The sequence below is a fragment of the Pleomorphomonas koreensis DSM 23070 genome (assembly GCF_000425185.1).
In the GTDB taxonomy this organism is placed as follows: Bacteria; Pseudomonadota; Alphaproteobacteria; order Rhizobiales; family Pleomorphomonadaceae; genus Pleomorphomonas; species Pleomorphomonas koreensis.
In genome coordinates this window covers 54,609-96,888 of sequence record NZ_AULH01000019.1, presented here as the reverse complement: position 1 = coordinate 96,888, position 42,280 = coordinate 54,609, and the positions used below count along the sequence as shown (strand labels likewise).

Below are 42,280 nucleotides of genomic sequence, written 5' to 3'. Positions count from 1 at the left end.
TCGCCTACATGACCTTTCCCAGGCAGCACTGGACCAAGCTTCACAGCACAAACCCCATCGAACGTCTCAACGGCGAGATCAAACGACGGACAGAGGTCGTCGGCATCTTTCCCAACGATGACGCAATCGTCAGACTCGTCGGGGCGCTGCTGCTCGAACAAAATGACGAGTGGGCCGTCCAGCGGTCCCGCTACATGACACTTGAGACCATCGCCACGATGAGCGATGATCCGCTCATCAGCCTGCCAGCGGCAAGCTGACACGTTCCCGGCTCTGTCCGGAAGGCACGGCGAGCGCCGAAGCTACACCACGCCCTGGGACACGATCCTTGACCCCTCTCGCCGCGCAAGCTCCATCCACTATTGAAGAAGGGCTCGACATGCTCTTTCTGTCGGAAGGGGACGTTCAAAAGTTTTTCGCGGCCTTCGCGAATGTGGTCATAGACAGGATGACATACACTCATCTCGGCTTTTCCGATGATGACTTCTTTATCACATGTACAAAAAATTGAAATCGGTAAATACATAGGAAAATATGAGTGTCTAGTAATATCAGCCATTGCCATGAAAATCAGTAATAGAGAGATGGAAATCCCGGAATACACCGGCTCTTGGGGAGCAAGATAAGCATGGCAAAAGTCGTAATCCTGGTCGACAACAAACGGCGGGACCTTATGGTTGCCGCACATCTCGCCCACCTTCTCGAAAGGAAGGGGATCGAGGTGTTCCTGGAGCCGCTTGAGGCCACCTTTGCCGTATTGGCAGCCCACAAGCCGGACATGATAATTTTCAACCATCTCGCCGCATCACATCTTGCCTCCTACAGCAACAGGCTGAGGAAGCTGGGCGTTCTGGTTGCGATACTTTCAAATGAGGGTCTGATCTATCTTGACGACTTTCGAGAGTTCGTCGCTTTGAAAGCTCATTCGGACGCCCACGTCGATCTTTACATGTGCTGGAACAACGCCATGGCGGAAAGCGTGCGGAGTGTCCGGCATACCCCGGAACTCAGGGTCGAGGTCATCGGCATTCCCAGATTCGACCTATATTTCAACCCCTATAAAGCCCATTTCACCCGGGGCGCAAAAAACAAGACCACATCCTCTAACATACTGATTTGCACAAATTACGTATTCGCGAAATACAAAGACTTGCCTCGCGAGGAAGCTGATCGACTCTTTGCAGACTGGGCCAGGAATTTGCCCAGTGTAGCTGACTATACCGGATTGATCGATCATCTTCACGAGAACCGCAAGAAACTGACGCTCTATATCAGCGAAATTGCCAAAAATCCCGCCTACCAAATCATACTCAGGCCTCATCCGAATGAAGACGCCAGCTACTATGAAAAAGAAGTTCAGGGTCTGCCTGAAGACATCCGCTCCCGTATCCGCATTGCACGAAATGAGAATATTACGGATCTTATTCTAAACTGCGACGTTGAGATCTCGATGGATGGATGCACGACGGCTCTGGAGAGCTGGATCGCCGGCAAACCGACCATCGAGCTGCCGATGGAGCCGCATCCTCTGGTAACTCATGGTCTTCTGCAGCCCTTGCTCGTGCAGTGTCGTAATCCGGCCGATCTTCCCGGCATGGTCGCCGAAGCGCTTGGCAAGCCGGTTCCTTCGGAAATCGCCGCGAAACGAGCTGCGCATCTAGAGCGTTGGTGTGCCTCTCCAAATGGCACGGCCGGCGAAAAAGCGGCTGAAGCGATTGCCAGGCGGATTAGCGAGCATGCCCATGGTGACTACTCTGAACGATTGACCTTCAAAGACCGGCGGAAGGGGTGGAAGCTCAAGCTGCTCACTTTGCTGGACAAGCCTTATGGCTGGAAACCTCTTGCCTTTCTCAAGAAGTATCTATCGCCCGCTTCGTATCCAGCGACATTGCAAATAGTAGGAAAGACCATGTCTCCATCTGATGCCAGAGTGGCCTTGAAGGTGGTTCACGATATTTTTCAGGAATATGATGAGAAGTTAGCGGATGGGGCTGCGAGAAGCGATGGTCAATGACCTGCATCGACGCCCCTGGATGTTCGAAAGCCGCCGTCGGCTTGCGCAAGCGACCCCACGAAACTTTAGCGCGCTCGCACTCTGCTGATCCGACAAAGCCTCTTTCCGGTTGGAGCACTCATGAAACTGGCCATTATTCCGGCGCGGGGTGGTAGCAAGCGTATCCCTCGCAAGAACATCCGTCCTTTCCATGGTCGCCCTATCATCGGGTGGTCGATAGAAGCGGCAAAGAGGTCGGGGCTCTTCGATCTGATTGTGGTCTCGACCGACGATGAGGAGATAGCCGGAATTGCCTTGCAAGAGGGGGCGGAGGTTCCATTCATGCGCCCCGCCGATCTGGCGGACGATCAGTCCAGCAGCGATGCTGTTGTCGCCCACGCTATCGCAACGCTTCGCAGTCAGGGTTTGCGGTTTGAAGACGTTTGCTGCATCTACGCCACGGCTCCTCTCCTGACGGTCGAGGCATTGCGAGAGGGGAGCCGACTGCTGACCATGCGAGGTCATGGGTTTGTGGTGCCGGTTACAGGCTTCGAGTATCCGATACAACGCGCTCTTCGGCGCAAGGATGATGGCACCCTTGATATGTTCCATCCTGAGCATATGAACACGAGATCCCAGGATCTTGAAGAAGCCTATCATGACGCCGGCCAATTCTATTGGGGGAAGGCAGACGCATTCCTTCAAGATCTACCCATGTTCACGGAAAACTCGATCTCAATCAGGCTACCCCGCTATCTGGTGCAGGATATTGATACCCCTGAGGACTGGCAAAGAGCCGAGCTGATATTCTCTGTCTTGAAAGCCGGAGGCATTCTGCCGTGAGACGGGCGATCATCCGTGCAGATGCTTCCGTTTTGATCGGTATAGGCCACGTGATGCGTTGCCTGACCCTGGCCAACGCGCTCTCAGACGCCGGTGTAGAGGTACATTTCATCTGCCGCGATCACCCTGGCCATTTGCGGGACCTCATTAGCGCGCGCGGTTTTGCCGTTCACATGCTTCGCCCTGGACGTAAAGGGTATCCCGAGTGTACGGACGCTCCGCCACACGCAGCATGGCTAAATGCATGGCCTGAAGACGACGCGGAGGCATGTCGACGCATCATCGCCGAAATAGGCCAAACCCATCTCGCAATTATAGATCACTATGGTCTGGATCGCCGCTTTGAGGCGTTGTTGCGCGATGTGATCCCTTGTCTTGCGGTTGTCGATGACCTGGCTGACAGGCCCCACGCTTGTGACATTTTGCTCGATCAGAATGCTGGCCGCGAGGCGGGCGATTATGAGGGTCTCGTTTCCCAGGGAACGACGGTTCTTGCGGGAACGCGGTGGGCATTGTTGCGTCCCGAATTCGGGCAACTCCGCGAAGCTTCGATTGCGCGCCGGACAAAAGGAGACCTGACATCCATTCTCATCACCATGGGAGGTATCGATGCTCTCGGCGTGACCTCGCGTGCCTTGGCCGCCTTGGCCAACTGCGGCCTTGGAGAGACAATAAGGGTTTGTGCTGTCATGGGCGGCCATTCGCCTCATCTCCAAGCCGTTCGCGATGTGTCCACCAAGCTGCCGTTTCTAGTGGAAGTGCTGGTTGACGATCCGAATATGGCCAGGCGTATGCTGGACGCCGACCTCGCCTTAGGTGCGGGAGGAACCACGTCGTGGGAGCGATGCTGCCTGGGCCTTCCCTCGATCGTTTCGGCCTTGGCTTCCAATCAGACGAGAACCGTGGATGCACTGGTAGAAGCGGGTGCTGCTCGTGCGGTCAGACTGACCAATGATTATGAAGGCAAACTTGGCGAAATGATTCAGACGCTTTCCCGGTCGCCTGAGGCGATGCGTCGTATGAGCAGCAACGCTGCCGCCTTGTGCGATGGCCTCGGCACGAAGCGCTTCATCGAAGCAATCAGATTGGATGCCGCTCCGAGGCCATAGGGCAAAGGCTTCCTCAGACAGAGGACCTTCTAGGCCCGGGCATTAACGCCAGATCCGGGAAGAAACGTCGTCTTCCCTACTCATCAGGCCGTTTGATCAGGGGTTGGTATCGGGCACAATCGGCCTTAATATCGCTCAAGGCCTTACGGCTTATCCCCGAAGGCCTGCCTCAGTCAAAGCAAACAGCAGGATAGCGCTTGTGAAGATTGGTCATTTCGAGATCAGCCGGGAACACCGCCCCTTCATCATCGCTGAGATGTCAGGGAATCACAACCAGTCGTTGGAGCGCGCGCTAGCCATCGTCGACGCCGCTGCGTCCTCGGGAGTTCAGGCAATCAAGCTACAGACCTATACGGCCGACACCATGACGCTCGATCTACGGGAGCGGGAGTTTGTGATCTCCGACCCGGGAAGCCTGTGGTCAGGGCGCTCGCTCTACGATCTCTATGAGGAGGCCCACACTCCGTGGGAATGGCATAAGCCATTGATTGAACGGGCGAAGTCGCGTGGAATGATTGCTTTCTCGACGCCGTTTGACGCTTCGTCGGTTGACTTCCTCGAAAGCCTTGACGTCCCCTGCTACAAGATCGCCTCCTTTGAGAACACCGATGTTGCACTAATCCGCAAGGCAGCCGCTACCGGCAAGCCCCTCGTCATCTCGACCGGCATGGCCTCGCTAGCCGATCTCGAACTGATGGTATCAACGGCGCGCGCCGCCGGCTGCCGTGACCTGATGCTCCTCAAATGCACCAGTACTTACCCGGCAACGCCGGAAAACAGCAACATTTTGACCATTCCCCATCTCCGTGAAATGTTCGGCTGCGAAGTCGGTTTGTCTGATCACACAATGGGCTGCGGTGTGGCCGTGGCGGCCGTGGCCGTCGGCGCCACGGTGATCGAGAAGCATTTTACTCTGTCCCGTTCGGATGGAGGAGTTGACTCGGCCTTCTCGCTGGAGCCCGAGGAACTCGAGAGACTGGTAATCGAAACCGAACGTGCTCGCTTGGCGCTCGGTGTGGTTCGCTATGGTACGAGCGGAACGGAAAAAGACTCGCTGGTATTTCGCCGCTCCCTGTATGTATGCGAGGACATCAGGGCGGGCGACACGCTGACCGACAGGAATGTCCGTGCCATCCGCCCCGGCCTTGGCTTGGCGCCACGCCACTTCGATATGGTACTCGGTCGTCGGGTGCGATGCGACGTCAAGCGGGGCACACCGCTGTCCTTCGACTTCCTCATGGATGCACCGGAACAGTAACGGCTGCGAGCAGGAACGCTCCATGCTTTGCCTGAACCAGTCGAGGCGGCATGTCGAAGATCGGCGACGGGGTAGTATGGTGTTTCGGGCGACCAGCCCGAAAGCGTCATTCCGGTAGATGGAGACACTACCATTACCCCCCCTCCCCTCCCTCCCTGAACTGCAGCGCCCTCAGGTGCGCGTAAAGCCCGCCTTCCGCCATCAGCTCCTCGTGCGTGCCCTTTTGCACCACCTCGCCCTTGTCCATCACGTAGATGATATCCGCATCGCGCACCGTGGCAAGCCGATGGGCGATGACGAAGGTGGTGCGGCCCTGCATCAGGCGGCCGAGCGCTTCCTGGATGTCGCGTTCGGCCTGGGCGTCGAGCGCCGAGGTCGCTTCGTCGAGCAGCAGGATCGGCGCCTGCCGCAGGATGGCGCGGGCGATGGCGATGCGCTGGCGCTGGCCGCCGGAAAGGTTGCCGCCGCCTTCGCCGACGCGCGATTCGAAGCCGTCGGGCATGGCCATGATGAAGTCGTAGGCGTTGGCGTCGCGCGCCGCGGCCTCGATTTCGGCGCGGCTGGCGCCCGGTCGGCCGTCGGCGATGTTGGCGGCCACCGTGCCGTCGAACAGGAAGGTGTCCTGCGTCACCAGCGCCACGTGCCGGCGCAGCGAGTCGACGGTGAAGCGGCGGATGTCGGTGCCGTTGATCAGCACGGCGCCGCCAGTCGGATCGTAGAAGCGCTCGACCAGCGAAAACACCGTCGACTTGCCCGCCCCCGACGGCCCGACCAGCGCCACCACCGAATTTTCCGGCGCCGTCAGGCTGAGGCCGCGCAGCACCGGCGCCTCGCCATAGGCGAAATCGACGCGGTCGAGGGTCACGGTGGCGCTGTCGAACCTGGCTTCCACGGCGTCGGGCGCCGATTGCAGCACCGGCACGAGGTCGAGCACCTCGTACATCATGCGCACGCCGACCAGCGACTTCTCCAGGTCGAGATTGAAGCGGGCAAGGCGCTTGGCCGGCTCGTAGGCCAGGAGCAGCGCGGTGATGAAGGAGAAGAAAGCGCCGGGGTCGGCATTGTAGTGGACGATCTGGTAGCCACCGAACATTACCACGAAGGCGATGGCGAAGCCGCCGAGCGTCTCCATCAGCGGGCTCGAACGGGCGCTCAGCGTGGCGATGCGGTTGGAAAGCTGCTCGACGTTGATCGTCGCCGCCTCGAAGCTCCGGCGCAGCCGGTCCTCCAGGCCGAAGGACTTGACGACGCGGATGCCCTGCACGCTTTCCTGCACGATGGTGATGATCTGGGCGAGCGTCACCACCTCCTTGCGCGCCGCCGTCCGCACCTTGCCGAGCAGGTGGGTGATGCCGTAGATGGCGACCGGCGCGATCACCAGCGACAACAGCGACATCAACGGGTTCTGCACCACCATGACGGCGACCAGCGATATCAGCGTAAACAGGTCGCGGCCGAGGCTCATCACGATCAGGTCGATCGCCGACCGTGCCGCCGCCGCGTTCTGCGAGATGCGCACCACGATGTCGCCGAGGGCATGACGCTGGAAGAAGGAGATGTCCTGCTTCAGCACGGCGTCGTAGAGCTGCCGCTGCAGCCGGGCGACCATGCTGTTGCCGATCTTGGTCAGCGTCACCGACGAGAAATAGGTGGCGAAGCCCTTGACGAGATAGATGAGAACGATGACGCCGGCGATGGTGAACACCAGCCCCTCGTTCTTCTGAATGAAGATCTTGTTGATGATCTCCCGGATGATGTAGGCGCTTGCCGCCGTCGCCAGCGCGGCGATCACCATCATCACCACCGCGAAGGCATAGCGCCGCGCATAGGGTCGGAAGTTGGCGCGGAAAAGCCGCACCAGCGGCCCGAGCTTCTGCTCCGGTCCGGTGAAGCCGTCGAGCCGGCCCTTCAGGAAATCCAAGTCGAAACTCCACGTCTGGCCGGCGATCGGCACCGGGTCGGCCGGGAAATGCTACGCCCGGCGGCGCCTGTCAACGTCCGGAGCGTGTCCGGCGCAAGCCGGTTCCCGCTTTCGCCGGAATTGCTCTAGACCACCACCGGCTCGTTCTTGATCTGCCGGAGCGTCAGGCTGGTCCGCACCTGGCCGACGTTGGGCGTCGCCGTCAGTTGCTCGATGACGAAGTTCTGGCACGTCTTGAGGTCGGGAGCGACACACTTCAGGATGAAGTCGATCTCGCCCGACTGCATCCAGCTCTCGCGCACCAGCGGCCAGTTCTTCACCCGCGCCTCGAAGGCGACGATCTCCGCCTCCGACTGCGAGGCGAGCGAGATGAAGGCGAACAGCGTCACGTCGAAGCCGAGCGTCTTCTCGTCGATCAGCGCCCGGTAGCCCTGGATGACGCCGGCCTCCTCCAGCGCGCGCACGCGCCTCAGGCAGGGCGGCGCCGAGATGCCGACGCGGCTCGCCAGCTCGACGTTGGTCATGCGGCCGTCGGCTTGCAGCTCGCGCAGGATCTTCCAGTCGATGGCATCGAGTCGGGCCTTCATGTCGTGCCTCCACGAACCGGCAGGATCCACGCGCCTGCCGGCCGGGAACATACCGTTCCGGTCGTCCGGACGAAAGCATCTTTCGGCTGCACGAACACTTATTAAAGTGTGGGCTTCCCCCCGCCGCCTTGAAACCGCGGAGCCGGGCCCCTACCATCCACTTGACCGGGACGCCGGCCGCCTTGATGGCGGAGCCGGCGCCCGGATTTCGAGAAACGAGACGAGCATGACGCACACCCACGCCAAGGTCCTGATCATCGGCTCCGGCCCGGCCGGCTACACCGCCGCCATCTATGCCGCCCGCGCCATGCTCGAACCCGTGCTGATCGCCGGCCTGCAGCAGGGCGGCCAGCTCACCATCACCACCGACGTCGAGAACTATCCCGGTTTCGCCGAGGCCATCCAGGGACCGTGGCTGATGGAGCAGATGCGCGCCCAGGCCGAGCACATGGGCACCCGCCTGGTCACCGACATCGTCACCTCGGTCGACCTGTCGCGCCGGCCGTTCGCGCTGGCCTGCGATTCGGGCGATACCTATTCGGCCGACACCATCGTCATCGCCACCGGTGCCCAGGCGCGCTGGCTCGGCCTGCCGTCGGAGCAGAAGTTCCAGGGCTTCGGCGTGTCGGCCTGCGCCACCTGCGACGGCTTCTTCTATCGCGGCAAGCATGTGGTGGTGGTCGGCGGCGGCAACACCGCCGTCGAGGAGGCGCTCTACCTCACCCACCACGCCGACAAGGTGACGCTTGTGCACCGCCGCGAAGCATTCCGCGCCGAACGGGTGATGCAGCAGCGGCTGTTCGCCAACCCGAAGGTCGAGGTGATCTGGAACAGCGTCGTCGACGAGGTGCTGGGCACCGAGGGCTTCCCGCCGTCGGTGACCGGCGTCCGCCTGCGGAGCACGCTGACCGGCGAAACGCGCGACGTCGCCGCCGACGGCCTGTTCGTCGCCATCGGCCACGCGCCGGCCGTGTCGCTGTTCGCCGGGCAGGTTCAGCTGAAGCCGTCCGGCTACATCTGGACGGCGCCCGATTCGACGGCTACGTCGGTACCCGGCGTGTTCGCGGCCGGCGACGTCACCGACGAGCACTTCCGCCAGGCGGTGACGGCGGCGGGAATGGGTTGCATGGCGGCGCTGGAGGCCGAACGCTATCTTACCGTCGTCGAGACTGATACAAAGGTTGCGTAACCAACTGGCGCAACGCGCGATTCAGGACTTGCGCCGGAGCGTGGAAGCGTCGAACCTAGAGCACCCGCCCGAAAAGCGTTTCACTTTTCGGCCATGCGGATGCGGCAAACAGAAAACCGGCATCCGTCCGAAAGGTGCTTCACGTTTCGGACGGATGCTGTGAGAAGCGGGCGGCGCGCCGGACGGGCGGCCACCGGCAACGACGGGGGCGGCAAAGGGGATAGCGATGGATTGGGACAAGCTCAGAATATTCCATGCCGCCGCCCATGCCGGGAGCTTCACCCACGCCGGCGACAGCCTGAACATGAGCCAGTCCGCCGTCAGCCGCCAGGTCAGCGCCCTGGAGCAGGACCTCGGCGTACCGCTGTTCCACCGCCATGCCCGTGGCCTGATCCTCACCGAGCAGGGCGAGTTGCTCTACCGCGCCGCCCATGACGTCATGCTGAAGCTCGAAGACGTGCAGGGCCGGCTGACCGACAGCCGCGAGCGGCCGTCCGGCTCGCTGCGCGTCACCACCACCGTCGGCATCGGCTCAACCTGGCTGACCTCGCGCGTCGACGAGTTCGTCGACCTCTACCCCGACGTGCAGCTGCAGCTGATCCTCAACGACGACGAACTCGACCTCGCCATGCGTCAGGCCGACGTGGCCATCCGCCTGCGCCAGCCGACGCAGCCCGACCTGATCCAGCGCAAGCTGTTCACGGTGCATTTCCACCTGTTCGCCTCGCCGGCCTACATCAAGCGCTTCGGCAGCCCGAAGACCATCGAGGAACTGGACCAGCACCGCATCATCACCTTCGGCGTCGCCGCGCCCAACTATCTCAGGGACATGAACTGGCTGGAGTCGGTCGGCCGGCCCTACGACAATCCGCGCCTGCCGGCGCTGCGCGTCAACAATCTCGTCGCCATCAAGCATTCGGTGCAGCGCGGCGTCGGCATCGCGCTCTTGCCCGACTATCTGGTCGAGGAGGATTCCGGCCTGCAACAGCTGATCCCCGAGGTCGACCTCCTGTCCTACGACACCTACTTCGTCTATCCCGACGAACTCAGGAATTCGGCGCGCGTGCATGCCTTCCGCGATTTCCTGGTGTCCAAGGCGCAGCGCTGGTCCTATTGAGGGACCGCTTCCAACTCCGCATCGGCAGCGATCTGGCGCCGCTCACCGGACGCCAATTTCCGGACGATCCCTGAGCCGGCAAAGCATCGGCCGATGTTTTTGCCAAGACTGCGTTTTCCCGTAGCGGAAAACACCGATGAATCGTCAATGCTTCACGGTGATGTTACGGTTTGGGCAATTTAACCGGGATATTGCATAGCAGATTTGCAGATTGCCTGCTTGTTTTGCACCGACCCCGGGTGCATATAGACCTTAGCTGATGTGTTGGTTCCCTCGCCATCCTCCCGGCGAAAGCGAATCTTCAGCTGTTCCCCTCTGGAAGGTGCGGTATCGTCCCTGCGATCCGCATTCCAAAACTGACAGCCGGGCCTGGTGCCCGGCTTTTTTTTGTCTTCCTCCACGGCCATTTGCAGACTAGGGAAGCCGGAGCGCCGGCCGTTTCCCGGAGCCCGGCAAGAAGGCCAGTTCGGAACCGCGGAACCATTGCCATGACGCCTGAACCGGGTGGCTTGCTGCTGATCGGAACCTCGCATGTCGGCAAATCGACCTGCGCGAGCAGCGTCGGCTCGGCCCTCGGCTGGCCGGTCGTGTCGACCGATGCGCTGGGGCGCCATCCCGGCCGTCCGTGGACCGGCGTGCCCGATGCGGTGCTGGAATTCTATCATCGCCTGTCGGATGACGCGGTTCACTGGTTCCTGAAGGTGCACCACGAAAACATGCGGCCGCTGATCGGCGCCAGGATAACGGCCCTGCGCGAGGCGGGCCGGGGCTTCGTCCTGGAGGGCGCCGCCTTGCGGCCCGAGTATCTTGCCGGCTGGCCGTTCGGCGATGCCCTGGCCGTCTGCCTTCGCGTCGAGACCGACGTGCTGCGCGCCAGAATCCGGCAGGGCAGCGGCTACGCCCGCCAAGGCGAGCCGATGAGGCTTGCCATCGACAAGTTCACGGAACGCTCGCTGCGCGAGAACGATGCCCTCGCCGAGGCGGCCGTCAGGCTCGACGTGCCCGTCATCGATGTCACCGACCTCCGGGACGCCGACAGACTGGCCCAGCGGTTGGCGTCGCGCCTCGCCGGCGCCTCCGAAACCTGAACGACAGCCGATTCCGTCTCCGCATGGCCGTACCGCACACGCGACATGCGGTTTGACCTTGCGTGAGGCCGCGCGCCGCAATAGAGCAGGAACATCGTATTTAAACCGATACGATTGACCACTCCAGCGTTCGGAGACGCCATTCATGTCTTTCCTTGCCCAGTCGCTTGCCCGCGTGAAGCCGTCCGCCACCATCGCCGTCACCAACAAGGCCCGCGAGCTGAAGGCCGCCGGTCGTGACGTCATCGGCCTCGGGGCCGGCGAGCCGGATTTCGATACGCCGGACAACATCAAGGAAGCGGCGATCAAGGCGATCCGCGACGGCAAGACGAAATACACGGCGGTCGACGGCATTCCCGAACTGAAGGCGGCAATCGCCCTCAAGTTCAAGCGCGAGAACGGCCTTGTCTACAAGCCGGCCGAGATCACCGTCGGCACCGGCGGCAAGCAGGTGCTCTACAACGCGCTGATGGCGACGCTGAACCCCGGCGACGAGGTGCTGATCGCCGCCCCCTACTGGGTGAGCTATCCGGACATGGTGCTGCTCGCCGGCGGCACGCCGACCTTCGTCGAGGCAACGATCGAAACCAACTTCAAGCTCACCGCCGAGGCGCTGGAGAAGGCGATCACCCCGAAGACGAAGTGGTTCATCTTCAACTCGCCGTCCAACCCGTCGGGCGCCGCCTATACCCGTGACGAGCTGAAGGCGCTGACCGACGTGCTGGTCCGCCATCCGCACGTCTGGATCATGACCGACGACATGTATGAGCACCTCGTCTACGACGACTTCGTGTTCACGACGCCGGCAGAGATCGAGCCGTCGCTGATGTCGCGCACGCTGACCGTCAACGGCGTCTCCAAGGCCTATTGCATGACCGGCTGGCGCATCGGCTATGCCGGCGGCCCGGCCGAACTGATCAAGGCCATCGCCACCATCCAGTCGCAGTCGACCTCCAACCCCTCGTCGATCTCGCAGTATGCGGCGCTGGAGGCCCTGACCGGCCCGCAGCACTTCATCGCCGAGAACAACAAGGTGTTCAAGGAGCGCCGCGACCTCGTGGTGTCCATGCTCAACCAGGCGCGCGGCATCCACTGCCCGACGCCGGAAGGCGCCTTCTACGTCTATCCGTCCTGCGCCGGGCTGATCGGCAAGAAGACGGCCGCCGGCAAGGTGATCGCCTCCGACGACGACTTCGTCACCGAGCTGCTGGAGCAGGAAGGCGTCGCGGTGGTGCAGGGCTCGGCCTTCGGCCTCGGCCCCAACTTCCGCATCTCCTACGCCACCGCCACCAAGGATCTCGAAGAAGCCTGCGTGCGCATCCAGCGCTTTTCGGCATCGCTGTCCTAAGCAACCGCGCATCGGCATCAGCCGAGGGGGACCGGAGGCAACTCCGGTCCCTTTTTTGATGGGGCGAAGCCGAAAATACGGCAGCCGCCATTTACGCGGCATTAACCGAACCAGTGCATTGGCATCTGGCAAGCCATTGAGACAATGGAGAATTCCGGATAATGCCGGCTTCTCCACCAGCGCTCCACCGGGGAAGTGTTAACCGCGCCACGAAATCGCCACGACATCTCCCGTCACCCACCTCAATCCCGGCATCGGCACGGCCCATTCGCCCGGCATACCTCAGCCCATCGGACGCCGCCGACGATGACGACCGGCGCGGCGCCGAAACGGCAAGGACGAGAGCGATGACCGACAGGATCGACGATACCCCCTTCGACACCAGGACCGGACGCCACCACGAGCTGTCGGTCGGCGCCGGCGCCTCGATCGTCATCGTCGTCGCCGCCACGCTGGCTCTGATGGTGACGCTGCTGTTCGCCAGCCTGACGCCGACGCGGGCCGCCGAGATCACCCCCGCCGCCTTCTCGGTCGAGACGGTCCAGCCGGCCGGCAGGGCTCACACCTTCACAGCTGCGCCGCCGCGCGACACCAGCTATTTTATCGAGCCGCCGGCCGGCGCATCCGGCAGCCTGTCGGCGATCGTCGTCATGGCGGTGCTGGCCGGCTGGCTCGCGGTATCGGCCGACCTCTGGCGCGCCCTGTTCAATCGGGTTAAAAGCTGGGATCGCTCGCGCTCGTAACCCCGGTATCCCATGTCCCCCTTGCGTTTCCTCGGTCTGGTGCTCGCGGCCCTTGCGGGGGCGTTCCTGCTCCTGGTGCTCGCGTTCAACACCTACGGCCGGGAGGAGAGCTGGGAAGCGGTGTTCGGCTCTCCCGATCTCGGCCCCTATGATTTCGCCATGCCCTCGCGCACCGGCAAGCTGAACGACACCCTCGCCTGCCCGGCCGACGACTGCCAGAAGGGCATCCCCGACATCGAGACGCGCCGTTACGACCTGCCGCCGGCCGCCCTGTTCGCGGTGGTCGAAAAGGTGGTCAAGCATCTACCGGGCAAGGTGCAGGTGGTGGGCGCCAACCCGGTGAGCACTCGCCTCCGGGCGATCGTCTTCTCGCCGGTGCTGCGCACGCCCTCGACGCTGTCGGTGCTGGTGGCGCCGGCCCGCGGCGGCGGCTCGCTGCTCTATGTCTACTCGCGCAGCCAGATCGGCTATTACGACATGGGCCGCAACACCGCCAACATCGTGGCGCTGATCGCCGGCATCGACGCCGAACTGGTGGCGGCGGCCGCCGCTCCGGCTTCCCCGCCCGCCCGGTGAACGGCGATGCGTTCTACAGTTCCCTGAAGGTCGCCACCGCCCGGCCAATCACCTCGACCGTGTCGAGGTCGAAATAGGATTGGAAGCCCGGAACCACCGAGGCCGGCACGAAACGGCCGGGATTGTCCTCGTACATCCGCAGCACCACCCCGCCGTCCCCCGTCGCCAGGACATAGACGGCGCGCCCCTCCCGCGCCACCCTGAAGAGGTCGACCAGGACGATGCTGTCCTTGGGAATGATCTGGCTCATCGAGTGATCGGCGAGCCTGATCGCCACGACGGCCCCCGTCACGCGAGGAAGATGGACGTTTCGGGCGCCTCTGGCGGCATCGGCCCTCCCGGCCAGGATCTCCGGCCGCCGGTCCGGCAGTTCCTCGATGCCGAACAGCGGAATGCCGCCGTCGAAACGTTCCTCAGGCGAATCGTCTTCCCCCAGCAGCCAGGCTTTCGACGTCTTGAGGACGGGCGCCAGCGCTTCGACGGTGCGGATGTTGACGCCGACGTCTATGCCTTGCGACTTCGCGCGCCTAATATTTCTGATGGCATCCTTGCTCAAACCGGCCGCCAGCGAGGCTGCGGAAGCAGAAAGCCCTACATCTTTAAGCTTCTTTTCTATTCTATCCAAAATATCCGCCATGATGGCGATTCATATAATACGGGTAGACTGCAAGAAAGCGGTTTAAATACCGAAACTAAGTTGCACCCCCCTGCGCGTTACATCTCAATTAGCAAGAATTTTTCACAATAACTACTGAGATATGGGGCAGGCCAGCAGCACAAAAACCGCCATCCTCACATTGCGCGGCACAACAGAATCGGTTATTTTACCTCTATGCGAGCAGATACAGCACCAAGGCATAGGGGATGGTGATGGAATTCCTGTCGGCTATTTATCTGTATTCGACGATAAGCGGCGCCCTTGTTGCTCTCTATTTCGGGATCCATCTGTTCATACTGAACTTGTTCATCCTATTCGGACTATGCCTGACTTTTTGCGGAGCAGGAAGTTACGGTTTCCTGAATTCAATTCTATTCACGTTTGTCGTGCTGATCTCAAATCAAGCCAGCTTCGCATGCGGTATTGTTTACAAATATTTTCACATTCTGGTGCCGGGCCGGATCGCGGACAAGAACAGGAAATCTCCCGCCGCCTGAGAGGCGCGAGCCTGGATCGGTAAGATAACCTTCCGGAGTCTTCGCAACCGGCCGGAACTGCTCGCGGAGAGCTGGCCCGCATGCGCCTTGCGACGGCCGACCGGGCGATGCCGGCTGTGCCGGTCGATCCGGCGGGACGATCGCCGGCTTCGGGGCAGACGCCATGAAATGACCGCCCGCCGGCGGCGGCCGGGGGCGGTCGCGATGTCCTGCCGATGACGGCTTATTCGTCTTCCGGCACCAGCTCCATGATCTTCTTGTCGGGCTCGCCGGCGCACTGGTCGGCGATCTGCTTCACGTTGGCGACGAGCTGGTCCATGTCGATCACCGTGTTGCCGCTCTGGTGGCTGAGATAGCCGTCGATCCAGACGACAGTCGGCAGGATGCCGTCCTCGTCGGCCAGGAACTGCTGGCAGGTGAGTTCGGCCATGTCGACCTTTTCACCGGCGGCGGCCAGCGTCGGCACGCCGAAAAGCAGCCCGCCGATGCCGGCGGCAACCCATGCTGATTTCATGATTTTCCCCTCCGGACGCGCCGGCACCGGGCGATCGCGCCCGCCGTCATCGCCCTGCTTCTGCATATCACGAAACAATCACTACGTAATATGCCTTAGCAGCCCCCATGCCTCGATCAGCCGGCCGGCGGCTTGCCGGTGTAGACCGCCAGCTGGGCCGCGAAAGCCCGCTGATAGGCGGGCCGCGCCTCGCCACGGCCGACATAGGCGGTGAGGTTGGGATAGCCGTCCAGAAGGCCCGACGACTTCAGCCTGAGCAGCACCGATACCATCATCAGGTCGCCGGCGCTGAAGGCGCCGTCGAGCCAGTCAGCATCGCCGAGGCGGGCGGAAAGCCGGACCAGCCGGTCGCGGACGCGGTCCTCGACCAGCGGCAGCCGCGCCTCGAACCAGCTCTTGCCGCTCTCCAGCAGCCTGACGATTTCAAGGTCGAAGATCGGCGGCTCCACCGTATTGAGCGCCGCGAACATCCAGGTGATCGCCCGCGCCCGGGCATTGGGGTCGTCCGGCAGCAGGCCCGCATGACGCTCGGCGATGTGCAGCACGATCGCCCCGGTCTCGAACAGGGCGAGATCGCCCTCCTGATAAGTCGGAATCTGCCCGAAAGGATGCAGCGCGAGATGCGCCGGCTCCTTCATCGCCGCGAACGACACGAGACGGACCGCGTAGGGCTGGCCCACTTCCTCAAGCGCCCAGCGAACGCGCGTGTCGCGCGCCAGCCCCTTGCCGCCATCGGGCGATCGTTCGAAGGCGGTGATGGTGATGGTCATCGCCAGTCTCCTTTCCCGGCCACGGCGGCCGGCTCGAATGCCTGACGGTCCGAGATCAGCGAGGCAGCCGATAGACGGACACGTGTGAACGCGACTTGGCAGTGAACGGCGTGCCGATCCAGTCCGCCGACCTCTCCTCAAGCTCGAAGCCGGCCAGCTGCCCATCAGGTCCAGCTCGGTCGGCCAGACGTAGCGATGGGACGAGCGCGTCAGGGCCGCCTGTCCGTCATCATCGAAGCGGAAGTGATGCGATACGACGCGCTGATTCAGCACGTCGTAGGTGTCCAGGCCGACATATCCGGGCTCGGTTTGCCAGACGACAGCATCCTGGCCGGGCGGCAGCTTACGCAGTTCGGGAACCCACAGCTCGATCACGAACCGTCCGCCGGGGTCCAGATGTCGCGCCGCGTTGCGGAAGCAGGCAACCTGCTCCGCCTGCGTCAGAAGGTTGGATATGGTGTTGTAGACGAGATAGACCAGCGCGAAGCGGCCGGGCGCCCGCGCCGTCGCCATGTCGCCGATGACGACCGGAATCCGCGCCTCGTCGGCCTTGGTGCGCAACTGAGCGACCATCGCCGTCGACAGCTCTATCCCCGTGACGGAAACGCCCTTGCGGCTGAGCGGAACGGCAACCCGCCCGGTTCCGATGGCGAATTCCAGCGCGCGGCCGCCAGCGGCCAGAGCGGCGAGCCGATCGACCGCCGGCTCCAGCACCTCCGGCGCGAACATGCCGGTACCCGGCGTGTCGTAGTCCCTGGCGGTTTCGTCGTCCCAGCAATCGTGGTGGCTCATGCGCGGCCTCCTCCCGGCGGCATGTTCGCCGCATCCGGGGATGGAATCCAGCGAAACCGCGCGATCGAGGTGTCTACCAAAACACAAACCCCGCCGCGCTGGTGCGCGACGGGGTCATGATTGACGAGAAGGACCGGCTGGTCATTCGGCGGCGGCGACCTTCTTCGGCTGCACTTCGTCGAGATAGGCGTGCATCAACAATTCGCTGATCGCGCCGGGCTTGAAGCGGTAATCGCCGATCTCGGAGATCGGCGTCACCTCGGCGGCGGTGCCGACCAGGAAAGCCTCGGTGAAGGTCGAAAGCTCCTCCGGCAGGATGTGGCGGCGGTTGACCTTGATGCCGTGACGGGCGGCGATCGCCTCCACCGACTGGCGAGTGATGCTGTCGAGGAAGCAGTCCGGCTCCGGCGTGTGGAGTTCGCCGTCGCGGACGAAGACGATGTTGGCACCGGTCGATTCCGCCACATAGCCGCGATAGTCGAGCATCAGCGCGTCGGTGTAGCCCTCGGCCTCGGCGGCATGCTTGGACAGCGTGCAGATCATGTAGAGGCCGGCCGCCTTCGACTTGCAGGGGATGGTCAGCGGGTCGGGCCGGCGGTAGCGCGCCCAGGTCAGGCGGATGCCCTTCAGCTTCTCGGCCGGGCTGAAGTAGCTCGGCCACTCCCAGACGGCGATCGCCATGTGGATGGTGTTGTTGGGCGCCGACACGCCCATCGCTTCCGAGCCGCGCCAGGCGACCGGCCGCACGTAGGCGTCGACAAGGCCGGAGCGGGCCAGCGTTTCCCTGGTCGCCGCCTCGATCTCCTCGAGGCTGTAGGGCAGCTTGAAGCCGAGGATCTCGGCCGAGTCGATCAGCCGCTGGCTGTGTTCCCTCAGCTTGTAGACCTCGCCGCCATAGGCGCGCTCGCCCTCGAAGACGGCGCTGCCGTAATGGAGCGCGTGGGTCAGAACATGCACCTTGGCGTCCTTCCAGTCGACGAACTTGCCGTCGTACCAGATCACACCGTCGCGGCTGTCAAACGGGACATTGGCCATTTTGAACTCCCAGACCTCTTCTTCTCTTTTGCTGCCCGTCACCTTCGGGCAATGGCGCGGCATGCACCGGCGAAGCGTTTTGCCTCGGCGTCGACAAGCGGCTATGCTTGCGAACCGATGGTCCCGGCAGCGCCGGAGGTCCGTCGCGGCCGCGTCGTGCGAACGATCGTTTCGTCGTGACGGGAGTTCAAGTAACAAATGAATCGAAGTATGTCAACATGGCTGCCATAAATTTCCAGCGCGACGCCGCGAGTCCATCCACCGATTCCGCGGTGAGTCGGCCCGACGGCAACGGCGGCGACGGGCTCGACCTCGAACTGATCGAGCTTTTGTTCTTTGCCTACCGGGACTTCGTCGGCGAAGCGGACCACATCCTGGAAGAGATCGGCTACGGCCGCGCCCATCACCGCGTCGTCTATTTCGTGACGCGCCATCCCGGCCTGCGCGTCTCCGATCTCCTCGACATCCTGCAGATCACCAAGCAGAGTCTCGGCCGCGTGCTGAAGCAGCTCGTCGACGACGGCTACATCGAGCAGCGCCCCGGCCCGGTCGACCGGCGCGAGCGGCTGCTCTATGCCTCCGGGAAGGGAGAGCGCCTCGCCTACGACCTGTCGGCCCGCCAGCATGCCCGCGTCGAGCGGGCGCTCGCCACGCTGCCGTCGGGCGCCCGCGCCCTGGTGCGCGACTTTCTCGGCAACATGATCGACGCCCGCGCTCCCGGCGCGCCGGCCGAACGGGAAGGCTGAACGATGTCCACCCTGCCGCCCGCCGACGGCGCCAGCCACGTCCTCGTCGTCGATGACGACAGCCGCATCCGCCAGTTGCTCGCCAAGTATCTCGGCGGCAACGGCTATCGCGTCACCGCCGCCGCCGACGCCGCCGAGGCGCGGCGCAAGATCTCGGCCATCGAGTTCGACGTGCTCGTCGTCGACGTGATGATGCCGGGCGAGGACGGCCTGTCGCTCACCCGGGCGCTCAGCGCGGCGCAGGACGTGCCCATCCTGCTCTTGACGGCCAGGTCCGACGGCGCCGACCGCATCCGCGGCCTCGAGGCCGGCGCCGACGACTATCTCACCAAGCCCTTCGAGCCGCGCGAGCTGCTCTTGCGCCTCAACAACCTTCTCAAGCGCCGGCCGCTGCCGGAGGCGCCGCTCACCCGCGAGGAAATCCGCTTCGGCCGCTTCGTGTTCGACGCCAGGCGCGAGGAGCTGTGCGACGGCGAAACGACCCTGCGCCTCACCGACCGCGAGCGGCAGCTGCTCGCCCAGTTCGCCGCCAGCCCGGACGGCACGCTGTCGCGCGAGGCCCTTGCCGGTGAGCCGGGCGAGGTCGGCGAGCGCACCATCGACGTGCAGATCAACCGCCTGCGCCGCAAGATCGAGGACGATCCCGGCAATCCCCTGTTCCTCCAGACGGTGCGCGGCGTCGGCTATCGCCTGCGCTTCGAGTGAGCGGCCGATGAGCGGAGATCGGACAAGCGATGCGCCCGAACCCTTCGAGCCGCGCGGCCGCTTCGCCGCCGGCCTCGACCGAATCGACCGCCTGATCCGCCACCTCAGGCATCTCATCGCCCGCTACAGCCCGCGGCCGTTGCGCCGGGCCTGGATGCGCGTCGGTTACGTCATCAATCAGTCGCTGCCCAAGGGTCTGCTCGGCCGTTCGCTGCTGATCGTCGTGGTGCCGATGCTGATCCTGCTCGGCGTGCTGACCGGCGTGTTCATGGATCGCCACTGGATGCTGGTCACCCAGCGCCTGTCGGATGCCGTCGCCGGCTCCATCGTCGGCCTTGCCAACATCTCCGACGCCGCGCTGCCCGAGGATCTGCGCACCGACATCGTCCGCTCGGCCGGCCAGGCGATGGGCCTGACGGCGGAGATCCTGCCGCCGAGCGAGGTCGGCCGCACGCGCCGGCTGTCCGGCGACATCGTCCACCAGATGCTGGCGAGCGGCATCGTCAAGCGGACGCGCATGCCCTTCTCCATCCGCGACATCGACGGCGGCGACCGCGTCGAGGTGCGCATCGTGGTTCATGCCGGCATCCTCAGGGCGGACTTCCCCCGCAGCCTCGCCTATGCCGCCAACTGGCACTTCTTCCTGGTGTGGATGGCCGCCACCGCCCTGTTCCTGGTGACGGTGTCGCTGATCTTCCTGCGCAACCAGATCAAGCCGATCGAACGGCTGGCCGCCGCCGCCGAGGCCTTCGGCCGCGGCCGGCCGGTGGAGGGCTTCGCGCCCACCGGTGCCCGCGAGGTGCGGCAGGCAGCGCACGCCTTCATCGGCATGCGGCGGCGCATCGAGCGGCAGATCGAACAGCGCACCACCATGCTGGCCGGCGTCGGCCACGACCTGAAGACCATCCTCACCCGCTTCCGCCTCGGCCTCGCGCTGTTGCCCGAGAGCGAGGAGACGGCGGCGCTTGGCGCCGACGTCGCCGAAATGGAAGCCATGCTGGAAGCCTACGTCGATTTCGCCCGCGGCGATGCCGATGAGGCGCCGCAGCCGCTCGACGTCGAGGCGGTGCTCGCCGACTGCCTGCGCCAGGCGGCCGGCCCGGCCGGCCGGACGGCCCATTTCGCCTTCACCGGCAATAGCGGCGTGACGCTGCGCCCCACCGCCTTCCGGCGGCTGATCGCCAACCTCGTCGGCAACGCCGTCCGCTACGGCCGCTCCGCAGTGTGGGTGACGGCCGAGCGGCGCGAGGGCTGGCTGTCGGTGATCGTCGAGGACGACGGACCCGGCATTCCCGACGACGAGCTGGAGGCGGTGTTCCGGCCCTTCTACCGGCTCGACGCGGCGCGCAACCAGGACGTCCCCGGCACCGGCCTCGGCCTCGCCATCGCCCGCGACGTCGCCCGCAGCCACGGCGGCGACATCGCGCTCGATCCGAGCCCGCGCGGCGGCCTCAGGGCGACGGTGCGCCTGCCGGCCTGACGGAGCGGCCCGAACGGAGGGCAAGTCGTGCTAAGGCCGAGCAATCGCCTTCGGCCGGACAAGGGATACGCGACATGGAGAACACCGAACCGCCGCGTGAGCCCGACGCCATGTCGCGAGGCGCCGCCATTGCCTATGCGGCCGGCCTGCCGCTGGCGCTGCTTCTGTTGATCTTCCTGCCGGCCGGCACCATCGCCTGGTGGCCCGGCTGGATATTCATCGCCGTGCTGAGCGCCGGCTTCAGCGTCTCGGCCCTGGTGCTGGCCCGAGTCAACCCGATCATCTATCGCGCACGGAGCCGGTTTCAGGCCGGCACCAGGAGCTGGGACAAGGCGCTGCTCTCGGTCATCCTGCCGGCCATGGCGGCGATCCTGCCGGTGGCGGCGCTCGATGCCGGGCGGTTCCATTGGTTGCCCGTGCCGCTCTGGGCGGTGCTCTTGGGCTATGCCGGCGTGCTCCTCGGCATAGCGACAACCGCCTGGGCGCAGGCGGTCAACCCATTCTTCGAGCCGGGCGTCCGCATCCAGTCCGAGCGGCGGCAGCGGGTGATCGACAGCGGTCCCTACCGGTTCGTCCGTCACCCCGGCTATGTCGCCGCCGTCGTGCTGTTCTTCGGCATGGCGCTGGCGCTCGGCTCGGTGTGGGCTCTGGCGCCAGCCGCGCTGGCCTCGGGGCTGCTCGTCCTGCGGACCGCCTGGGAGGATCGGCTGCTGCGGGCCGAACTTGCCGGCTACGACGCCTATGCCCGCCGGGTGCGATGGAGGCTGGTCCCCGGTCTCTGGTGAAGTCGTCATGCAAAACGCCCCGGCGCGGTCGGCACCGGGGCGTCGTCAAGCCAATCGCTTGCGGTTTCGTCAGGCGGCGCGCTTCTGCGGCGGCGGCATGCGCAGGTTGGCCACCGGCTCCCAGACGGCGCGGTCGATCTCCCGCTCGGCCGTCTCGCGGCAGAAGCCGATATCGTCGAGCAGATAGGGATCCTCGACCAGCCGCTGCAGATCCTGGCGCAGCACGCGGCGTTTGCGCCACTGCCGGTAGATCTGGCCCGGATTGAAGGTCGTGCCGAACCACTGACGGAGAGGCATCGAGAAGATCATGATAGAACTCCGTGGGTCTTCATCTGAGGTCTATATGGCCGCCGCCGCCCGCCCCTTCAAACGCCTTTTTCGTCCGCTTGACGTTCCAAAAACTCAACTGTAAACAAATCCTTGCCAAGGGCGGGCCGCGACCGCTTCAACGGCCCGCCGCCTTGCGGGGTAGTGCGTAGACGAGCGTCATAATTCCGACAAAACAGGCCTTTGGCGGCAGCCGGCCTACGGGTTTTGTGGGAGGAGGATGCCCACTGATACCTTGGTCGAGGCGGCCTTGTCGCGCGGCGCGGCGATGGTTGTCCGTGCGTGAAAATCAACCGGGAACGGGATAGAGGAGCCGATCGTGGCCGTCCACCGCCTGCCCAGCCTCAACGCCCTCAAGGCCTTCGAGAGCGTCGCCCGCCTCGGCGCGCTCAACCGCGCCGCCGAGGAGCTGAACGTCACCGAGAGCGCCGTCAGCCGGCAGATCCGCGCCCTGGAGGACGACCTGCGCGTCGAGCTGTTCCGCCGCGTCCACCGCGGCGTCCGCCTGTCGCCGGAGGGCGAGCAGCTGGCGCTGTCGCTCGGCACCGCCTTCGAGGCGATTCGCCGCGGGGTCGAGCAGATCCGCGCCCGGCCGGGCGTCATCCGCGTCCGCACGCCGCCGACCTTCGGCGCCCGCTGGCTGCTGCCGCGCCTCCGCAGCTTCGAGACGGCCAACCCCGATCTCACGGTGCGCGTGTCGGTGCTGTGGGAGAACATGGAGCCAAGCGACGTCGAGAACGACGTCGGCATCCTCTACGAATCGCGCCTGTGGCAGCCGGAGGAACTGGTGCCCTTCCTGATGGAGCGGCTGACGCCGGTCTGCTCGCCGGCCTATTACCAGACCATCGCCCATCTCGAGCCGATCGATCAGTTGCGCCGCGGGCAGATCCTGCATTCGGCCGGCTTCGGCGACTGGAAGCGCTGGGTGGCCCGCGCCTTCGGCGACAACGCGCTCGACGTCGAGCACGGCGAGATCTTCGACACCATGGACACCGCCCTGCGCGCCGCCGAGGCGGGGCGGGGCTTTGCCATCGCCGATCTGTCGATGATCGACGACGACCTGACGCTCGGCCGCCTGGTGGCGCCGTTCCGCGTCGTCGCCGCCGGCGCCGACAACTTTTATCTTGTCCGCCGCGACCGCCTCCGGCCGAAGCCGGAGGTGACGCGCTTCGTCGAATGGCTCTACGCCCAGGTCGAGGAAATGAACGAGGCGCGCTGACCCAACCTAATAGAGACGGCCGCCGACCACCGCGTCCCTGTCGGGCGCCACCAGCACGACATGGCCGGCGGCGTCGGGCACGCCGAGCGTCAGCACCTCCGAACGCATCGGCCCGATCTGCTTGGGCGGGAAGTTGACAACGCCGAGCACCAGCCGGCCGACCAGTTCCTCCACCGTGTAGTTCTCGGTGATCTGCGCCGACGAACGCCGTTCGCCGATCTCCGGTCCGAAGTCGATGATGAGCTTGTAGGCGGGCCGCCGCGCTTCCTTGAATATCTCGGCCGCCACGATGCGGCCGACGCGTATGTCGACCTTCAGGAAGTCGTCGTAGCCGATCAGGTCGGTCATGGCTCAGCCCGCCAGTTCGCGCGAGCGGCGGACGGCGGCGGCGACCGCTTCGTCGATCAGCCCCTGCCAGCCGGTCTCGCCCATCAGTACGGCCAGTGCGGCAGCGGTGGTGCCGCCCGGCGAGGTGACGTTCTTCCGGAGCGTCGCGGCGTCGGTCGGCACGCCGCCCATCAGCGCGCCGGCGCCGACGACGGTCTGGCGGGCCAGGAGCATGGCGAGGTCGCGGGGAAGGCCGGCCTTCTCACCGGCGGCGGCCATTGCCTCGACCATCAGGAAGACATAGGCCGGCCCGCTGCCCGACAGGCCGGTGACCGCGTCGATCAGCGCCTCGTCATCGATCCAGGCCGACTTGCCGACCGCGTCGAGCAGGCCGGTCACCAGGCGCCGTTGCGTCGGAGTGACGGCGGCGTTGCCGACCGCCACCGACATGCCCTGCCCCACCTGGGCCGGCGTGTTGGGCATGACGCGGATGATCGGTCCGTCGCCGAGCGCCGCCGAGAGAGTGGCCAGCGTCGTGCCGGCGGCGATCGACACCACCAGCGTCGCCGGTCCCACCACGCGCCTCAGCGCCGGCAGCGCCTCGCCCATCTGTTGCGGCTTGACGGCCAGCACCACCACGTCGGCCGGCTCGGTGATGTCGGCGGCGTCCTTGTGATGGGCGATGGAATACTCGATCAGCATCGAGAAGGCCTCGGAGCCGATATGCGGATCGACGATCGCCACCGCCCTGGGGCTCATTCCCTTCCTGAGCCAGCCGTGCAGCATGGCCCCGCCCATCTTGCCGGCTCCGACGAGCACGAGCGAACCGATATCCGAAAGCGGCATGACGATCTCCCCGTCCGGCCCGGCCGCCCCGGCGTGGGGCGCGGCGGTCCGTCCTCCCGGTCTGCCACAAATCGGCCGGGCAGGAAAGCCGTGGCAACCGGCGGTCGGTCCATCGCCCTCTCCGATTCGGCAGGGGCATCCGCGCGGCGCTGACGACGCGGCGGCGCCCTCATTTATGGTTAATCGAACGTGATCGGAAATCGCGGAATCGTGATAATATTCATTTGTATTAAATTTCGATTGCCCCGGCGTTTCAGATCAATAACCATACTGTTGCATCAATACATCATCCAGAGGTCGCCGTCTCCTTGCCAAGATTTCGTCAAATTCTCGCATGGACGTCGCCTCATTTGGACATCATCTTCTGCCCATCGAACAGCCGGACAGCAATTGCTTACGGCCTTGATGATGGATGTGCGAAGGCGCGCGAAGGCGCCCCCGCACCGGATGTAAGGAGTGAAGAATGAGCAAGCTGCTTCTTGGCGCCGTCGCCGGTACAGCCCTTCTCCTGTCGGCCCCGGTTTTCGCCGCCGACCTCAACGAGCCGATCCCCCAGGCTCCCTACGCTCCGCCGGTCACCTCCAGCGCCTTCGACTGGACTGGCGCCTATGTCGGCGCCAACGTCGGCTACAGCTGGGCCAACCAGGCCGAGTCGGCTGGCAAGGGTCATGACGCGGTGGTGGGCGGCGTGTTCGCCGGCTACAACTATCAGATGCCGAACAACTTCGTCGTCGGCGGCGAGGGCGAGGTCGCCTATGGCGGCGCCGACCCGCTGGCCACCTGGACGGGCGCCGTGCGCGGCCGCGCCGGCTATGCCTTCGACAACCTCCTGGTCTACGGCACGGTCGGCGGCCTGGTCGGCCAGGGCGAGATGAAGAACAACGGCACCTCCACCACCCGCACCCACGTCGGCTATCAGGTCGGCGCCGGCCTTGAGGCGGCTCTGACGACCAACGTCACGGCCCGCGCCGAGTATCTCTACACCGGCACCAACGACCGCGACTATGGTGCGGCCGGCGGCCAGGGCGACCTCAGCGGCAATGCCGTCCGCGTCGGCATCGGCTACAAGTTCTGATCCTTCACAAGGGTCAGGCTGACAAAGGCCCCGGAAGCGCTGCTTCCGGGGCCTTTTCGCATTGATCGTCAGCGCGGCGCGGTAGCGTCGAAGCCGGGGCAGCGGCCGGCGAAACGCTCGAACCAGCCGGCGAGGCGCGGCCGGCCGGCCCGCCAGTCGTCGCCGAGGCGGAAGTCGATGAAGCCGAGGCCGCAGGCGACGGCGATCTCCCCGACCAGGATATCGCTTTCCGACGGCGGCGCAGCGTCGAGGAGATCGAGGGCGCGACCCATCTTGCCGGCCTGATAGGCGAGCCAGCGCTCCGAGCGCTGCGGCGCCTCGCGGAACAGCGTCTCCAGACGCCTGAGCACGCTGGCATCGAGGATGCCGTCGCCGATCGCCTGCAGCTTCAGCGCCGCGAATCGCGCCGCCGGCCCGGCCGGAATGAGGCGGCCGCCGCCGGCCAGATGGTCGAAGTATTCGAGGATGACGCGGCTGTCATAGAGCGCCGTGCCGTCGGCGAGCAGCAAGGTCGGGATCTTGCCGAGCGGATTCTGCGTTCTGAGGCTGTCGGCTTCGTCGAAGAAGTCGGCCGGCACCACCTCGATCCGCTCGCTGAGGCCAAGCACGGCGGCGGCGAGGCGCGGCTTGCGCCCGAAGGGCGAAGTCAGCGAGGTGCGCAGGATCATCTCGGCCATGGCGGTCCTTCCGGTGGCTCGGCACGGCCAACGCCCGGACCTGTCCGGACCGCCGCTCTGGTCTTTATGTCTGCGCATCGGAGTCTTCCGAAAAGCGGAGCTGCCTTTCGGTCCGATGGCTCAGCGCGGCGGATAGACGTCCTTCCAGTCGGTCGCGCCGGCGCCGCAGGCCGTGCCGGCCGACAGCGCGTCGAGGCGGAAGGCGGTGTCGGCGAAGGTCCAGCGCCCCCGGAACGGACAGCCGTGATCGTCGGCGCCCCTGCCCTCCAGCCGGCGGCTCTGGGGATCGTAGGCAACGTCGAACAGCACATCGACGCCATACCAGCCCAGCCGGTCGGAGAATCCGGCGAAGAGGAGCGGCGTCATGCCGCCGATCTCGCCGCTTTCGATCAGGTAGAGGCGGGAAGCGATACCTTCGGCACTGCGGAAGCAGGGAAGAGCGTAGAGCGTCGCCGTCTCGGACAGCGCGCCGATCAGCGGCTTCGTGTCGGCGATATCGGCGGCGTCGGGCGTCTCGCAGGCGGCGGAGGCGAGGTGCAGTTCCAGCAGGCGCGGCGGCACGCCGGCCGCCACCAGATGGGCGGCAACGTCGACGTCCGGCGCCTCCGGCAGGCCGACCGGCGGCCCGGCCCGGCGGTCGCCGGGAATGCGGCCCTGCTGGCGGTCGATCTCGTTGAGGGCCGGCGCCAGGCCGTCGAGCGGGAAGCGGTCGGAATGCGGCGCGCCGGCGATGTCGATGAAGGAGAAACGCAGCATGTGGCCGCGCTGCACCTGCAGCATCAGCCGGTCGAGCGCCGTCGGCGACACGATGTAATAGTCGGACGGGTTGACGAAGGGCGCGTAGTCCGACACCGGCCGCAGCGTGATGTCGACGCCGTTGTCGACAGAGAGCGCCACGGGGCGGTCGCGGTCGGCCAGCACGCCGAGCGTCGAGATCGACGCCGCCCAGCGCGCCCGGCTCTCCGGCGCCCGCGACAGCACGAAGACGCTGGCCTTGTCGGGGTTGACTGCCTGCACCGTGGCCGCGCAGTGCAGACTGTCGTCGCAGACCACGGAGAAACCGCCGAAGCGCTTGGCGACCTGCGCCGAGGCATCCGCCACTATGCAGAAGGCGATCGCCACAAGCGCCAAACCCAACACCAACCGCCGCGACATGTCTCCCCCGATCGTCTTATCTCAATGGCGGCAGCACCACCCGGTCGGCGCGGCAGCCTCGTCTGTCGACCTCCTCGCAGGCGCGGAAGTCGAGGCCGCGCGTCAGGCAGATGCGCACCTCCCGGAGGCGGCGCCCGTCGCAAGTAACGGCGATGCCGCTCGGCCGGAGGCCGGGATTGGCGGCAAGGAAGGCCGCTTCCACCCCGGCGGGAGAAACCATGACATACTTGTCGAGCCGCTGGAAGGCGGCGGGAATGCGGACCGCCTCGCGCGCCGCCCGGATCGTCTTGAGATAGTCGGCCGGCGACAGGCCCGAGCAGGCGCCGTGCCGCCGCCATTCGTGGCGGACGAGGCCGCGCGCCGGCATCAGGTCGGCGAGCGCCCGCACGTCGGCCTCGCGCGGCGCGACATCGGTGGGGCAATCCTCGGGAAAGCCGCGCTCGTGTTGCGGCCAGAGGCCATGCACCAGGAAGCCGAAGCGGCGGCCGTTCTCGCATTGCGCGTCGCCGCGCGATCCGCCCTCCGCCTCGCAGTAGCTCGGCGACCAGGTGAGCGACAGGACGTAGAAATCGAACGGCGCCGACCAGGCGGCGGCCGGCCAGACCGCCACGAGCAGCAACAGCAGGCGGATGAATCGACCCGTCACTTCAGGACCTGGCAGTCGGCGCCGTAGACGCGATAGGGATCGTGACCGGACAGGCAGAACTCGACGTTCCAGCCGGAACCGGCAAAGCCCTCGTTCGCCGACACCACGTAGTAGAGCCTCGTCGGCAGCGCGCCGGTGAGCGCGGCGCGGGCCGCGCAATGGCGGCGGTCGATCGAGCTGAAGCCATCGGTGACCAGCCGCCGCTCGCCGATGCGGTCGACGGCGGCGATGGTGATGCCGTCCCTCCAGGTGTTGGCCTCGGCCCAGGCCTGGCGGCTCGTCAGGGTGGACAGCACCGAGGCATCGTCGCAGGCCGGCAATTGGCCGGCGGCGGCCATCACGGTCGAACAGCAAAGCGCAAGCGCGGCAGCGGCAAGGCGCATGGATCGCTCTCCCCAGGAATCAGCATCGACGGCGACAGTGAGCCAGCGCCGCAGGCTGGTCAAGCGGGCGGATCCGGGCGGGTCAGCCGTCCTCGGCGAGGCGGAGGACGCGGCCGCCGGCGCCGGCATCCTCGGCGAGGAGGCCGGTCAGCTCGGGCAGGATCGCCTCGGTCTCGTCGGCCAGCCTGAAGGGCGGGTTGGCGATCAGCACGCCGGCGCCGGCGAGCGGCCCCTCGCCGCCCGGCGCGCGCACCCATTGCTCGATGGCGACGAGGCGCGGATAGCCCGCGCCGGCCGCCTCGGCCAGGAAGGCGTCGACGGCGGCGACATCCTTGATCGGATACCAGATCAGCAGGCAACCGGTGGCGAAGCGCTTGCGGGCGTCCAGCACGGCACGAGCGAGGCGGTCGAATTCGCCGGCCTCCTCGAAAGGCGGATCGATCACCACGAGGCCGCGCCGCTCGCGCGGCGGCAGCTGGGCGCGGACGGTGACATAGCCATCCTCCGAGCCGACGCGCACCCGCCGGTCGCCGGCGTAGAGCGCCGCCAGCGTTGCCGCGTCCTGCGGATGCAACTCGTTGAAGTGGAAGCGATCCTGGAGACGGCCGAGCGCCGTGGCGATGGCCGGCGAGCCGGGATAGAGTAGGAGATCGTCGCCGCCGTTGACGGCGCGGAGCGCCGCCTGCCACGGCGCCAGCCAGTCGGCGAGCGCCGGCGACAGGCGCGCCGCCCGGATGCGGCCGACGCCGCCGCGCCATTCGCCGGTGCGGAGCGCCTCGTCGGCGGCGAGGTCGTAGAGGCCGATGCCGGCGTGCGTGTCGATGACGCGGTAGCCGGCGTCCTTCAGGCCGAGATAGGCGAGGACGCGGGCGAGCAGCGCGTGCTTCAGCACGTCGGCGAAATTTCCAGCATGGAAGGCGTGGCGGTAGTTCATGGGCGAGAGCTAGAGCATCGGCGCGCCCGACGGCAAGGAAATTCGCCGTTGCCGCAACGCGGCCGCATCTGCAACCCAAGCTCGGTGTCGGGCGTTGAGTCGCAGATGAACGGCCTATGAACGACGGGTTCAGCCGCCGCTCAACGGAACAATGCAATAAGTTCGAACATAGGATGCCCGGCCAACCGGACCGGCACAGGAGGATAGCCAATGTTGAAACCCTTGTTGTCGATTGCCGCGCTCGCCGTCGCGACCGTGGCCGCACCGGCGGTGGCGTCCGCCGCGCCCGCCCAGGTCACCGCCAACGTCAACCTTCGGACCGGTCCGGGAACCAACTACTATCCAATCCTGGTATTGCCGGCCGGCGCGCCGGTCGAGCTTTACGGCTGCCTGCAGGGCTATACCTGGTGTGACGTCTCCTATGGCCGCGAACGCGGCTGGGTGTCGTCGCGCTATCTCTCCACCTTCTACAGCGGTCAGGCCTACCGGCCGCGGCCCTATGTGTCGGTGCCCTTCCTCAGCTTCAACTTCGGCTACTGGGACAACCATTACGCCAAGCGGCCGTGGTATCAGTACCGTCCGCGCCCCGGCCGGCCGGGTCCGGATTGGGACCGTGGCCCGGACCGTCCGCGTCCTGACTGGGACCGCGGCCCGGACCGTCCGCGTCCGGGTTGGGACCGCGGCCCCGGCCGGCCGGGCCCGGACTGGAATCGCGACAGGGATCGTCCGCGCCCCGAGCCTGACTGGCGTCCTGGCCCCGATCGGCGTCCCCAGCCCGACTGGCGCGACGGAGACCGGAGAGACGATCGCAATCCGCCGCGCGTAGACCGCCAGGACGATCGTGATCGCAATCCGCCTCGCATGGAACGCCCGGACAACCGCGGCGGCATGTCAATGGGTATGGGGCGCCAGGACAACCGCGACCGCACTCCGCCGAGTTTTGAGCGCCGGCCTCCGAACATGCAGGGACAACCGCCCTGCGATCCGAGGAACCCCAACGCCAACTGCTCGCAGTGACCCGGCCGGGGACTTGCATCCCCGCCCGCTCATGAGAACCTGGCTCACCGCTCCGGCGGTGAGCCGATTCGCCTTCCGTCATGGGGCGATGATCAAGGGAAAACCGTGATGAGGATGCGACATCTGGCCGTGCCGTTCTGCCTGGCCGGCTTGATCCCCTCCACGACCGGCGCGCTGGCCGCGCCGGCCGAAGTGCTGGCCGCCGTCAATCTCCGTACCGGCCCGGGCGCCCAGTATTATACCATCATGACGGTGCCGCCCGGCGCGCCGGTGGAGGTCTACGGCTGCCTCGGCGACAACAGCTGGTGCGACGTCGGCTACGGCGACGCCCGCGGCTGGTTGTCGTCGCGCTATCTCGGAGCGGCCGGCGCCTGGTATCCCGAACGTCCGATCTTGCGGCCGCCGGTGCTGCAACCGCCGCCGATCTACCGCGAGCCGCGCGTCTATGCCAATCCGCCGCCCGTTTATCGGCCCCCCGTCTACGAGACGCCGGTCTATGGCGATTCCGGCTGGGACGACGAGGAAGCCTATCCCGACGGCGCCTACATCGCGCCGCCGCCGGCCTATGTCTACCGGCCGCCGGTGACGGTGATGCCGGCGCCGCCGGGCATCACCGTCTACCGCGCGAGGCCGGAGGCGCCCGTCGCCGGTCAGCCCTCGATGCCACCGGCCACGGCGAACGCGCCGCCGGCCATCACCCAGCCGACGCCGGTTCCGCCGGCCGCCGCGACGCCACCGGCCCCGACAACCGGCCAGTCGGCCTCGGCCGCCTCGCCATCGACGACGGCCGGTCCCAAGCCGAAATACGGCAGTGCCGTCGGCAAGCCCGGCGCCCCCTGCAAATGGGTCAACGGCGTCTGCCGCAACGACTAAGCCTGAGGAAAAGCTGCAATTGCTTGGCGCCGGACGGGAATGGCATTAGCCAATCCGTCGACAGGCAAGATGCAGCACCAGGTAGAAAAATAGCTGCACGCTCTTTCGTATCCGCTTCGGCAGCAGCTTTCGCCCAGACCGGCTGCGTATGTCTTCAACCTCGGCGGCCGTCACCCGGCGGAACGCGCGGTCGTGGTTGAGTGAGGCGATCTGCTCGGGTGTGGCCTTCCAGATGCGGACCGGGAATAGGTCATAAAGGAAGCGGCGATCATCAGCCGGAGTTAAGTTGCTATCCGGCCGCTGTTCCGGATTCCAGCCGCCGATCAGCGGCATGTAAATACGTTGAGCCTCGGACAGCCACGCCGCGAGCCAGGAAAAGGTGCTGAGACTTACAACGATGTTCTTGGAATTCCTGATGATCTGGAAGTCTTTGATGGCTGACGTATGTTGCACGTAAACAGCATCCGGAAAGGCCGAACGGATCATGTTGCCATAATAATCATCGAATATCTGCCCCATGAAAACAGGCTTCAATCCCGTTTCACGCAAAATATGTTTATAATATTCAATAGAAATTGGCCCGTAATCTCCAGATTTTCCAAACAAAATCTCCTGCCCTCGGATATTGATCACAATATGCGTTTCGTCAAACCCTGGGGCATCGTCTTCCGGGAGGGGTTGAAAAAGTGCCTTTGCCTCCTCGCGCGGTAAGAACCAACGGTAATCGACACGAATAGCCCGCAAGAGAATCGCATTGACCAGACGGAGACGACTGAAGCGAAGAGCCAGCTCAAAAGGCGCGAGAACGCCCCTGAGGACCAGAGGACAGTATGGATGCCCCTGCGTCAGGGGTCGGGATAATCGCCAGTCTGGCATGTCGTAGCCGAAGACTTCAAAATCCGGAAGCGCCCGCGCCATAATCTTGGCGGTCATCAGTTGCATCATCTGATTGCCAAGGCGTCCGCTGCCCTGGTCGATAACAAGCTTCTTCACCGCCGAATCTCCTGTGGCCGAGGCGCTTTCATCGCATATTTCACGAACTCGCCGACCAACCGCCCTCCTGTCATAAATCACACTCCGATCGCCTGGGAAACGACAACCTCTCCATTGCACCACCTCTCTTGCCCCTGTCGCCCTGCTGCCATGCTCTGACCATCGTCGATGTGATAAGCTCTCCTTTCGTTCACGACACCGATGAGTTCGCCATGGCACCGCGCAAGCCCGACCCCGACACCGATCCGGCCCCCGGCTTCGCCGAGCGGCCGCAGGCGCCATTCGAGGCGGTGCCGCTCGAAGGCTCTTTCTCGGACTGGCTGAAGGACGTGACCGAGGAAGCGGTCGAGCGGCCGGCGCCGCAGATCGTCGAGGAAAAGATCGTCAAGCCGGGCAAGCGCAAGGCCAAGGCCGAGTTGACAACTCGAAAATCGTCGCGCGGCGGTTCGCTCGGCGGCTCCACCGATCCCAAGACGCGCGCTGCCGGCGGTCTCAACCCGGTATCCGGCATGGCGCTGTCGCTGGAGGAGGCCGAGGCGTTGCCGCAGGGCGGCGTTACCGCCACCGTGAAGGCGCTGGAAGAGCTGATCCAGAAGGGCCGCGACATCTTCCGCGACGGCCAGCCCTGGATGCCGCACCGGCCGGAACGGCCGCCGAAATCGGAGGGCGGCATTCCCTTCCGGCTGTCCTCGGCCTACGAGCCGAAGGGCGACCAGCCGACCGCCATCGCCGACCTGCTCTCTGGCATCGAGCAGCAGGACAAGACGCAGGTGCTGCTGGGCGTCACCGGTTCGGGCAAGACCTTCACGGTGGCCAACATCATCGCCGCCACCAACCGGCCGGCGCTGATCCTCGCCCCCAACAAGACGCTGGCCGCCCAGCTCTATTCCGAGTTCAAGAGCTTCTTCCCCGACAACGCCGTCGAGTATTTCGTCTCCTATTACGACTACTACCAGCCGGAAGCCTACGTCCCGCGCACCGACACCTACATCGAGAAGGAATCGACCATCAACGAGCAGATCGACCGCATGCGCCACTCGGCGACGCGCGCCCTGCTCGAACGCGACGACGTGATCATCGTCGCCTCGGTGTCCTGCATCTACGGCATCGGCTCGGTCGAGACCTACACGGCGATGACCTTCGGCCTGGAGGTCGGCGACCGCATCGATCAGCGGCAGTTGCTCGCCGATCTCGTCGCCCTGCAATACAAGCGCGCCGACGTCGGCTTCGCCCGCGGCACCTTCCGGGTACGCGGCGACACCATCGAGGTATTTCCAGCCCACTTGGAAGACCGCGCCTGGCGCATCTCGCTGTTCGGCGACGAGGTGGAGGCGATCACCGAGTTCGACCCGCTGACCGGCCACAAGTCGGCGGACATGAAGTTCGTCAAGATCTACGCCAACTCGCACTACGTGACGCCCAAGCCGACGCTGGCCCAGGCCATCAAGTCGATCAAGGCCGAGCTGCGTGCCCGCCTGGAGGAACTGAACGCCCACGGCCGCCTGCTGGAAGCGCAGCGGCTCGAACAGCGCTGCACCTTCGACATGGAGATGATGGAGGCGACCGGCGCCTGCGCCGGCATCGAGAACTATTCGCGCTACCTGACCGGCCGCGCCCCCGGCGAGCCGCCGCCGACGCTGTTCGAATACCTGCCCGACAACGCGCTGGTGTTCATCGACGAAAGCCACGTCACCGTGCCGCAGATCGGCGCCATGTATCGCGGCGACTTCCGCCGCAAGGCGACGCTGGCCGAATACGGCTTCCGCCTGCCGTCCTGCATGGACAACCGCCCCTTACGCTTCGAGGAATGGGACGCCATGCGGCCGCAGACCGTCTGCGTGTCGGCCACACCCGGCGGCTGGGAGCTTGATCAGTCGGGCGGCGTGTTCGCCGAGCAGGTGATCCGTCCGACCGGCCTGATCGACCCGCCGGTGGAGATCCGGCCGGCCCGCACCCAGGTCGACGACCTCCTCGGCGAGGTGCGGCAGGTGACGGCGGCCGGCTACCGCACGCTGGTCACCGTGCTCACCAAGCGCATGGCCGAGGACCTCACTGAATACCTGCACGAGCAGGGCGTGAAGGTGCGCTACATGCACTCCGACATCGAGACGCTGGAGCGCATCGAGATCCTGCGCGACCTGCGCCTCGGCGCCTTCGACGTGCTGGTCGGCATCAACCTGCTGCGCGAAGGTCTCGACATTCCCGAATGCGCGCTGGTCGCCATTCTCGACGCCGACAAGGAGGGTTTTCTCCGTTCGGAAACGTCGCTGGTCCAGACCATCGGCCGCGCCGCCCGCAACGTCGATGGCAAGGTCATCCTCTACGCCGACCAGGTCACCGGCTCGATGGAACGGGCGATGGCCGAGACCAATCGCCGCCGCGACAAGCAGGTGGCCTACAACACTGAGAACGGCATCACGCCGGAGAGCGTCAAGCGGTCGATCGGCGACGTGCTGAACTCGGTCTACGAACAGGACCACGTACGCGTCGACACCGGCCTCGCCGAGGAAGGCGAGATGATCGGCCACAACCTCAAGGCCTATATGGCCGACCTGGAACAGCGGATGCGCAAGGCGGCCGCCGATCTGGAGTTCGAGGAGGCGGCTCGCCTGCGCGACGAGCTGAAGCGCCTTCAGGCCGCCGAGCTGACCATCGCCGAGGACCCGATGGCCCGCCAGAGCGATGTCGACGCGGCCGGCGGCGGCTTCGCGGGCGGGCGGAAATATGGCCGCTCCGCCAACACGCCGCCCTCCCGCGTCCGCAAGAACTCGCTCGACGAGATGACCGTCGGCCGCACCGAGGTGCCGATGGGCAGCGAACCGCCCAAGCGCCCGAGCCCCAGCACGGCGGCCGGGACCGTGGCGGGGAAGCGGGGGAGACGGGGGCGGTAGGCGTGTAGCCCGTTGCCCGGATTAGGCACGACGGCGAAAGGATGAACATGACAGCGGCCGACGCCGACACGGAGCTGTTCCGCGCGCTCGAACAGAAGCTGCACCGCCCGGAGATTCGCCGCTCTCCGGATGCCGTGGGCGCGCTCCTGGCCGAAGGGTTCATCGAATTCGGCAGTTCGGGCAGGGTCTACGACCGGACGTCGATCATCGAGGCGCTGGCGAGCGAGTCGCCGTCGGAGGCCGCACTTGTTCCGGAGGTGCATGACTTCGCCGTTCATCCCATTGCTCCGGACGCCGTTCTCGTCACCTACCGAAGCAGCCGCCACCGCGCCGACGGAACAGTGGAAAGAACCACGCTTCGCAGCTCGATCTGGACGCTGATCGACGGCCGTTGGCAAATGCTGTTCCACCAGGGAACGATCGTTCCAGCTCTCTGAATCGGCTTTCGATCACAACATCGGCTGGCTTCACGGACGCCGCGCGAAATCGGGTAGCCGCCACAGGCGGCACGTGCCAAGTTCGCGGCCGACGCCCATGCCCCCCCGAGTCCCGCCCCATGAAATGCCTCGTCGTCGTCGCCCATCCGCTGCCGGACAGCCTCTGCCGGTCGCTGGCCCGTCTTGCCGCCGACCGGCTGGAGGCGGCCGGCCACGAGGTGACGATCGAGGACCTCTACGGCTCGGGTTTTGCCCCGGCCCTCACCGAGGCCGAGCGCCGGAGCTACTATGCCGCCGCCTTCGACGCCTCGGCGGTCGCCGGCGAGGCGGCGCGGCTCGCTGACGCCGAGGCGCTGGTGCTGGTGTTTCCCACTTGGTGGTACGGTTTTCCGGCCGTCCTGAAGGGCTGGTTCGACCGCGTCTGGGCGCCGGGCATCGCCTTCGATCACGCCGCCGACTTCGGGCCGATCAAGCCGCGCCTCAAGCTCCGCCACGCGCTGGCGGTGACCACCCTCGGCTCGCCCTGGTGGATCGACACGCTGGTGCTGTGGCAGCCGGTGCGGCGCATTCTCCGCCTCGCCATTTTCGGCGCCTGCGCCCGCGGCGCCCGCTTCACCATGCTGTCGCTGCACTCGGCCGAGAATCCGCCAAGGCAACGCGTAGAGCGTTTCGAACGGCGCATCGCCGCCGTTCTCGACCGCTGGCCGGCCCGCTGACCGGCTCCGGCCTCAGCCGACGATATTCTCGGCCCGGTCGGCCTCCAGCAGCGCCATGTTGAACCGCCCGAGCAGCGTGGCCAGCCCCTCGCGCTCGTCCTCGCTCCAGTCGGCGAGGATGCGGCCGAGCCGCGTCTGCCGCGCTTCCCGCATGGCGGCCACCGATGCCGCGCCGGCCGCCGTCAACCCCACCAGCACCGACCGCCGATCCCGCGGATTGGGCCGGCGCCCGGCAAAGCCGAGGTCCTCGACGGCCGCCACCTGCCGCACCACCGTCGAATGGTCGAGACCCAACTGGTCGGCGATCTCGCCGGTGCTCATTTCCCCCGCTTCGAGCTGGCCGAGCAGCAGATAGTGGGCGCGCTCCATGGGATAGCCGCGCTTGCGATAGTTCATCTCCAGCCGCCGGACCAGGAACGCCAGCTCGGGTTCGAGGCGCGAGATCGCATCCTCCGGCAGATCAGCCATGACATTTTCCCTCTATATAGGTGTATCGTACACCGATATTTGTGTACCATACACCAGATGGCCGCACATCCGGATTTGGACGACGGCCGCAGGAGCATTGCATGTCCCACACTAACGCGCCCTCCGCGCCGGCCCCAGGCTTCTTCGATCAGCCGAAGGCCGTATGGGCGACCATTTTCGCCTGCACCGTCGGCTTCATGTCGATCGGCCTCGTCGATCCCATCCTGACGTCGATCGCCAAGGGGCTCGACGCCGGCCCGGCCGAGGTGTCGCTGCTGTTCACCAGCTATTTCTTCGTCACCTCGGTGATGATGCTGGTCACCGGCTATGTGTCGAGCCGCCTCGGCAGCCGTGCCACCATGATGGTCGGCGCCGCGCTGATCGTCGTCTTCGCCGCCCTGGCTGGCCGCTCCACTTCCGTCACCGAACTGGTGCTGTTCCGCGGCGGCTGGGGTCTCGGCAACGCTTTCTTCGTCGTCACCGCCCTGTCGGTGCTGGTGGCGGTGACGCGCGGCGGCACCGGCCGCGCCGTGCTGCTCTATGAGGCGGCGATGGGCTTGGGGCTCTCCGGCGGCCCGCTGCTCGGCGCCCTGCTCGGCTCGTTCTCCTGGCGCTGGCCGTTCTTCGGCACGGCGACGCTGATGGGCGTCGGCCTGCTCGCCATCGCCCTGTTCCTGCCGGCCCTGCCACGTCCGGCCGTCAAGACCGGCCTTTCCGCCCCCATCCGCGCGCTCGGCCACCCCGGCCTCTTCACCGTGGCGATCGGCGCCTTCTTCTACTATTTCGCCTTCTTCACCGTGCTGGCCTTCGCCCCCTTCGTGCTCGACATGTCGGCGATGCAGGTCGGCGGCATCTTCTTCGGCTGGGGCGTGCTGCTCGCCATCTTCTCGGTGTTCGTGGCGCCGCGCGTCGAGGCGCGCTTCGGGCTGATCCCGGTCGTCACCGTCTGCCTGACGCTGATGGCCGTGCTGCTCGTCGTCATGGGCCTGGCGCCCAAGGGCGTCGTCGCCGCCTGCGTCATGCTGTCGGGCGCCGTGATGGGCATCTGCAACACGCTGTTCACCGAGCTGGCGCTGGAGATCTCCGACGCGCCGCGGCCGGTCGCCTCGGCCGGCTACAACTTCCTGCGCTGGTTCGCCGGCGTCATCGCCCCCTATGCCGTGCCGAAGATCGCCGAATTCCTCGGCGTCGAGGCCGCCTTCGGCCTGGCGGCGCTGGCCGCCCTCGCCGCGCCGCTCACCTTCTACCTGCGCCGCCGCCATCTCGAACGGCCGGTTGCAGCCGCCACCAGCCCCGTCTTCCCGCTGCTGGTCGCCGTCGACGGCAGCGCCAGCGACGCGGCGGTGATCGACCGCGCCATCGGCGCCGCGCGCAACCTGGACGGCGCCGCGCTGGTCGCCCATGTCCGCATGGCCGAGGTGGTCGACGAAGAGGAGGCCGATCTCGAGGACGGCGCCACCGCCGAGGCCATCGTCGCCGCCGCCGTGGCGCGGCTCAGGGCGGCCGGCATCGCGGCGGACGGCCGGATCATCGACGCCACCGCCGGCGCGGCGGCGCGCAAGGTGGCGGAGCTGGCGACCGCCGTCGGTGCCCGCCGCATCGTCGTCGGCGCCGCTCATGCCCACGATACCGAGGACCTCCGGCACGGTAGCTTCAGCACCGCCCTCCTTGCCCTCGGCGGTAACGACGTGCAGGTGGTCGGCTGAGATCTGTTCCGCCGGTTGTCGTGGCGGCGAGGCGGGCTATATTAGGCGGAACCGCGTAATTATCCGGAGGATCCCGTCATGCGCACCGTCCTCGCCGTCCACCCCGCCCAGCGCGACGACATCGCCGACCTCGTCACCCGCCGGCCGCTGCCGGGGCCGGATGTGGAGCAGGTCGACCCGTTCCTGTTCCTCAACCACCACGGCCCGCAGGTCTATCCGCCCGACAACCACGGCCTGCCCTTCGGCCCGCACCCGCATCGCGGCTTCGAGACGGTGACCTTCATCCTCTCCGGCAGTCTTGCCCATCATGACAGCGGCGGCCACGAAAGCGTCATCGAGGCGGGCGGCGTGCAGTGGATGACCGCCGGTTCCGGCCTCGTCCACGCCGAGCTGTCGCCGGACGCCTTCAAGCGCGACGGCGGACCGCTGGAGATCCTGCAGCTGTGGCTGAACCTGCCGCCGCCGCTGAAGATGACCGCGCCGGCCTATACCGGCCTGCAGAAGGCCGACATTCCCGCCCTGTCGATCGCCGCCGGCAACGGCACGCTCAACCTGATCGCCGGCGAATTCGGCGGCGAGACCGGCCCGATCAAGCCGCTGACCGAGGTCTTCATGGCGACGGTGGAGCTGAAGGCTGGCGCCAAGACGGCCTTGCAGGTCGGACGGGAGCGCAACGTCTTCCTCTACGTCGTCGCCGGCCGGATCGACGTCGATGGCGTCACCGTCGACAAGTGGCACCTCGTCGAACTCTCCAACGACGACGACACTTTCGTGGTCGGCGCCATCGACGACGCCCTGCTGCTCTATGGCCACGCCGAACCGATCGGCGCGCCGGTGGTGGCGCGCGGCCCCTTCGTGATGAACACGGACGAGGAAATTCAACAGGCCATTGCCGACTACAGGTCGGGCAAGTTCGGCGATCCCTCGGCGCTCGGCAAGGTCGGTGCCTGATCCTTCCAGCGGTCGGCGCGCGCCGCGTCGTCGGCCTTCGCCTCCACCCAGCCGCCGGCGCCGGCGGCCGGGTGCTCCTTCTTCCAGAAGGGGGCGCGGGTCTTCAGGAAGTCCATCAGGTATTCGCAGGCCGAGAAGGCGGCGGCGCGGTGGCTCGACGACACCGCCACCAGCACGATCCGCTCGCCCGGCCGGATGCGGCCGGCGCGGTGGACCACGGTGATGCCGAGGAGCGGCCAGCGGCCGGCCGCCTCGGCCGCCACGCGGCCGATTTCCGCCTCGGCCATGCCGGGATAATGCTCCAGCTCCAGCGCGGCCAGCCGGCCGCCCTCGTCGCGGCAATAGCCGACGAAGCTCGCCACCGCGCCGACAGCCGGATCGCCCGCCTGCAAGGCGTCGATCTCGGTGCCGATATCGAAATCCTCGATGCCGACCCGGACGATGATTTGAGGCGCGTCGGCCGTCATGGCGTCAGCCGCCGGTCATCGGCGGGAACAGGGCGATCTCGTGGGGTTGGCCGATTGGCTCGTCCTGCTCGACATGCAGCTGGTCCACGGCGACGCGGATGGTACCGGGCGTCTCGAAGGCATGGGCATAGCTGTCGCCGCGGCCGGCCAGCCAGCCGACGAGGTCGCCGGCCGTCACCACCGTCTCCGGCAGCGTCAGCCTTTCCTCGGCACGGCCGACGCGCTCGCGCACCCAGGCGAAATAGCGGATCAGCACCGGCTCACGGCTCATGGCGCTCCTCCATCAGTTGGGCGACGCCGCTGCGGAAATAATCATAGCCGGTGTAGAGCGTGACGATGGCCGCCGTCCACAGCATGGCCAAGCCGAGTTCGGTGATGCCGTCGACCAGCTTGTCGCCGGTCGGGCCGAGCAGCAGGATGCCAATGGCGATCAGTTGCAGCGTCGTCTTCCACTTGGCGAGGCGGCTGACCGGCACGCTCACCTTGAGGTCGGCCAGGAACTCGCGCAGGCCCGACACGAAGATCTCGCGCATCAGGATGATCACCGCCGCCCACAGCGAGAAGCCGCCGATGGTGCCGTGGGCGGTCAGCACCAGCAGGCAGACCGACACCAGGAGCTTGTCGGCGATCGGGTCGAGCATGCGCCCGAGCGTCGACTGCTGCTTCCACAGGCGCGCCAGATAACCGTCGAAATAGTCGGTGATCGACGCCGCCGCGAACAGCCCGAAGGCCAGCCAGCGGCCGGTGTCGCCCTCGATGTAGAAGGCGGCGACCACCGCCGGCACGGCGACGATGCGGAGATAGGTCAGAATATTGGGAAGGGACCAGACAAATTTCATGGCATCGACATCTGTGGTTCCGCCGATGCATCGCACGCCAATCCCCCGAGGGCAAGGGCCGGCGCCACGGGAAAAGCCGTCTTCCGCCGCAAGGCGCGCCGCTGTCGCGCAAATGCGCTATAGCTGTTGCATTCTCTCCGCATGAAGCCCGCCGGACCAGACGTGATGCCCCTCGACAAAAGCCGGAAGCCGTCCCGTTCCTTTCTTTTCAAGAGCCTGCACGCCTTCCGCATACGGCCGCTGCTGCTGGTCGGCATCGCCGTGGGCGTCGCGACCGGCCTGCTGCTGCCCGGCAGCCTGGCCTGGCACGGCCGCCTGCTGATCGGCTGGGACGTCGGCGTCGTGCTCTATCTCGTCGCGACCTGGACGATCATGACACGCTCCGACGTGCACCGGCTGCGGGAGCGCGCCGCCCAGCACGACGAGGGCGAATGGACCATCATCCTGTTGTCCATGGCCGCGACGCTGTCGAGCCTCGTCGCCATCGGCGCCGAACTGCACCAGGCCAAGGCGGAGGACGCCTTGCAGATCTGGCGCGTCGCCCAGGCGGCGGCCACCATCCTGGCAAGCTGGCTGTTCGTCCACACCATCATGACCCAGCATTACGCCCACGACTACTACCTGCGCGAGGGCAGCTCTCCCGGCCTCCTGTTCCCCGACCACATCAAGGAGCCGGGCTACTGGGACTTCGCCTATTTCGCCTTCACCATCGGCGTCGCCTCCCAGACGGCCGACGTCGCCATCGCCTCGCCGCGCATCCGCCGCGTGGCGCTCGCCCATTCGGTGCTGTCCTTCTTCTTCAACACCGCCATCCTGGCGCTGGCCATCAACGTCGGCGCCAGCCTGCTGTGAGCGGCAGCGGGGTCGCATCCTTCGAGCCGCGGCCCGGATAGCCCCCAGCCCCTTTCCCTCGCCTCACGCCCAGCGCCGGGGAGGACATCGCGCCTCTCCGCTCATCCCATCCGCCCGGCCGTTCCCGAGCCGGCAAACGCCCGCGCGTGCCACGCCGCGACGGCGACATACGTCCAATCACCATCCGCAAGCCCCGCAAGTTGATGGTTGGGGCCCCCGGTGTATGATCTTCATACAGAACTTAAGTTCCGTATATAGAACATGGAGCCGACGATGAATTTGGAGAAGTTTCGAGGCGTCTTCCCGCCGGTACCGACGATCGTCGACCGGGAGGGACGGCTCGACAAGGCCGGAATGGCGGCGCTGATCGACAAGCTGATCGCCGACGGCGTCAACGGCATGCTGTTCCTCGGCAGCGGCGGCGAGTTCAGCCACATGCCCAAGGAGATGCGCTTCGAAGTCGCGGAGTTCGTCGTGGCGCACACCGCCGGGCGCGTGCCGGTGCTGATCGGCATCTCCAGCCCCAGCACGGCGGAGGCCATCGAATACGGCCGCCATGCCGACAAGCTCGGCGTCGACGGCCTGCTGCTGGTCAATCCCTATTACGCGCTGCTCGCCCGCGATTACATCTACAACCACTTCCGCACGGTCGCCGAGGCGGTGAAGACGCCGGTGCTGCTCTATAATTTCCCGGCGCTGACCAAGCAGAATCTCGACATCGAGCTGG

At 65.9% G+C, this 42,280-nt stretch carries 46 protein-coding genes and 1 pseudogene (1 of these 47 running past the window's edge); 27 read left to right on the top strand and 20 right to left on the bottom strand.

Going from position 1 to position 42,280, the window contains the following annotated elements; translation table 11 throughout:
• From H512_RS0116480 to pseI, 5 genes are all read left to right on the top strand, one after another.
• On the top strand, positions 1-260 hold a 260-nt coding region (locus tag H512_RS0116480), incomplete at its 5' end, for an IS256 family transposase (protein ID WP_026784381.1).
• 368 nt (positions 261-628) lie between these two features.
• Entirely contained in the window at positions 629-2,014 is a 1,386-nt protein-coding gene (locus tag H512_RS0116470) for a surface carbohydrate biosynthesis protein (RefSeq protein WP_026784380.1), read from the top strand.
• A gap of 120 nt (positions 2,015-2,134) precedes the next feature.
• Positions 2,135-2,836, top strand: a complete 702-nt coding sequence (gene pseF, locus H512_RS0116465; RefSeq protein WP_026784379.1) for a pseudaminic acid cytidylyltransferase — start codon at positions 2,135-2,137, stop codon at positions 2,834-2,836.
• Complete coding sequence (gene pseG / locus H512_RS26465; protein ID WP_169507170.1) at positions 2,833-3,945, top strand: UDP-2,4-diacetamido-2,4,6-trideoxy-beta-L-altropyranose hydrolase; 1,113 nt, start codon at positions 2,833-2,835, stop codon at positions 3,943-3,945. Before pseF ends, pseG begins: the two co-directional genes overlap by 4 nt.
• 199 nt (positions 3,946-4,144) lie before the next feature.
• The gene (pseI, locus tag H512_RS0116455) at positions 4,145-5,203 is read left to right on the top strand and encodes a pseudaminic acid synthase (RefSeq protein WP_053239969.1); all 1,059 of its coding nucleotides are present in this window, start codon (positions 4,145-4,147) and stop codon (positions 5,201-5,203) included.
• A 133-nt stretch (positions 5,204-5,336) separates the two neighbouring features.
• Here pseI and H512_RS0116450 read toward each other — a convergent pair whose 3' ends face one another.
• Positions 5,337-7,124, bottom strand: coding sequence for an ABC transporter ATP-binding protein (locus H512_RS0116450; protein ID WP_026784376.1), 1,788 nt, complete (start codon positions 7,122-7,124; stop codon positions 5,337-5,339).
• A gap of 125 nt (positions 7,125-7,249) precedes the next feature.
• A complete protein-coding gene (locus H512_RS0116445; RefSeq protein ID WP_026784375.1) occupies positions 7,250-7,711 on the bottom strand; it encodes an Lrp/AsnC family transcriptional regulator in 462 nt (153 codons plus the stop codon).
• 226 nt (positions 7,712-7,937) lie between these two features.
• Between H512_RS0116445 and trxB the strand changes: the two genes are divergently transcribed.
• The 6 genes from trxB (at position 7,938) to H512_RS0116415 (ending at position 13,772) form a co-directional block, all read left to right on the top strand.
• Positions 7,938-8,900 carry a thioredoxin-disulfide reductase gene (gene trxB, locus H512_RS0116440; protein ID WP_026784374.1) on the top strand — a complete coding sequence of 321 codons (963 nt, stop codon included), beginning with the start codon at positions 7,938-7,940 and terminating at the stop codon, positions 8,898-8,900.
• A gap of 226 nt (positions 8,901-9,126) precedes the next feature.
• Positions 9,127-10,017, top strand: coding sequence for a LysR family transcriptional regulator (locus H512_RS0116435; RefSeq protein ID WP_026784373.1), 891 nt, complete (start codon positions 9,127-9,129; stop codon positions 10,015-10,017).
• A gap of 488 nt (positions 10,018-10,505) precedes the next feature.
• On the top strand, positions 10,506-11,105 hold the full coding sequence (locus tag H512_RS0116430; protein ID WP_026784372.1) for an ATP-binding protein: 600 nt from the start codon (positions 10,506-10,508) through the stop codon (positions 11,103-11,105).
• Positions 11,106-11,250: 145 nt separating this feature from the next.
• Positions 11,251-12,453, top strand: a complete 1,203-nt coding sequence (locus tag H512_RS0116425; RefSeq protein ID WP_026784371.1) for a pyridoxal phosphate-dependent aminotransferase — start codon at positions 11,251-11,253, stop codon at positions 12,451-12,453.
• Between the two features lie 347 nt (positions 12,454-12,800).
• Complete coding sequence (locus H512_RS0116420) at positions 12,801-13,196, top strand: hypothetical protein (RefSeq protein ID WP_026784370.1); 396 nt, start codon at positions 12,801-12,803, stop codon at positions 13,194-13,196.
• 12 nt (positions 13,197-13,208) lie between these two features.
• Positions 13,209-13,772, top strand: a complete 564-nt coding sequence (locus tag H512_RS0116415) for a DUF1499 domain-containing protein (protein ID WP_084798549.1) — start codon at positions 13,209-13,211, stop codon at positions 13,770-13,772.
• 13 nt (positions 13,773-13,785) lie between these two features.
• Here the strand turns inward: H512_RS0116415 and H512_RS25935 are convergent, their stop codons facing one another.
• On the bottom strand, positions 13,786-14,409 hold the full coding sequence (locus tag H512_RS25935; RefSeq protein ID WP_156899540.1) for a S24 family peptidase: 624 nt from the start codon (positions 14,407-14,409) through the stop codon (positions 13,786-13,788).
• 233 nt (positions 14,410-14,642) lie between these two features.
• On the opposite strand from H512_RS25935, the gene H512_RS0116405 reads away from it, so the two are divergent.
• Positions 14,643-14,927, top strand: coding sequence for a hypothetical protein (locus H512_RS0116405; protein ID WP_156899539.1), 285 nt, complete (start codon positions 14,643-14,645; stop codon positions 14,925-14,927).
• A gap of 223 nt (positions 14,928-15,150) precedes the next feature.
• On the opposite strand, the gene H512_RS0116400 is transcribed toward H512_RS0116405, so the two are convergent.
• The 4 genes and pseudogenes from H512_RS0116400 to H512_RS0116390 all read right to left on the bottom strand — a co-directional run bounded on the left by H512_RS0116400 (position 15,151) and on the right by H512_RS0116390 (position 18,038).
• The gene (locus H512_RS0116400; RefSeq protein ID WP_026784366.1) at positions 15,151-15,441 is read right to left on the bottom strand and encodes an HdeA/HdeB family chaperone; all 291 of its coding nucleotides are present in this window, start codon (positions 15,439-15,441) and stop codon (positions 15,151-15,153) included.
• A gap of 116 nt (positions 15,442-15,557) precedes the next feature.
• Entirely contained in the window at positions 15,558-16,211 is a 654-nt protein-coding gene (locus H512_RS0116395; RefSeq protein ID WP_026784365.1) for a glutathione S-transferase family protein, read from the bottom strand.
• Positions 16,212-16,628: 417 nt separating this feature from the next.
• Positions 16,629-16,940: pseudogene (locus H512_RS27655) on the bottom strand (class I SAM-dependent methyltransferase); the annotation flags it as partial.
• Positions 16,941-17,144: 204 nt separating this feature from the next.
• Entirely contained in the window at positions 17,145-18,038 is an 894-nt protein-coding gene (locus H512_RS0116390) for a branched-chain amino acid aminotransferase (protein ID WP_026784364.1), read from the bottom strand.
• Positions 18,039-18,256: 218 nt separating this feature from the next.
• Between H512_RS0116390 and H512_RS24500 the strand changes: the two genes are divergently transcribed.
• The 4 genes from H512_RS24500 (at position 18,257) to H512_RS0116370 (ending at position 21,754) form a co-directional block, all read left to right on the top strand.
• Positions 18,257-18,784, top strand: coding sequence for a MarR family winged helix-turn-helix transcriptional regulator (locus H512_RS24500; RefSeq protein WP_053239968.1), 528 nt, complete (start codon positions 18,257-18,259; stop codon positions 18,782-18,784).
• 3 nt (positions 18,785-18,787) lie between these two features.
• Positions 18,788-19,489 (top strand): response regulator, encoded by a 702-nt coding sequence (locus H512_RS0116380; protein WP_026784363.1) that lies wholly within the window; start codon positions 18,788-18,790, stop codon positions 19,487-19,489.
• A gap of 7 nt (positions 19,490-19,496) precedes the next feature.
• The gene (locus H512_RS0116375; RefSeq protein WP_084798547.1) at positions 19,497-20,969 is read left to right on the top strand and encodes an ATP-binding protein; all 1,473 of its coding nucleotides are present in this window, start codon (positions 19,497-19,499) and stop codon (positions 20,967-20,969) included.
• A 74-nt stretch (positions 20,970-21,043) separates the two neighbouring features.
• A complete protein-coding gene (locus H512_RS0116370) occupies positions 21,044-21,754 on the top strand; it encodes a methyltransferase family protein (protein ID WP_210162714.1) in 711 nt (236 codons plus the stop codon).
• A 69-nt stretch (positions 21,755-21,823) separates the two neighbouring features.
• Here H512_RS0116370 and H512_RS0116365 read toward each other — a convergent pair whose 3' ends face one another.
• Positions 21,824-22,063, bottom strand: coding sequence for a hypothetical protein (locus H512_RS0116365; RefSeq protein ID WP_026784360.1), 240 nt, complete (start codon positions 22,061-22,063; stop codon positions 21,824-21,826).
• 337 nt (positions 22,064-22,400) lie between these two features.
• Here H512_RS0116365 and H512_RS0116360 point away from each other — a divergent pair, with 337 nt between their 5' ends.
• Entirely contained in the window at positions 22,401-23,300 is a 900-nt protein-coding gene (locus H512_RS0116360) for a LysR substrate-binding domain-containing protein (protein WP_026784359.1), read from the top strand.
• A gap of 6 nt (positions 23,301-23,306) precedes the next feature.
• On the opposite strand, the gene H512_RS0116355 is transcribed toward H512_RS0116360, so the two are convergent.
• Together H512_RS0116355 and proC are read right to left on the bottom strand one after the other, a co-directional pair.
• Positions 23,307-23,648 (bottom strand): tRNA-binding protein, encoded by a 342-nt coding sequence (locus H512_RS0116355; protein ID WP_026784358.1) that lies wholly within the window; start codon positions 23,646-23,648, stop codon positions 23,307-23,309.
• A gap of 3 nt (positions 23,649-23,651) precedes the next feature.
• Positions 23,652-24,473 (bottom strand): pyrroline-5-carboxylate reductase, encoded by an 822-nt coding sequence (gene proC, locus H512_RS0116350; RefSeq protein WP_026784357.1) that lies wholly within the window; start codon positions 24,471-24,473, stop codon positions 23,652-23,654.
• Between the two features lie 463 nt (positions 24,474-24,936).
• Here proC and H512_RS0116345 point away from each other — a divergent pair, with 463 nt between their 5' ends.
• Positions 24,937-25,548 carry an outer membrane protein gene (locus H512_RS0116345; protein ID WP_026784356.1) on the top strand — a complete coding sequence of 204 codons (612 nt, stop codon included), beginning with the start codon at positions 24,937-24,939 and terminating at the stop codon, positions 25,546-25,548.
• A 68-nt stretch (positions 25,549-25,616) separates the two neighbouring features.
• On the opposite strand, the gene H512_RS0116340 is transcribed toward H512_RS0116345, so the two are convergent.
• The 5 genes from H512_RS0116340 to H512_RS0116320 form a co-directional block, all read right to left on the bottom strand.
• The gene (locus H512_RS0116340; protein WP_342663971.1) at positions 25,617-26,225 is read right to left on the bottom strand and encodes a glutathione S-transferase family protein; all 609 of its coding nucleotides are present in this window, start codon (positions 26,223-26,225) and stop codon (positions 25,617-25,619) included.
• A gap of 120 nt (positions 26,226-26,345) precedes the next feature.
• Positions 26,346-27,362, bottom strand: a complete 1,017-nt coding sequence (locus H512_RS0116335) for a DUF1176 domain-containing protein (protein ID WP_169507169.1) — start codon at positions 27,360-27,362, stop codon at positions 26,346-26,348.
• Between the two features lie 34 nt (positions 27,363-27,396).
• Entirely contained in the window at positions 27,397-28,026 is a 630-nt protein-coding gene (locus H512_RS0116330) for a ribonuclease T2 family protein (protein WP_026784353.1), read from the bottom strand.
• Positions 28,023-28,409: a hypothetical protein gene (locus H512_RS24495; protein WP_053239967.1), complete on the bottom strand. Its 387-nt coding sequence runs from the start codon at positions 28,407-28,409 to the stop codon at positions 28,023-28,025. Before H512_RS24495 ends, H512_RS0116330 begins: the two co-directional genes overlap by 4 nt.
• An 82-nt stretch (positions 28,410-28,491) precedes the next feature.
• Positions 28,492-29,343, bottom strand: coding sequence for a 23S rRNA (adenine(2030)-N(6))-methyltransferase RlmJ (locus H512_RS0116320; RefSeq protein ID WP_026784352.1), 852 nt, complete (start codon positions 29,341-29,343; stop codon positions 28,492-28,494).
• 210 nt (positions 29,344-29,553) lie between these two features.
• Between H512_RS0116320 and H512_RS24490 the strand changes: the two genes are divergently transcribed.
• Positions 29,554-30,360 carry an SH3 domain-containing protein gene (locus H512_RS24490; RefSeq protein ID WP_053239966.1) on the top strand — a complete coding sequence of 269 codons (807 nt, stop codon included), beginning with the start codon at positions 29,554-29,556 and terminating at the stop codon, positions 30,358-30,360.
• A gap of 108 nt (positions 30,361-30,468) precedes the next feature.
• A complete protein-coding gene (locus tag H512_RS0116310; protein WP_026784351.1) occupies positions 30,469-31,233 on the top strand; it encodes an SH3 domain-containing protein in 765 nt (254 codons plus the stop codon).
• 45 nt (positions 31,234-31,278) lie between these two features.
• Here the strand turns inward: H512_RS0116310 and H512_RS25930 are convergent, their stop codons facing one another.
• Positions 31,279-32,226 carry an O-fucosyltransferase family protein gene (locus H512_RS25930; protein ID WP_026784350.1) on the bottom strand — a complete coding sequence of 316 codons (948 nt, stop codon included), beginning with the start codon at positions 32,224-32,226 and terminating at the stop codon, positions 31,279-31,281.
• 212 nt (positions 32,227-32,438) lie between these two features.
• Here H512_RS25930 and uvrB point away from each other — a divergent pair, with 212 nt between their 5' ends.
• From uvrB to H512_RS0116290, 3 genes are all read left to right on the top strand, one after another.
• A complete protein-coding gene (uvrB, locus tag H512_RS24480; RefSeq protein WP_053239965.1) occupies positions 32,439-35,117 on the top strand; it encodes an excinuclease ABC subunit UvrB in 2,679 nt (892 codons plus the stop codon).
• A 41-nt stretch (positions 35,118-35,158) separates the two neighbouring features.
• On the top strand, positions 35,159-35,554 hold the full coding sequence (locus H512_RS0116295; RefSeq protein WP_245585435.1) for a nuclear transport factor 2 family protein: 396 nt from the start codon (positions 35,159-35,161) through the stop codon (positions 35,552-35,554).
• A gap of 119 nt (positions 35,555-35,673) precedes the next feature.
• On the top strand, positions 35,674-36,270 hold the full coding sequence (locus tag H512_RS0116290) for an NAD(P)H-dependent oxidoreductase (protein WP_026784348.1): 597 nt from the start codon (positions 35,674-35,676) through the stop codon (positions 36,268-36,270).
• 12 nt (positions 36,271-36,282) lie between these two features.
• On the opposite strand, the gene H512_RS24475 is transcribed toward H512_RS0116290, so the two are convergent.
• Positions 36,283-36,738: a MarR family winged helix-turn-helix transcriptional regulator gene (locus H512_RS24475; RefSeq protein ID WP_036792197.1), complete on the bottom strand. Its 456-nt coding sequence runs from the start codon at positions 36,736-36,738 to the stop codon at positions 36,283-36,285.
• A 101-nt stretch (positions 36,739-36,839) separates the two neighbouring features.
• Between H512_RS24475 and H512_RS24470 the strand changes: the two genes are divergently transcribed.
• Together H512_RS24470 and H512_RS0116275 are read left to right on the top strand one after the other, a co-directional pair.
• Entirely contained in the window at positions 36,840-38,444 is a 1,605-nt protein-coding gene (locus tag H512_RS24470) for an MFS transporter (RefSeq protein WP_053239964.1), read from the top strand.
• Between the two features lie 78 nt (positions 38,445-38,522).
• On the top strand, positions 38,523-39,395 hold the full coding sequence (locus H512_RS0116275; protein ID WP_026784347.1) for a pirin family protein: 873 nt from the start codon (positions 38,523-38,525) through the stop codon (positions 39,393-39,395).
• On the opposite strand, the gene H512_RS24465 is transcribed toward H512_RS0116275, so the two are convergent.
• From H512_RS24465 to pgsA, 3 genes are read right to left on the bottom strand one after another with little or no spacing between them, the layout of a single operon-like run.
• Entirely contained in the window at positions 39,341-39,862 is a 522-nt protein-coding gene (locus H512_RS24465) for a molybdenum cofactor biosynthesis protein MoaE (protein WP_053239963.1), read from the bottom strand. The genes H512_RS0116275 and H512_RS24465 overlap by 55 nt on opposite strands.
• A 4-nt stretch (positions 39,863-39,866) precedes the next feature.
• A complete protein-coding gene (gene moaD / locus H512_RS0116265; RefSeq protein ID WP_245585434.1) occupies positions 39,867-40,133 on the bottom strand; it encodes a molybdopterin converting factor subunit 1 in 267 nt (88 codons plus the stop codon).
• Positions 40,123-40,701, bottom strand: coding sequence for a CDP-diacylglycerol--glycerol-3-phosphate 3-phosphatidyltransferase (gene pgsA, locus H512_RS0116260; protein ID WP_026784345.1), 579 nt, complete (start codon positions 40,699-40,701; stop codon positions 40,123-40,125). Before pgsA ends, moaD begins: the two co-directional genes overlap by 11 nt.
• A gap of 165 nt (positions 40,702-40,866) precedes the next feature.
• On the opposite strand from pgsA, the gene H512_RS0116255 reads away from it, so the two are divergent.
• Together H512_RS0116255 and H512_RS0116250 are read left to right on the top strand one after the other, a co-directional pair.
• A complete protein-coding gene (locus H512_RS0116255; RefSeq protein ID WP_053239962.1) occupies positions 40,867-41,553 on the top strand; it encodes a DUF1345 domain-containing protein in 687 nt (228 codons plus the stop codon).
• Positions 41,554-41,826: 273 nt separating this feature from the next.
• Positions 41,827-42,280 carry the 5' portion of a dihydrodipicolinate synthase family protein gene (locus tag H512_RS0116250; protein ID WP_084798544.1) on the top strand. It continues 452 nt past the right edge of the window, so 454 of the gene's 906 nt are visible here — the first part of the coding sequence; its start codon is at positions 41,827-41,829; its stop codon lies off the right edge, out of view.

Bases quoted from the DNA above. Each gene is read 5' to 3' on its own strand.
- H512_RS24465 (WP_053239963.1), bottom strand. From the start codon at position 39,862: ATGACGGCCGACGCGCCTCAAATCATCGTCCGGGTCGGCATCGAGGAT.
- H512_RS0116415 (WP_084798549.1), top strand. From the start codon at position 13,209: ATGTCCCCCTTGCGTTTCCTCGGTCTGGTGCTCGCGGCCCTTGCGGGG.
- H512_RS0116295 (WP_245585435.1), top strand. From the start codon at position 35,159: ATGAACATGACAGCGGCCGACGCCGACACGGAGCTGTTCCGCGCGCTC.
- H512_RS0116380 (WP_026784363.1), top strand. From the start codon at position 18,788: ATGTCCACCCTGCCGCCCGCCGACGGCGCCAGCCACGTCCTCGTCGTC.
- H512_RS24475 (WP_036792197.1), bottom strand. From the start codon at position 36,738: ATGGCTGATCTGCCGGAGGATGCGATCTCGCGCCTCGAACCCGAGCTG.
- H512_RS0116435 (WP_026784373.1), top strand. From the start codon at position 9,127: ATGGATTGGGACAAGCTCAGAATATTCCATGCCGCCGCCCATGCCGGG.
- H512_RS24470 (WP_053239964.1), top strand. From the start codon at position 36,840: ATGTCCCACACTAACGCGCCCTCCGCGCCGGCCCCAGGCTTCTTCGAT.
- H512_RS0116340 (WP_342663971.1), bottom strand. From the start codon at position 26,225: ATGGCCGAGATGATCCTGCGCACCTCGCTGACTTCGCCCTTCGGGCGC.
- uvrB (WP_053239965.1), top strand. From the start codon at position 32,439: ATGGCACCGCGCAAGCCCGACCCCGACACCGATCCGGCCCCCGGCTTC.
- H512_RS24490 (WP_053239966.1), top strand. From the start codon at position 29,554: ATGTTGAAACCCTTGTTGTCGATTGCCGCGCTCGCCGTCGCGACCGTG.
- H512_RS0116255 (WP_053239962.1), top strand. From the start codon at position 40,867: ATGCCCCTCGACAAAAGCCGGAAGCCGTCCCGTTCCTTTCTTTTCAAG.
- H512_RS0116355 (WP_026784358.1), bottom strand. From the start codon at position 23,648: ATGACCGACCTGATCGGCTACGACGACTTCCTGAAGGTCGACATACGC.
- H512_RS0116430 (WP_026784372.1), top strand. From the start codon at position 10,506: ATGACGCCTGAACCGGGTGGCTTGCTGCTGATCGGAACCTCGCATGTC.
- H512_RS0116445 (WP_026784375.1), bottom strand. From the start codon at position 7,711: ATGAAGGCCCGACTCGATGCCATCGACTGGAAGATCCTGCGCGAGCTG.
- trxB (WP_026784374.1), top strand. From the start codon at position 7,938: ATGACGCACACCCACGCCAAGGTCCTGATCATCGGCTCCGGCCCGGCC.
- H512_RS0116420 (WP_026784370.1), top strand. From the start codon at position 12,801: ATGACCGACAGGATCGACGATACCCCCTTCGACACCAGGACCGGACGC.
- H512_RS0116405 (WP_156899539.1), top strand. From the start codon at position 14,643: ATGGAATTCCTGTCGGCTATTTATCTGTATTCGACGATAAGCGGCGCC.
- H512_RS24495 (WP_053239967.1), bottom strand. From the start codon at position 28,409: ATGCGCCTTGCCGCTGCCGCGCTTGCGCTTTGCTGTTCGACCGTGATG.
- H512_RS0116395 (WP_026784365.1), bottom strand. From the start codon at position 16,211: ATGACCATCACCATCACCGCCTTCGAACGATCGCCCGATGGCGGCAAG.
- H512_RS0116470 (WP_026784380.1), top strand. From the start codon at position 629: ATGGCAAAAGTCGTAATCCTGGTCGACAACAAACGGCGGGACCTTATG.
- H512_RS0116390 (WP_026784364.1), bottom strand. From the start codon at position 18,038: ATGGCCAATGTCCCGTTTGACAGCCGCGACGGTGTGATCTGGTACGAC.
- H512_RS24500 (WP_053239968.1), top strand. From the start codon at position 18,257: ATGGCTGCCATAAATTTCCAGCGCGACGCCGCGAGTCCATCCACCGAT.
- proC (WP_026784357.1), bottom strand. From the start codon at position 24,473: ATGCCGCTTTCGGATATCGGTTCGCTCGTGCTCGTCGGAGCCGGCAAG.
- H512_RS0116275 (WP_026784347.1), top strand. From the start codon at position 38,523: ATGCGCACCGTCCTCGCCGTCCACCCCGCCCAGCGCGACGACATCGCC.
- H512_RS0116370 (WP_210162714.1), top strand. From the start codon at position 21,044: ATGGAGAACACCGAACCGCCGCGTGAGCCCGACGCCATGTCGCGAGGC.
- moaD (WP_245585434.1), bottom strand. From the start codon at position 40,133: ATGAGCCGTGAGCCGGTGCTGATCCGCTATTTCGCCTGGGTGCGCGAG.
- pgsA (WP_026784345.1), bottom strand. From the start codon at position 40,701: ATGAAATTTGTCTGGTCCCTTCCCAATATTCTGACCTATCTCCGCATC.
- H512_RS0116425 (WP_026784371.1), top strand. From the start codon at position 11,251: ATGTCTTTCCTTGCCCAGTCGCTTGCCCGCGTGAAGCCGTCCGCCACC.
- H512_RS0116365 (WP_026784360.1), bottom strand. From the start codon at position 22,063: ATGATCTTCTCGATGCCTCTCCGTCAGTGGTTCGGCACGACCTTCAAT.
- H512_RS0116375 (WP_084798547.1), top strand. From the start codon at position 19,497: ATGAGCGGAGATCGGACAAGCGATGCGCCCGAACCCTTCGAGCCGCGC.
- H512_RS0116290 (WP_026784348.1), top strand. From the start codon at position 35,674: ATGAAATGCCTCGTCGTCGTCGCCCATCCGCTGCCGGACAGCCTCTGC.
- H512_RS25935 (WP_156899540.1), bottom strand. From the start codon at position 14,409: ATGGCGGATATTTTGGATAGAATAGAAAAGAAGCTTAAAGATGTAGGG.
- H512_RS0116400 (WP_026784366.1), bottom strand. From the start codon at position 15,441: ATGAAATCAGCATGGGTTGCCGCCGGCATCGGCGGGCTGCTTTTCGGC.
- H512_RS0116345 (WP_026784356.1), top strand. From the start codon at position 24,937: ATGAGCAAGCTGCTTCTTGGCGCCGTCGCCGGTACAGCCCTTCTCCTG.
- pseF (WP_026784379.1), top strand. From the start codon at position 2,135: ATGAAACTGGCCATTATTCCGGCGCGGGGTGGTAGCAAGCGTATCCCT.
- H512_RS0116310 (WP_026784351.1), top strand. From the start codon at position 30,469: ATGAGGATGCGACATCTGGCCGTGCCGTTCTGCCTGGCCGGCTTGATC.
- H512_RS0116320 (WP_026784352.1), bottom strand. From the start codon at position 29,343: ATGAACTACCGCCACGCCTTCCATGCTGGAAATTTCGCCGACGTGCTG.